We start from the raw sequence: 53,505 nt of genomic DNA on the forward strand, positions 1-53,505 counted from the left end.
ATGGGGGTATTAAGTGGGGGGAGTTCAAAGCGAGTGATTTGGGTACTGAAATTACTTATTTTTCTGAACAGAACTTTGGGGAACAGGATAAAGAATGGCATTCCCGAATTAAAAATGAAGAATTTACCGAAGAAAAAATTGAAAAAATTATTAACCACTTACATGCAGAAAATAGTATTCTTTTAAATCCTCAGACACAGTTAGGCAGCTCCCGTTATAAACGAAATTATTATTATCAGGAACGAAATGAAGAAGCGGACAAACAAAATTTATTAATTATTGAAACAATCGGCAAACAGCACGGTGTTGCGGTAAATATTAACCGGTGCAATCCTCTTGCCGGCGACCCGGAAGATAGTTTTGATGTAGATTTTATTCCCGTGGGAACAGGAAAAGATGAAATTTTGCGATTTATGCTTCATAAATATAACTTAAAGCGAGAAGATGCTTTTGCATTTGGAGATAGTGGAAATGATCTTTGAATGCTACAAGCGGTGGAACATGGCTATCTTGTAGAAAATGCTACCGAAGAAGCGAAGAATGCTCATCCTAAAATTGCAGCAGGGCTGTATTCGAAAGGGATTATTAGTACGTTAAAATCTGTTATTAAATAAGACGAATAGAAGAGGATGTTTAATGAATGGAGACCCTACATTATGCTCAGAGTCTCCATTAGGCAAGGAAAACTTCTATTAAAGACGGTCATCTTCCCATGCTTTATTATAATTTAATGTATTTTCTTTTTCTTTTCCTGGCTGATTCCGATTTTTACCGTCTTTCTCCGCTTTTATTTCTTCATTTACTGAAATCTGTTCGTTATTTTCCATCTTCGTAACCTCCATCATCCTTATTATTTTTACTCTTCCCATGTCTCATAATGAGTATGTACTGTTATGAAAATCCAGTAAAATCAAGGATTTTGCGACAGGGTCTTTCAGCTGTGGATTTGAAATAAATTCACAAAGTTTTACCCTTTGGGATATTTTAAGTGAAGAAAAGAGGGTTAAATATCAACTTACTGTCATGTTTGATTAGTGCTAACAGTAGCTTTCCTATTTTTAGATAAGTTATTATTTACATACATACTGTATGTATGTTAAGATTAACCAAACTAAAACTAGGAGATGATTGTGTTGGTTAATGGTTTTTATCCAGTTATTTTAACTGAAAAATTAGAAGAGAGTTCCAATTTTTATGATATGCATTTTGGATTTAGGCCTGTTTTCAAATCAGATTGGTATGTGAGCTTAAAAATGAATGAAAATCCTTTTCCTTACGAATTAGCAATCATTGATAGAAGTCATAAAACGATTCCTTCAAATTATCGTAAAGTGGTACAGGGATTAATTCTTAATTTTGAGGTTGATAATGTCGATGACGAGTATGAAAGATTAATTCTTAGTGGAAATTTGCCTATCGTTCAGGATATTAAAGATGAAGAATTCGGTCAAAGACATTTCATCACAAGTGACCCGAATGGCATTTTAATCGATGTAATTCAAATCATACCACCTGATGAGACTTATCGTTCTCAATTTAATGAGAAAATATGGTCTGAAAAATAATTTCTGATTCCAACACAGTAGGTATTAACAATTCACAATTTAGGTAGGCATAATATTATGAGAAAAAATAAAATGGAAACCGATGCAACTGTTCAAAAGTTACTTTCAACTGCAAGAAAACATTTTGCAGAAAAAGGATATGCTAACACAGCTTTAGAAGATATCGTTACAGAGGCAACTTTGACCAGAGGTGCTCTCTATCATCATTTTAAAAATAAAAAAGGATTATTTTTACACACTTTTGAACTCGTACAAAAGGAAGTGGGAGAACGGGTTGAAAAAGAGGCTGTAAAAAGTGAAGATCCTTGGCAGCAATTACTACTTGGCTGTCAGGCCTTTCTATCAGCTGCAGTTGAAGAACAGAATCTGAAAATCCTTTTAATTGATGGTCCTGCAGTCTTAGGCTGGAAGGTCTTTAGATTAATGGATGAACAAAACTCAATGAGATATTTACGTGAACAATTACAAGATATGAAAAATCAAGGATATTTAAAACCATTATCTGTGGATGCTATGACCCACTGTCTGTCGGGAGCAATGAATGAAGCAGCCCTTTGGATAGCAGATAATCCAGATAATGAAAACTCCTTAGAAGACACCATAGCTACGATCACGAAACTATTGGAAGGGCTAAAAAATTAAGATTAAAAGTAAAAATCTAGTTCGTTTTTGTTTAATTAAACAATGATGTTTTATTACGTAGGCTGTTAACAATATGTAATATAAGCTTACTTTATTCAAGAAAAAAGAGCGATTGTTGAAGATTAAAGATAGCAAATGATCAAAGTTTTTAAAGAAGAATAAACCGATAAAATACTATAAGAGCATGTTTTGATCAATCTTTTTTTCAAAACATGCTCTTTTTATTTGCTTTTATATTAAGGTTATTAGCGTCAATTTGATCAAATTTTATTCTAAAGCAACATCAGCTTTTAAAACTTATTAGGAACTTATCGGGCAGTTCTAGTGCTAAGCAAGTCACTTTTCTTTTTGAATATCAAATTCTTCTAACAGCAATCGTTCTGCCTGAGGAAATGAGAGACCCAGTTTCCAAGCACCGATGCCGCCTAATTGATATTGTTTTACAAGCCGGTATGTTGCTAAAATGGACCTTGCGTCTTCAAACCAGACTACATGCTGTAAGCCGTTAGAATCCGTATAACGGAATGATGGCTGTGCTGTATTTTTATCATAATGGATAACTGATCCGTATTTTCTTGAAATTTCTACCGCCTGTTCCTGCGAATAGGAAATGCCTTTCTGATTTGGTTTATTAATGACCCAGTCATAAGCATACATTGGTATACCAAGCATAACTTTTGAAGGCGGTATAGCTTTCACTGCATACTCTACTACTGTTTTCACTTCTTGTATTGGTGCAATCGGTCCAGCCGGTCCGCCAAACCAATGCCAGTCGTAAGTCATCAAAAATAAGAAATCTGCATGTTGTCCAAGTGTTTTATAATCATATCCGGCATAATAAGAAGGGATTTTATCTCCTTGCATTGGCGGAACAGCGACCGCTATTTCCATTCCGACCGGATGAAGTCTTTGTCCAAGCTCTTTAATAAATGTATTATAATGCGTACGATCTTCCGGTTTTAAACGTTCAAAGTCAATAATGACACCTTTTAAATCATTTTCATGAAGAAGTTGAAAAATATTCTGAATTAATTTCTTCCTTTTCTCCGGTACGCTGATTAAAGTATGGACGAGATCATAGTCAAAGCCTTTGGAAGTGAGATTGGCAATAGTTACATATGGAGTAATATGATTAACCCAGGCGGTCGAAATTGCTTTCTTATTAGGAAAACCGCTTAAATTCCCGTTAATATCAGGATGCAGCTCGAAAAAACCGACACCTGTTAATAAGTCCTTATAATTTTCCAGCAGCCATTTGTCTGATGAAGGACTTTTATGCTCGAGAAAAGTACCTGCAAATACATGCTTTTTAGGGGATTTAGGGATAGTAAGCTTCTGGTTTGGCTTGATAATGGTGCTTTTTAATTTATTAACAGAGCTGAGTTGTGCAGTCGTAATAGAATGACGGTTTGATATATCTGACAAGTTGTCACTAGGCTGTACGATATAAGTTTGGCCTGGAATAAGCAAAGACTCACCAGGTATGATAGTGTTGATATTTCCTATGCCGTTCATTTTTCTAATTTGATCGACTGAATATCCATATTGCTTCGAAATTTGCCACAGGCTTTGTCCGTTTTGAACAACATGGATAACACTTGCATTGCTTTTGATAGGTAAAAAAATAAAAAATAATAGCAGACAAAAAAATATTATTCTTTTCACAGGCATTATTTTTTCCTCCAGTATTTTTTTGAATATTTTCTACAGAAGGCAATGATTTTATGCATTTTAAAAATAACTGAAATGATAAAGTATCAGAGATTTTAATATTTATAATAATACTCGATTAATTAAAGATGTTGTTAGACCAGTAATATGGAGCTTAACAGCTTCTTTTTCTATTTTTAAGGAAAAGAAAACGGTCTGAAAACCCTGAGTAATATATGGGAATTAAACGGAAATACCTATTTATCATCATGGTTATTATATGGTAATATTTTCATGTGAAGAGCTTTGTTGGAGAAAAAGATCATATAACTGGAGATAGGAGAACAATAAGGATGGAATGGTACTGGTATTTACTTATAACATGGGTCGTATGTTTTGGACTCACTTTAGCTTATATAATTAATTCGGAAAAAAAGAAGGATGAAGATAAAAATTCGAAGGTAATGATCGTTATCATTTCTTTTGTACTCTCATTCTTCGTGCCTCTTTGGTTTATATATTTTGTAGGCACGGTTGTGAAAAGCATTTATGCAGCTTTGGATGAACAGAAATACGCCGGGTTTAAATGAAATACATACATAAAGCCTCCATTCTTTGTACTAAAGGAATGGAGGCTTTTCTTTCCTATATTTTTAAAAAATAAAGATTAAAATAACAACTTGTTCATATATTGGAAGTAGGGGGTGAAGGGAATGGAATTTTTGGGTAGTATTATTACTTTTATTTGCATTCTTGTGATTGGTTTTTACGTGGTAAAGGAAGGCAGGAAGGAAGGCGGAGTTCCTTTTGCGAAGAAGAAACAGACAGACTATGAGAATTCTCATCGTAATGAACGAGCAGGGAGCTAGGTTTAAGAAGGACAAGATAGATCATGGGTTAATTAGTGAAGCAAGGCTCGAATTCTTTTATGTGAAGAATTTGGGCTTTTTTTATTTGCATATCAGATTTGAAGCTGGTTTTTGTTCAATAATACTATTCACAGAAAGAAACTTAACCGGTCTATAAAAACAGATAAATAATGGAAGAAAAGAGATATAATATTTTTGAGACAGATAAATATTGCTTTTCTTGAAAATAAGGGGAGTAGGCATTTCTGGAAGGGGAATTAGAATGGAGTGGAGATTGTTTAAAAAGAATCATAAAAATTATCCAGGTGATCAATATTCCAAAGAGTATATTGACGAGACATTAGCCTTGCTGGCAAAAGAGAATGATTTAACGAATATACCGCTGGCATTTTCATTTTTATTGACTAATTCAAAAGAATTACAGATAAGAACTGCAAAGGTTCTCCAAGCAAGTATTTCAAAATTATCGAGTATCCAATTACTAAGACTTGATAAGCTGTTTAGGGAAAGAACTTCATTAGAATGGACTTATGATTGGGGGAAGGAGTCCCCTTATAATTTATTGTTACCAACATTTACAGAAGAGGAAAAATTAACAATATTAGGTTTATGTACTTTTCATCCAAATGGATATTTTCGTGAGAAAGCATTAGATTTATTAGCAGTTTATTCGTCAGGAGGAGAATTACCTTTCTTAATTATTAGATGCAATGACTGGGTTACTGAGGTTAGAGAAAAGGCAGGAAGATATGTTGAAAATCGAATAGTTTCAACATATGTTACCTGTTTTGTTGATCATTTACCTCTTATATTTAAACTGAACAACAGTGAAAGAGATAATGACAGCATCTTCTTTGAAAAGGTAGTTAAATTATTATCACAAAAGGAATCGTTATCTGCTTTGGAGGAAGGAATAAAGTCTGAAATAACACAGATTCGATTTTTTTGCTATAAGATTATCATTTACTCAAAGATGTTCACCAAAAAAATGCTCGTAAACTATCTAAGGCTGGAAAAACATCCACATTCACGATTATTGCTTTTTAATGAAATAGTAGCTGATATAAGTAAAGAAGAGTTTAATGAATATTATTCGATATTAAAAAAAGACAAATTTCCAATGATAAGGGTAAAAGTTTTACAACAGCTATACGCCTTCAATCCCTCCTATAGCAAAAGTGATATTGAACATGCACTTTTTGACAAGAGCAGGGTTATAAGATCTGTGGCGAGGTTCTTACTTACTAAACAAAATATTACTGACTTCTCATCTTATTATGTACATAAGATCACTCAAAGCCCTAACGAGAACCTTCGCGGCACCTTATTAGGATTAGGGGAAGCAGGAAATGAAAGTCATGTGAAATTGATTATTCCTTTTTTAAAACATCGGAATGCAGGTATTGTTAAAGCAGCAGTTCATGCCATTGCAATGTTGGACGCCGAACATTATAACAATCTCTTCTTGGAAATGCTTGACCATGAACATAAAGGCGTATCAAAAGAGGCTAGAAAATCTTTATTAAAATCTTATTACAAAGACAAAAAAGACACTATATACCACTTATATAGGAATTCAAATAATGTACATACAAGATATAATGCAGCTGTTTTATTATGTTCACTTCCAAAATGGGATGCGATTCAATATATTATTGAAATGTATGCCGATAAAAGAGAAAGTGATATGTATTTATTAGGGAAGTCGCGATTTTCCAGATGGATAGTTAATTTTAATAAAAGTTTTGAAACACCAACTAAATCACAAATTGATTCCATTAAGCAGGTTTTAAATAAATTTGGCAGCCAGTTAGAGAAAAGTGAAAGAAAAGAGCTTGAATTCTGTATGAAGGGTTTTTGAGCTAATTGATTATTGGTATCGGAATTGCATCGATATATGAGCAGTGAAATTAAATTTAGCAGCATAAAGTTTTTAAGTAATCGAGATTGAGAGAATGAATTAGTGTTATTTAATTAGGGATTTTAGGAAGGGGCGGGGTTCCAAATTCCCTCAGGTTATTGATGAAAGAAGGTTCAAATTCTGTTACATCAAGAGTTTGGACTTTTATTTAGCTTTTATATAAATCATAGTTTACAAATAGGAATTATACGTGTTATAAACTATATAATGAGTTAATACGTGGAAATTATGTAATTGATGGAAAAGACATTACTTTAGGGATACGCCCGGAACATATACAGGATAGTAAAGATTCTTTTATTGATGTAAAAGTAGATACAATTGAACTTTTAGGCTCAGAATCTATCGTATATGCATATATTAAAAATCATATCATTTTTTTCCGTACAGATGTTAATCACACATATGTAACTGATCAGGTGATTCATCTTCACTTTGATGTAAATAAAATTCACTTTTTTGACAGCGAGACAGGAATACGCATTAGGGGGAAATAGCTGAATCAGCAATTTAATATCGTATTAAATCAGATTTACCAAGACGGATTTGAATTGGTTGTATTTAATTGAGCCGCTGATACAATGCTTTTTTTTATTGTGCTTCTCTGAAGGAAGGTGTCCTATGTTTAAGGATATAAAAAGACGTGTAATTTTAGAAGATGGTTCCCAGTTCCCTTCAAATATTTACAAAGAAATTGTATTGCAGCCCGCCTATGATGAAGCAAAGAAAAACTTTCTGTCATCAATGCTACAAATTCATATTGCCCATTTAAAGATGTTGGAGGAACAAGGGCTCGTAACATATGATGAGGCAGTAAAAATCAGCTCGGCCATCAAACAGCTCGATTTAGATGATTACAGAAAAGAAGAATATAATCCAAAATTTGAAGATTTGTTTTTTCGTATTGAACATGAATTGATTGAACGTGCTGGTGATATAGCAGGAAATTTGCATATTGGCCGCAGTCGTAATGACATGGGAATTACGATTTACCGCATGACACTCCGCAAAAAATTACTTATTCTTATGAATGCTCTTTTAAAGCTTCGAACAAATTTAATAGCGGTAGCGGAGGAACATATTGATACGATTATGATTGGCTATACACATACACAGCAAGCACAGCCGACAACATTGGCCCATTATTTAAAAGCCGTTATAGACCAGCTTGATCGTGATTTTAAAAGAATGCAAGATTCATATAGGACGATCAATCGAAGCGCTATGGGAGCCGCAGCATTAACGACGACAGGTTTTAACATCAGCCGTGAACGTATGCGTGATTTGCTTGCTTTTGATGACATCGTTGAAAATGCATGGGATGCTGTAGCAAGTGCAGATTATATTTTGGAAGCTTCGACAGCTGTTCAGCTTGCCGCACTTAATCTTGGACGTATATCACAAGATTTTTTATTATGGGCAACACAGGAATTTAATGTTTTTAAACTCGCAAGCCCTTATGTACAAGTGAGTTCTATTATGCCGCAAAAAAGGAATCCGGTATCGATTGAACATATGCGTTCTCTTCTTTCCTCTGTTGCTGGAGATACAGATACAGTATTGAAGATGGCACATAATACGCCATTCGGAGATATTGTTGATACAGAAGACGATATGCAGCCATATATTTGGCGGGCAATTGATCGATTAACCGGAATATATCAATTGTTTGGCAGTCTCATTGTGACAATGGATGTCAATAAAGAAAAGTTATTAAAACATGCCGAAAATAGTTTTGCAAATGTAACAGAGCTGGCAGATACACTTGTACGCTCTGAGCAAATTTCGTTTAGGCAGGCACATAGTATTGTGAGTAAATGTGTAAAGTATCTATTATCTGTCGGTAAAGAGTCGCTGGAACATCTGACTTGGGAGATTGCAAATAAAGAAGCGCTGCAAGTCACGAAAAAACCTTTAACAATTACCCCTGAAGATTTTTATAGGACACTAAAGCCGAAGTATTTTGTAGAAATAAGGACATTGCCCGGTGGACCTTCCCCTAATACGATGCGTACTTCATTAAAAACAGCGAAGGAAAATGAAAAGGAATTGACTGCTTGGGTTGAAACAAAGGAAGCTGCAATTAACGAGGCTGAGAAACAGCTTAATGCTTTTATTAACGATTGGTAAAATGGAGCTGTTATAATCTGGCAATGCAGGAACTACAGAGTAAAATTCAAAATCGCCTAAAGTAGTATTATATAAAAATATGAAGGGAGACGTCATGGAAAGTCGGTTATCATTGACTTTCTTGATATCACCCTTCTTTCTATTTCTTCTACTGTTATGTTGGCATGAAATAATATAAAAGTTACCTAAAAAATGGGTAAATACTCATGTGTAGAAATAGTTTTACTATGTAAATTGAAAGATACCCATTTTCTTGCCCGATTGTTTCATGTCTATCCTAAAGTAATGGATGAAATTTAGGTTGATAAATCGGAATCGTGATTAGAGAAGAACAGCTCGTTAACTAATAAAACTCATACCTCAAACAAATAATAATGAATAAAAACATTCAGGAGGAAATCAAGTGGAAAAATTTCAATTTCCTAAAGATTTTTTATGGGGAGGAGCAACAGCTGCCAATCAGATGGAAGGCGGCTTTAATGAAGGGAATAAAGGATTAAATATTGCAGATGTTCTCCCAGGCGGGAAAGAGCGGTATGACATATTAATGAATCCAGGTTTTGATTTTGAAATCTACCCTGATCAATATAGCTATCCAAACCATGAAGCGATTGATTTCTATCATCGGTATAAAGAAGATATCGCGCTGTTTGCGGAAATGGGTTTTAAGGCATTCCGGATGTCGATCGCTTGGACAAGGATTTTTCCAAACGGTGATGAGCTTGAGGCAAATGAAGAAGGTTTAGCTTTCTATGACCGTGTGTTTGATGAACTGCATAAGTATGGTATCGAGCCGGTTGTCACTATCTCGCACTATGAAATGCCTCTTCATCTTGTAAAGGAATACGGCGGCTGGAGAAACCGCCAAGTGGTGACTTTCTTTGAAAAATATGTACATGCTATTTTCAATCGTTATAAAACTAAAGTGAAATACTGGATGACTTTTAATGAGATTAATAGCGGACTGGTCATGCCGATCCAAGGTCTTGGTTTCTCGATTCAAAAGGAAGAGGATAAATACGATCCTACCTTTCAGGCTTATCATCACCAATTTGTCGCAAGCGCCATTGCAGTCAAAGCATGTCACGAAATTATTCCTCACTCCAAAATAGGCTGTATGATTCTTTTTGCGCCTGTTTATTCCTTTGACTGCAACCCTGAAAATGTTATGTATGCTCTACAGGAAGAACAGCTTTTCAATTACTTTTGCGCAGATGTACAGGTGCGCGGTGAATATCCGGCTTTCATGAAACGCTACTTTAAAGAACATAATATCGAATTAGAGATGGAAGAGGGCGACCTCCAATTAATAAAAGAAGGTACTGCAGATTATATCGGCTTCAGCTACTACATGTCCCGCACCGAGAAAAAAGTGAAAGCAGATTCCGAAGGTGCAGAAGGAAATATTATTGGCGGTATAAGAAACCCGTTCTTAAAAACGAGCGACTGGGGATGGGAAATCGACCCGGAAGGCTTACGCATCAGTTTAAATAAATTATACGACCGTTATCAAAAGCCGCTATTCGTCGTAGAAAACGGGTTGGGTGCCTATGACAAAGTAGAAGAAGACGGCTCGATCAATGATGATTACCGGATTGACTATCTGCGTGAACATATTAAAGCAATGGGAGAAGCTGTTGAAGACGGTGTAGAATTAATGGGATATACAAGCTGGGGCTGTATTGATATGGTGAGCATGTCCTCGGGAGAGTTCTCTAAACGTTACGGTTTTATTTATGTGGATAAGCATGATGATGGGAGCGGGACGTTGGAGCGGAAGAGGAAGAAGTCTTTCTTTTGGTATAAGGGTGTTATTGGGACGAATGGGGAGAGAATTTGATGTTTGGATGGTAAGAAGCTGGTTCAGAGTTTATTTAAAAACTCTGAACCAGCTTCTTTCGTTATAATAAATCGTTATATATTTTATTCTCTCTCTATTCTAGGATTTAATAAAGTAAAATTCATCTAGTTTCTTTCTTAATCATTTTAGGGTTTAGTTGGAGAAAAACTAATTGAAAATAAAAAATGGCTAAGATCATCGATCATTATTTGAGGAAATCTCCTCTTATTCTTATAGAAATAATTTTTCAAATAGAGAACTGTTCTATTAAAATAGGTAAAATATACTATTTGTTAAATGGTTATGCTACACTTAAATTAAAGATATTTTTTAATAATAGAAAGATAGATGAAAGAAATTGGAGGCTATCTTATGGCTATAATTCATTACTTCCCCCGTTATTCACAAAAGGAAAATATGGTTACAAATAATACATTGTTGCTCTTTAGTCGACTTTATAATCACAGTAATGATCAGTTTAATCGGTTTATAAATGCGGTATTTGAAGATAAAAATATTGAACTTGATACATCTGTTCATTTTAGTCAACAGAGAAAAGGAAATGGCAGTATACCTGATGGAATAATTGAACAGCAGAGCTTTAAGATTATCATTGAAACGAAATTATATGGACAGGAAAATCTGGAACAAGTAAGTAAGCATATCAGTTCTTTTGATAATGAAGATAAAAAGATCTTCCTTTGGATTAATACAGTATCAATTGATGAGCAGTATAGAAAAGAGATTATTGATTATTTAAATAAAGTTAATGAGGGATCAACTGTTAAAATTAATTTTGCTGCGACAACTTTTAAAGACATATGTAGATGTTTTAACGAAGTAGTTCTTGACTATGATATAGAGATGAAAGAATTAATACGTGATTTCGAGGCTTTTTGTACTGAGGAAGGTTTAATTGATAATACTGAATCGAAAATGAGGGCCGTACTGGCTGGCAATACATATGAACAGAACATGGAGCATAATATTTACTATGCTCCGAGTGAACGGGGATATCAAAAACATAAATATTTAGGGCTATATAAGCAGAAGGCGATCCGTGCAATTGGAGAAGTAATTTTAAGTGTTGATATTTTGTATGAAGAAGAAACTGACAATCTGATAGTTAAGAATGTACATGATGTTCAATTAACTGAAGATCAACAACAAACTATTAAGAGAGTAATTTCAGAGGCGAAAAATCGTTATGGGTACATTCTTTCAGAGGGTCATAGATTTTTCTTCATAGAGAAGTTTTATGAAACAGAATTTATGAAGCCAGACAAGGGTGGGCTCATGGGCCACAGATATTTTGATTTGTCAGATGTTGAGGGATACTCTGAAGAGCTGAATTGCTGTGAAATTGCTGAATGGTTGAAAGAAAAGTTCTGGAGTAATTAATAAAATAGTTAAAGTATAGCTGTTTTAAAAGACTTCATCTAGTTGTAGATTATTTTACTTTATTTGTGAATATGTCGTTATTTTATATAATTAGTAAGAGTAGAATAAGTAAAAATGAAACTTAAGGTAAGATTTATGGAATTAGAAATTTTATTTAAATATAATTACATATGTTTAAGGGTGTAAATAAATTGGGTGATGCAGAGTGAAAGAGAACATAGAAGAGGAAGAGTTTGGGGACAAGATAATATCGAACAATAATCAAGTTAGAAAAAATCTCGAAGCTATTTACACAGATTACTTCGATGGACTTTATAACGAATTTCAATTAAAACAAATGCTGTTAAAGTTATATAAGCAAACAAATTTACCTAGTACCATTTGGTCAGATATGATTTTAGCAGCACAGTGGAAAAATGCGACAGAAGAAGATTTCGAACGAAAAAGACAGCAAATTAAGGGAAATGCTATGGAGTGAATTCTTGTAAATTAATAGAGCCATTAATTTTACAGCATTAAATTCGCCTTTATTTAATTGATTTAATACATGGGAGGAATATAAAGTGATTTGTGAAAAGTGTAAAAAAGATTTAAATAAGAAAGATATCGTTGAGTTTGATAAGTTTGGTGAACTAGAACAACCAATTACTTATTGCTATGATTGCTTTGTTGAAATGATCACAACGGAATATAAATCACTTGGTGATAGTTGTGAGGAGTGTGGGGCTCCTCTTGAGTTAAAAACAGATGATCTAGAGGTCGATATTGAGGAAAAAGTTTTATGGTACTATTGTAAGCGAACATTAGAAGCAATTAATCCAGAAGAATATGAAGATCATGACTCCGTAGGTCAGTATCTTACACAGCCAGAAGCTGACTGGGAATAATAAAATAAATAAAAACAAGAAAGTCTTCCGAAGAGAAAGGCTTTCTTGTTTTTTAAAGACTATTAAAGATATCCAGATCATTTAAAAAAATAGTTGGAGCAAGAGAAAACCTAATTGTGGAACGAAGCTCCTCCATTGACAAGCCTATTGCTTGTAAAACATGACTTGGTTTACTGGAACTGCAAGCTGAACCAGTAGAAACAGCCATCACTGGTGCGAGAGTACGAACTAGTACTTCATTATTAATTCCTTTGAATTGAACACTTAATATACCAGGAATCTTTTTAGTCTGATCATTATTAAATACAATATTATCATTAAACTTTTCTTTTAGAATTGATACTAGTTTACTCTCAAGTTTTTCAAGTTTTTCAATATTCTCGTCTAGGTTTTTAAAAGCAATTTCAGCGGCTTTTCCCATGCCAACAATATTATGAACAGCTAAAGTTCCAGAACGTATATCACGTTCTTGTCCACCTCCATGAAGAAGGGGGGTTATTGGTACTGGTAATCCTAAGTTGTCTTTTCGGATGATAGCAGCTCCAATTCCTTTTGGTCCGTGACATTTATGGGCAGAGCAAGATAAAAAATTAATGCCATCAATATCACATAGATTTAAGGGTACCTTCCCAATAGCTTGAGTAGCATCCGTATGGAAAAAAACGTTATGTTCTTTACAAATAGTGGCAATCTCTTCAATAGGGTTTAAGGAGCCTAATTCATTATTTCCCATCATAATTGAGACTAAGATCGGCTTATCATTTAAGATGATATTTAAAATGTCCTTTGGATTAACCCTGCCAAACGAGTCTACATCTAAATAAGTTATATTATATCCATTTTGTCCTAGGAATTTACATGTTTCTAGAACAGAAGGGTGCTCAACTCTAGAGGTTACAATATGGTTTCCTTTGTCTTTGTAATAGTGCGCAACGCCTTTAATGATAAAATTATTACTCTCAGTAGCACCACTTGTAAAAATAACTTCATCAGAGTCGCATCCTAACAGTTGAGCTACATTTCTTCTGGCCATATCTACAGCGGCTTTTGAATTCTGGGCTAGAGAGTAAAATTTACTTGAAGGATTTCCAAACTCTTCAAGCAGATATGGTAACATAGCATCTTTTACTTCAGGTATTATTTGCGTGGTTGAGCTATTATCTAAATAAAGCATTTTTTAATTCGCACCTTCTTATTTTTGAAGTAAATTAATCATAAATTTTTCAGCATTGCCAGCATGCTTGTATTCATTTTCCAAAAGAATGATTCCACGTTCCAAATGGGCGTTAAATAGGGTAGGGAAATATTCTTCATCTGATACTTCTCTTTGAGCATGTTGAGTAATTAAAGTTTTATAAACTAGATCATACTCTCCAGTCAATATGAACCTATCAATGTCAAAGCCCCCAGGTGCTTTATCATTGACTAAGTTAGGCATGGATGGATCTTGCAGTGACAAGCCAATAGCTAAGCGCACTAAAATATTACGAGTAAAGTTAGTAGGTGATTGTAACTCTGCTAACTTATCAGAAGTTATTTTCGAAATCCTTAGACGATTACTCATGGTGTAAGCTCCTTCTCTTGGAAGTTGAAATATTGATGAGATATAGAAGTTTGACGTTTTTCCATATCGAATTCTAATAAATATCGGTGTGAAATATGACCTTTAAGTAATTCATAATGATTCTCATCTATTTCTGAATTTGTTGAGAGAATTAGCACTTGTTCACCACAAGAAGGGATAAAATCTATTAGAATATTACGTTTATGTGTCTTATCTAATCTGCCAAGAAGAGTATCAAAGATAAACGGAACACGCCGTCCAGAACACTTAAACATCGCCCAAATTAAAGAAAGGAGAAGAATTTCTTTTTCGCCGGCTGAAAGGGTTTCTTTAGCGATAATATCTCGGTCCTGACCATAAAGGAATACCTCAAATGACTCTGGATTAATGCGAATAGAGGAAATATACTGATGTTTCCGCATTAATTGATTTAACATTCGTGTAGCTTCAATTTGAACTTGCTGAAGCTTTTTTTGATGTTGAAGTTTTTGGAATTCCGTACTTAATTTTTTAATGTTTTGAGCGATAGCAAAGGAACTCTTTTTCTTATTTCCTTGATTAATAGTGTTTTGCTTTACTTCAATTGTAGATTGTAAAGTGCTGAGCAACTGTTCTTCTTCGTATACAGAAATTTTATTCTGTTCCATTCGTTTCTCAAGTTTATATATGTCTTCCTGAATTTGCTCCATCTGCTGAAGCATTTGACTAAATTCACTGGCAGAGTCATTTTCGTTAATCTTTTGCCTAAGTTCTTGTGCTTGAGCAAGCATCTGTCTATTTTCTTTAAGTAAACTAACATATGTTTCATGTCTTTCTTTTTCCAGTGTTTGTGATACTACCGCAATCTCTGTCCGTTGAGACGGAGAGAGATTATGAATATAATTTACTCCATTTTGCTCTGGTTCAAAAATGCTTAGGATATGATTTTTTAATGCTGGTGCAAACTGCTCTCCAGAAGATACACTAGGGAGCTTATCCGAGAATCCCGCCAATTTTTCAATTGTTAATTCTTTCTCAAGTTGTGTGAATAAGGATAACTTTTCTTCAGCCTGAATTTGTTTACTTGCTGCACATAGTAGATTTTTGTTTAGGTAAAAGGGAAGCAAGTTTTGTATAAAATCACGTACATGGTCTGTATTTCTTCTTCGCTTTGATTCAATCTCAAGCATTTGTTGATTAAGTGTATCACGTTCTTCCTTTACAAGGCCACCATGTGTTTCAAAATCCTTCTTAATGGAACTAGATGTTTCTTTTAATTTCTGGATCATTTCAGAATCATTATTTATCTGATTTTTCAAGGACTTAACATAATTGAATTTTTCTTCTTCTTTTCCTTGTAATTCTACTACCTCTTTCTCTAAGACTGAAAGCTGGTTTTCACTTACAGCTTGTTGGAGATAGGAAGTTAAATCATTTTCTAGGCTGTTGAATAAGTCAAGATTAAATACTACCGTAGAAAGCTCCTGTAAATAGGAGGAAAGTTTATTTTCACTAATAATCCTTGATATTTCCTCTCCATCAAACAGACATAAGTCAAAAAGTTTCGGAGGGAAAAAGTCTTTGAGTTTAGATTGATAAATATCCGCTTCCGCTTCATTTAAGTGAGAACCATCTTTTGTAATGCTAAATTGTTCCTTTATAGCTTCATCTTTTAATAGCCAAGAACGTTTAAAGGTATATGAATACCGGCGGTAATTTTCAACCTCACTAAACGAGATAGTAATAGAGAAAGGTTCATTTATTTGCTTTCTGGCATTTGAGTTTAGATAGGAATACACACGCTTATAATAATCCTTATTTTCTGTTTTATATCCATACCCATAGCACCCGAAGAGTCCGAGCCTGATCGAATTCAAGAAAGTAGTTTTACCGGCTCCGTTCTCACCACCAATTAAGATAACATTCTTTTTAGATGAAGATATAGATAAATCAAAGATGTTATCCCCTCTATAAGATCCTATATTTTCTAATTTAATTTGTTCGATTAACATAAATAGCCCCTCACCATTACAGATGTAAATAATCTTGTTTAAGTACTTTTTCGATATCCTGCATAAGACCTCTTCTTACTTTATATCCAACATAATTTTTTTCTAGGTTAATTAATTTCTTTAATGCTTTGAAATCTACACTATATTTTTGACAGAGGGTTTCTAAGTCTGTTATTTGCTCCCCATCAAATAGCGGGCGGTCATCATATTCCCAATCTAAATCATAACCCATTACTTCTCTGTGAATTAATGGAAGTATATCTTCCCAATCCCCATTTTCGAGCCAATATCGGCGAATGGCTCTTAGCTCTTCTTCACTTATTAATTCTACATTTTCTCCATCGGGGTTTCTTAACTCTTTTTGGAGAACTAGAAGCTTATGAAGAATGTCTTTTCGAGTTTCCATAGTAAATGGTCCAAGCCCAAGTTGTCCAAAGGAACCTTCCTCATCCAATCTCACTAATATCTTAGGGTCAAGAGGAGAGCTTAAATCAATATTGTTTTCTTCGATATAACCTTTAAGTTCTTCCTTTTCTATAATTGTGAAATCTTCTAGCGGTAGATACTGTTTAGCGCGACTTGATTTCTTCGGAATTACTATACAAACTTCATTGTTATACAGTTCTGTTTTTACTTTATTAAAGTATATTTGACCACCCATTCGGTATTTCATACGCTTGTCCCGCTCATCGCGAATTTCAGCTAACCAATTGCGAAAGGCAAGCAAAGGCTTCAACCATTCAGCCCCACTTATGATAAATCCGTTGAGGGCTTTGTCTTCATTGACTACTGTACAAACCCAGCATCCAAAACGGCTATTACCGCAGGAACCAGCACTTTCTTTAATGTTTTTATCTACTACTAATGGGCATTCACCGCTACTGGAGTCTTGATACAATTTATTGAGTTCATGATTGTCTCCGCCCCATGGTGAAGAATAATTAAGAAGATAGGCCCATACATCATCTACACTAAATTTGCGAATAGGGGCATATACATAGGCATTTGGTAAAGAAGAGTGTCGCATTAATGTTTTTCCCTCAACTGTATGGGATTTTAAGACTTGGTCACGACTTTGACTCTCGTTTTCACGTACTCCAAGTACCATTACAACTTCTCCAAATCTAGAAACCTTATCCATGATAAACGCATTAGCAGGTTCGATTTTTAAGCGGTCCGTACACCACCGAAATTGTTGATTAGGAGAAGGGTAGCCTTTTCCGATAATATTTGACCAAAATGATTTTTCAGAGACCGGTTTTACTTTATGTGTTTCAATAGGAAGGTCATGTTTTAATGCTTCCTCTTGGATAAGACGTAATGTCGTATTAATGGAATCAATAATTAAAGGTGTTTCAACAAGAGTATCTGATGAAATTACATAAACTTTCTTATGTAATTGCTCAGAAGAAAGATCCTTTAACGCCTCAAATACAAGTTGCACTACGACAGTAGAATCTTTACCGCCACTATAACCAACTACCCAGGGACGGTTATCAGAGAGATAAACTTGTTTGATATGTTCTTTTGTTTCATCTATTAAACTGTTAGCATCACTTTGTTGGTTAAATAAATTACTGATTACATTGTTTAACATAACTACACTCCTAAACGAGATTTCTCTTCTATTTTTTGTTCTAGATCTGTGAGAGGAAGCCCTAATTTTTCTTTTAATTTATTAGCTGTTAATGTTACGGTATCCCTTGTCTTTTGAATTCTGCCGTTAACACCAAAGGCTCTACCTAGCCAATCCTCTGTATTTGTTCTGCTGTAATCAATTTCAGACAGCTTACTTATATAGAGCTTCCAATCATTTGAATGGTGTTCGCATAAGTACTTACCAACTAAGCCAACAGCCTCTATAAATACACCATGTCCAACAATGTAATTGACTCTGAGATCACGTGGACTTAATTCTTTATTAAAAACCATTTTCCATTCGACTATTGACTCACAAAGTAATTGCCAAAACTCTTCTAGAAAATTCTCTTCTTCGTCTGTTATAGAGTCACCTTTTGTTTTTCCAAGGAGACGAAGATTCGTATTGAATATATGGTTTAATGCTAGTATCTTTGGAGAGTTCTTTGACAAATTTACTCTTTCCTTATCTGTATAACGAGAAAGTAAATCATTTGTGACTATAAGTTTTTTTGTTACTAGTGCCAATTTGTCACGATGGTCGTATAAAATGCCGATCGAAGAAGTTGTGTTTACCGCATGCCGATTTAAATCTGAGAAAATTTGTTGTGATTTTTTTAATCCCTGGTCATGATAAAATACGACTGATATTGTTTCATTTCCTAGCTCTGGAGATACTTTGATAGCTTCTTCAATAGCAGCACGACGATGTTGACCATCATTAATAAGAAATTTGGCATCTAATGAAATATGCAATTGTCCCAGATCCTGAAATGATTGATCAGTACTTAGAGGGTGAAATTCAATTTCCCCATCTATAGATGCAGTTAGTGATGAGAAGACATAATCATTAGGGTTTTCAACTATATAATTTGTAATCTCAGGTATACGAACTCTATTAATTATTCGTTGGGCCCGATGTTCTGGTGGAATTTCCTCTTCATCAAATAAAAAGATTTTTGGGATAAGACGCAAAGGACACATAACGACATAATATTCCTCTCCACCTTGTTTTCCACGGAGGGCAGGGAAATTATAGCTAAAACCATAATTCATATTGTTTCACCTTCCATTACGTACGTAATAATATGTTTTGATTATATATAATTTGCTGTTAGAGTGCAATTGTAAAGGGTGAGATAAAGAATAAATGTTCGGTGAAAGAGTCTGTATAAAATAGAATTTAGAGCTGATGAATTTAAATAGTGAAAAGTGGAAATAGAAATTTCAAAAAATAGAGGGTTAATATGTTAAAATAATGGGATTAGCCAGTTTTATTGGCACTAATTCTATTGAAATTAAGATATGATAAATTCCTGTCGTTTTTTGTTTCTTTTTCAGAATTTATGTTAAAATTTGTATAGTATATCAGCAGATATTTAAGAAGGTGATGGTTTAATGGAAGATAAGGTATATTGTCTAATATCAGAATTACAGCGATTTAAACAGTCTTCAAAAGAAGCTGTAGAAAATATAGAAGAGTTTAATGAATTCAAACAGTATATGCATGTAGAGAGACCTTTTGAAAAAGAACTCATTAGTATTTTAAGAGAAATAAAAGAAAATAGCTATCCTAATTTAGTCATGGTTTGTGGAAGTGTGGGGGATGGGAAGTCCCACTTAATTTCATTCCTTAAAGCTAAATATCCAGATTTATTTGAAAATGTAAAAATTCATAATGATGCTACTGAGAGTTATTCACCAACCCAAACCTCAATGGATACGTTACGTATAGAGTTAGATATCTTTTCCGATAAAAATATTGGACAGAAAGCTGGAAAAGATATTGTTATGGCGATTAATTTAGGTACACTCAGTAATTTTTTGAACGCTGCATACAGCGAGGAATTCACAGTATTAAAGAAGTTTGTGGAAGAGCGAAAAATTATTGAAGATGAACAGTCTTCTTACGAAATTGATGAATCTAGCCCTTTTCGTTTTATAAACTTAAGTGACTATCATCTCTATGAACTGACACCAAATGGAGTTGACTCTCACCTCCAAAAAAGTTTACTGGAGAAAATTGTTGGTGAAAATAGCCAAAATTCTTTTCATTATGCTTTTGAAAATGCTTGTCAGTCCACATGTCCAGTAAGGGACAGATGTCCAGTTGTAAGAAACTATATGCTCTTGCAAAAAGAGAGTGTAAAAAAAGCGATTATTGAACAAATCTCTGAACTCATAATTAAATATAAGGTAATTATTTCTGCGAGAACGTACTTGGACTTCCTATATAGAGTACTTGTACATGAAAGGTTTGACCAGCTGAAAAGCTTTGACAGAATAAAGAAAGAAGTAAAAAAACAAAAAGATTCAGAATATATCGCTGCTCTCTTACCTAATCTTTTTTATGAGTATGGTAAAAGGAGCGAGCTATTTCATAATTTAGAAAATATTCAGCCTGATACTATTCGTGACAGTGAAGTAGATGACCTAATTCTTACATTTTTTAACACTGATGATCTCAAAAGTATATTCTCCAAATATTTAGATAGGAGCATACTAGAAGAGTTAGATATAGAAACGATTTTAGAACAATTTAATCCGAAGGACAAGGAGATGCAACTATCTTTATTTCATACCTTATTAAGATTTAACCGTTTCTTGTCGGATGTCTCGACAATTCAAATAAAAGATAATGTGTATGATAAGTATATATCATATCTTTACCATTGGAATAAGAGGAATATAGTAGAAATTAGAGACCTATATAAGGATGCAATTCATAGTATTTATAACTGGAATGGAGAGGCAGAAAAGGGGAAAATTAATCGATTCATTGGTCGTAATCAATTAAAATATACAATTAGCCAAGCGTTAAAAATTGAACCTTATGTGAATCAAGAGGAAAAAAGAGAGGAAGAAAAGCTGGAACGGTTTTTAAATCATATTAATTTAGAGTTTAAAGTGGAAAACTCTTCGGTCACTCACTCTATAAAAATTGACTATAATTTATTTGAATTAATTATAAAAATTAAGTTTGGTTACCGTCCAAATAACTTTGATAAAAACAATTTCATCAGTTTTGTTGATTTTGTAGAGAAAATTATAAAAGTAGGTTGTAATGATAACCTTATGGAATTTAGAAATAAAGTAGGTAGGGAAGTCAAGTCATACTCTTTAACATATGATCATGTATTTAAAGTTTATGAGTTTAAGGAGAATCAATCATGAAGCTTCATCTAAATAGGGAGACCCTTAATAATGAATTTAAAGTAAAAAATGATTTAGACCAGAAAGTAAGATTGACCCACACATCTGGTCCTAAAGGGAAAAAACTATTGCCTTATACAGCTTCTGATAATGTTATTAACAAATATCAGGCTTTACTTGGCAACTTTTCTAGGGAAGTTAGTTTAAAAAAATATGAGGAATTTGATAAAGAATCATTTTTTAAATCAATTGAAAAAAATGTAGAGTCCAAAGAGTCAGATAAATTTTTAACAATTATTAATGAGTTATTTTTTGATGAACAAGGTGAACTCGTAATGTCCCATCCTTTCTTCTTTAACTATTTAGAAGAAGGGGGAAATAATGAGAAAAAAGTAGCTTTATTTTTGAAGGAAGTGCTAGCGTCCTCAGAGATTATAGATAAAGTGTCAAAGTTATATAATGAGCGTCCGAATAATGTACTGCTGTCTCTTCTATATGCATCATTGCCAGCACTTGAAGAGAAGACTAAACGTGAAGAGTCCAAAGAGTATGTTTGTATTTTACCCGAGATTAAAGAATTATTTAAAGAAGATTTACTCTTTTTATTAGAGGATAACGAGCTGCTCATTAGCCATTTTAAAGATTTAATACTTTATTATTATTTGTTTTATACAACTCAATTAATTTTAGATTTAGACCGGATGTTCGCTGAAAAAAAAGAAAAAGTGTACCCAGTTTATTTTAATGTATCATGGGAAACAAGATCTAAAACTAGGGACAGTTTTAAACAAGGATGGAAAATGGTATCAGCAAAACTATCTAAGTTGTTTGCTCATATTAATTGCCTAGCTATGCTTAATCACATGGAGAATGATGAGTATCCAACTGTAACATACGACCATTTTAAAGAACTTGTTAGTTCTTTATCTGGAGAACAGCAAGAAGAGATAGCTGTCGATATCAAGCAGCTAAATAAAGATTATCAAAGTTACTTAGGGGATGTTGATTGGGCAAAAATAAAGAGGATTTATTCATTTGAAGAACAAGATGATGCATTAAAAAGTGTAGAAGAGCTTTTTCATAGTATTTCTTTCCAGTTCCAAAAGAAAATATCAAGCAGGAGCAGAGCGGCAGAGCGCTATTATGAAGGATATTTGGAATTTGTCAAAAGATATTTCCTTAAGCAGAGTGGTTCGTTAGGATACACGTTCAACCTATCACAAGATCAAGTCATTTTTCTAACGAAACTATGCATTAAAGGAAAAAAGAAGATGCCTTTAAGAGAACTTTTTATTCAAATGGAGGAAAGAGGAGTATTTTTTGATAGAGATTCAAGGAGACACGTAACAGAATTGTTTGAAAGACTTAATATTTTAGAGAAAAAATCAGATAGTGGTGATGCACAGTATGTCAAGTACATTCTATAAATTTATTGCGAACACAATTATTAACTATGTTGTGAATCATTCGGTTAAACCAGGTGATAAATTTCATATTCAATTTGAGCATGAATCTGAAGTGAAGAACCTTTTGGAAGCTTTAAAAGTTTGTGCAGGAGAGACTGATCAATATGACGATTTTGTATATGTCAAAAACGGAATATACAATAGCTTTACAATTTCAAATGGGGAAATCGAAGTTCTAGTTGCAGGAACGATTGGTGGGGTAACGGCAGATTTTTTGACTACTTTGAGGAACTTAGTAGGAACTGCAGAACCAAGCTTTGAAAATAAAGCTATCTTATTTGTTCATCACACGACCCTTGACAGTATTATAAAGGGGACTGTTGGCTTTCAGGATACTGGTATGCCTCTTTCATCTCAAGAAATAAAAAAGTATATAAATGACCAGTTACAAGTATCATCTCTGAATGATGAAACTAAAACAGTATTAGGCTTTATATTAGAGAAGGTTAAAGAGAGAACAAGTAATACGCCTAGACAATCAGTATTCGAATATGAGGATATCTTAAAATCGCTAGATCGAAATATTACAGTATTCGATTATCCAGAATTGGGTTTATTTCCGGACCATGTATTACCAACATATAATCATGATCATAAAAGTCAATTAGAGCGCCTTAAAAACAATTATGAATTGTTTAATTATGTGAATGAGTCGGAAGCGTACGGTGATCTTGAAACAGATTTAGAAAGATATTTCGATGATGACGGAATTAAAAAGATATTAGAAGGAGACTGGAAGCGGATTGAGTACAGTGAAATTAAACAGTTTAACCAAAATCGTTTAAATATGAGTCCGCCAAGTTATCTGGAGGAAAACGTAAAACAATCATTAGAGGGATTATCTTTTTGGGAAAGACCTGAGGGAGAGACAAAAGCTAAGAGCAGGAAACGTCACCTTATTGTATTTAATCCAGATAACATTAGTGAAGTAAATATTGAATTTTTATTTGACAGAAATTTAAAAAGTGAGTATTTGAAAAATGTTGTAGGAGATGCAGCTAGTGTTTCTAGAAGAAAGATAAAGTTTGCCCATCATTTTATATATGGAGAAACTAATTTTCTAAAGTTCCGTTATAAGGAGCAGAGCGCAACATTTGAATTTAATATTGCAATTGTCTCAATAAAGGAAGAGTTTTTTGAATCTATTCAAACTAATTTTTTAATTGGCTTTAAAGGTAAGCAGGGCAATATTAAAGTGCTCTCAACGGGAGACACAATTAAGTTTAATGAAGCAGCAGGTGAAACCGAGATATCAGTGGATATTGAAAAAGGAAATGAGCAAATTAATTTTACACATACAGAAGCTGTAAAAATTTCAAAATCCGATGAGTATATTCAAAATCAGGGTGGCGAACTCAGTTTTGATTTAGTGTTTAATGATGTGGTCGTACCATTGATTTTTGTGTCAGAACTTCCTAAATCAAAGATTGTAAAAGCCATTGAGATTTATAAATTGAAAAGAGAAAAAGAACAAGATTTTAAAATAGACCAAGACAATAAATTGGTTTTGGGTAATCAGGATTATCAACTTAAAGATCAGGACTATATAAATAGTTTAGAAATTGAAAAGGAATTTATTAAACAAAGTGCACTGGCTCTTGAGAAACTTGGGGACAAGATCCAGATTAGGAAACTTGATTTACCTAGTGAGTTAGAACAAGCATATTTAGAGTATATAGATTACTTTCAGTCAAAAGATCTGTTGCCAAGCTTAGCGTATTGGACGCCGGCTTTAATGAAGTTAGCTAAAAGATATATAGACACTTTTATAGCTGCTGTAGAGCAGATTGAAGAAGGAGCGACTTTATCAAGTAGTGAGAAGAATCTGACGTTGTTAGGTACGGTTACTCATAATGATGAATTAAAAACGCTAAGTTACTCACCCCTTCATCCAATTAACGTAGCGTATCAATATTACTTTTTTAACCAAGTACAGTCAGAGGAAGTTCCGATTGAAATTATTCAAAGATTGAATTCAAAAAATTTAAGTCCATATATATATTATGACAATGAAATATACAAACCGGTGGACCAAAATCATTCGCCTGAGTGGAATTATTTTCATAATTACCGCAGTGCTAGATATAATCTATCGACAAGTTTCGTCTCCAAATTAGTGGCTGATAAAATATATGAATTTACGAATCATTATAATTATCTTTTTAACGTAAGTAAGCTGGCACCCATCAAATTAAATTTAATTAATCTTGGGGATTGCCGTGAAGTACTTCAAGGAATTTTCTTATATTACTTAAACCAGTTAAAAAAGAATGCTGAAATCGATCATTTAAACCCTATAGAAATTTTCATATATGGGGAAAACGACCAGTATAACAGTTTTGAAGAGATATCTTTTTATAGCCATTATGAGGAGATTGAAAAAGTATTTAATATTAGTTTGAAAAATAGTAAATATAGCGAGGAAGATGTATTAAATGCTTTTAGACGAAAAGTTCAGTTCTTTAAGAAAGAACTGAAAGAAGATCAAGAGCTTAACTATGCTCATATTACATTTTATGAGTTAGCCCAATATGTTGATGAAACAATAGATGCCATGGATAAAATGGAGACAGGTATCTCATTAAATGGTTTATTTTCATCAAGTATGTCTTCCTATATTGGAAATTCCTATCGTACTGGCTTTGGTACAAAGTATTTATGTGAGGAACGAAACGAACTGCTTAGATTAGCTGCATTATATAATAGTTTGATGCTAGCTTCAGGTAGACAGAACCCATACGATTCAGAGAAAACAATTGTTACAGCTTTTTCAAATGAAGGAAAAGAAGTTTTAAATAAAATTTATGATGCTTCTCATTGGGTAACATTTATCGAGCCGAAGTTTGATTTAAGCTTCTTTACAGAAGGGAGCCATGATCAAGATCTTCTAATTTTACATTATAGTGATCAGTATACACCTTCCAATAATTATGATGCTATTACTGTTACTAGGAGAACACGTCAATTTCAATCGATTATTGAAGAGTTTTTATCACAACGTTTGAATACCTATGAAGAAGACTCATTTAAGAGAATTATTAATCTGTTTAATAGTCTGAACGGTAATTGGCTTCTCAGAATGATTGGGGATAAAAGTCAATTTTCAAGGGAGAAAATGAGTATTTTGTCAGCTGTGAAGTTTGCCTTATCATTCTTTGCACATGATAAAATAATATGGATTCCACTATCTCTTGAAGAAATATTAAGAGTTTCGGGAGCAGTAGGACTGGCCCAAAAAGAAAGCTTATTTTCTGCGAGCAATTTAGGAATAACGGGGGCACAAAGTGATGATTTATTAATGATAGGTATTGAGATTGGAAATGAGCGTCCTATTGTGCATTTTTACCCTGTTGAAGTTAAAATTGGAAATATCCAGAAGGGTGTACTTGAAAAGGCTTATAAACAGGTGACGGCTACATCGAGGACAATTATAGAAAAACTGACTTCCGACAGTTTTACAAGCCAGGTTTATAGAGATTTCCTAAGTCAATTAGCTATTATTAGTGCGAAAAAGATGAAACTCTATAAAGTTTGGCCAGAAAATGATTGGGATGTAATTTTAAATGATAGTGTAAGGACCAATCTGTTAAGTGATAATTATGATATTAGTACGGACCTTAACGACTATATTGGTAATGGTGGTATTATTACTTTTGCAAAGGACAATTATTTTAGGTCTATGCAATTAAAAGATGAAGTACTTACTCTATCATTAACAGAACAGGATGGATATGAATATCTGAGCATTCAGCAAGAAGAGTTATTTGAGAGGTTGCATCGCAATCAGGATGATTTTCCAAAGGACCAACTTTTATGGAATATTTATAAAAAGAAGCAAGTTTATATTACGGATGAAGATAATGAACTTGAGGGAAATGATGAAGTTTTACGTGATGACAATGGTAATGATCTTACTGGATCAAAAGGTCCGTATGATGATCATGTAGCTGAAACACTTGGAGGTGGCACTCTTCCTGATAAAGAGCCTCTACCGACTGATGGTGTGGATCCTAATATTGAACCAATGAAAATACTCTTTGGAACATCTACCAGTACCGGTAAGGACCTGTATTGGTACCCAACAACTACAAGTAAAATTATGCATACAAATACAGGAATTATTGGGACAATGGGAACTGGTAAAACACAATTTACAAAGTCCTTAATAAAACAGTTGAGTGATAACTCAATACAAAATGTTAACAGCACGCCGTTAGGAATATTGATTTTTGACTATAAGGGAGATTATATAAAAGCGGATTTTGTTGAAGCTACCGGTGCAAAGGTATATCACCCATACCATTTGCCATTCAATCCTTTAGCTATTTTTGAGGGAACGGTATTTAAGCCTTTGCTTCCCTTGCATACAGCAAGTTCTATTAAGGAAACAATCGCAACGGCTTTTAATCTTGGTCCAAAACAGCAGCAGTTTCTTAATGATGTAATTTTAGCTGCATATGAATCAAAAGGAATTAAAAGAGGAGACAGGTCAACTTGGCAATTAACGCCACCAACATTTCAAGATGTATATAATAAGTTTATAAATCATGATGAAATGAAGGAAGATAGCCTGTATGCGGCATTAAAACAAATCTATGATTTTGAAATTTTCTCTCCAAATGCTGAGGAAACAATGACTCTGTATGATTTAGTAGATGGAATTACAGTCATTAACTTAGCAGGGTATGACAGAAGCGTCCAAAATTTAGTTGTCGGTATAACATTAGATACTTTTCACTCTCAGATGTCTACGAAGGGACATAGTACTATTTTAGGTGATTATCGAGAGTTAACAAAGATGATCCTGGTAGATGAAGCTGATAACTTTATCAGTCAAGAGTTCTCTTCTTTAAAGAAAATAATGAAAGAAGGAAGGGAATTTGGAGTAGGTACTATCTTGTCTACACAGTTTATGAGTCATTTCGCTACAAATGATAACGACTATTCTCAATATATCCTTACATGGGTCGTGCATAGGGTACCATCGATAAAAAAGAAAGAAGTACAGTCTGTGTTTAATCCAGAGACCGTTCAAGAAATTGAGCAGATTACAAATAAAATTGCACAATTAGAAAAACATCGCAGTCTCGTTACATCTGTCTCCGATCAGAAATACGAGGTAATGGAAGATATGGCTTTCTGGAAGTTAATTTCAGAATATAACTAATAAAAAGGTCACTCTCATATGAAGATGGGAGTGACCTTTTTATTAGGAATGGCTGGATCAAGAGCTAGAATTATAGATAGCTTTGAGAATGGAACATTATTGTATTTTTACTAGGTATTAGTTTAGGCTCATATCTAATGTAGTGTTGCCGGATAATACATCTATTCGTATGAAATATAAAAACTGATCCCTTTATGAAAGATCCAGTCAAACAGACTGTTTTTTTATGTTAATAAAGAATCTCCTCTTTATAAGTCAAATTTTTATCCATCCACAACATAAATATAAAAAGAACCAACTTTTTTCACAATTTTTCCCTTCATTTAATGTAAACCAGACCTCTAGATTGCCAAATATAAAAAGTTATTTAAAAAGCATTCTATTAAAAAACAGAAAGATATTTCCTTTATAGAAGAAGATAATATACTTTTTTTACCATTTAAACCGATTTCATAGGTATTTGTTAACAATTCTGCCACATTATTTACCCCTAATTAATAAATTTACAAAACGTTTACAAAACTCTAATAAAACATTTACAAACGATGTTTATGCTAGAGAAGTTGCCAATAGATTATCTTGGAGGTTTAGAAATGACGGTTATAAGAAAAACAACGATAGGATTATTGGTGCTATCCTTAGCCGCCATGTTATCAGCATGTGGTATGTCTGATGAAAGTAAAGAAGGATCATCAAGCAATAACAAATATACACTATCGATTTCGGGATCCACATCTGTTGGACCTTTAACTGAAAAATTAGCAGATAAGTATGAAGAAAAAAATGAAATAAATATAGAAGTAAATCAAATAGGTTCTTCTGCTGGAATCACAAATGCGACAAATGGTGTGTCAGAGATCGGCATGTCTTCGCGTGATTTGAAAGAGGAAGAAAAGAAGAACGGCCTGAAGGAGAGTATTATTGCTTACGATGGAATTGTAGTAGTAACCCATCCGAGTAATAAAGTTAAAAATCTTACAATGGAGCAAGTAAAGGAGATTTTTACCGGTAAGGTTACAAACTGGAAGGAGCTTGGGGGAGATGATATGGAAATTGTCGTTGTCTCCAGAGAGGATGGTTCCGGCTCACGTGATGCTTTCCAGGAAATAGTAGACTATACTTCCGGTGAATTAGTTAGAACTGCGATCGTTGCGAGCGGTAACGGTAATATTAAAACTACCGTTGCTACGAATAAGCATGCAGTAGGATTTATTTCATTTGAATATATCGATGATTCTATTTCTACTGTGGATATTAATGGAGTGGAGGCTACAGCAGAAAATGTTCTGCAGCAAAAATACAGCTTGTCACGACCGTTCCTGTTTGTTTACAAAGAAGAATATCTTAATGATGAGGGACAGAAATTTATAGATTATATTTTAAGTCCGGAGGGACAAGCGATTGTATCAGAAACAGGAGTAATACCGTTAAAATAAACAATTAATGATGCAATATTTATATCAACATTGTGTATTTAAGCAATCTTGGAGGAATGAAGCATGTCAATCCCACCTAATGAAAAACAAACGATAGAAATCGAAAAATCAAATAAAAAGAAGTATATGATGGAGAAGCTGTCAGGAAGAGTATTTCTGTTCTGTGCACTTCTTTCAGTGATCAGTTTAGTTTTAATTATAGGATTTGTATTTTATAAAGGGTTCCATCCGTTTGTGGCACAGGGTTATAACTTTATTGACTTTCTTTTTGGAGTAGATTGGGTACCAAGTGAAGATAAATTCGGAATTTTTCCAATGATTGTGGCATCTATATTTGCTACAGCAGGAGCATTAATCATTGGGGTTCCGGTAGGTCTGTTTACGGCAATTTTTTTAGCAGAAATTGCACCTAAACGTTTAGCGAAAATCATTTCACCTGCTGTACAGCTGCTCGCAGGTATCCCGTCTGTATTATATGGTGTCTTCGGGCTTGCCGTTATCGTTCCTTTCTTGCAAAATAATTTAGGCTTAGCGAAGGGACAAAGCTTATTAGCTGTTATTCTCGTCCTAGCCATTATGATGCTGCCTACAGTAGTTACTGTATCTGAAACAGCGATAAGAGCAGTCCCGAAAGCGTATCGCGAAGGCTCGCTTGCATTAGGGGTTTCTGAGATCGGAACAATTTTTAAAGTAGTTGTACCAGCGGCTAAATCCGGTATTCTCACTGCCGTTGTTCTGGGCATGGGAAGAGCGATCGGAGAGACGATGGCAGTCATATTAGTAGCAGGAAACAGTCTCATTATCCCAACGAGTCTAACAGACAGTGTACGTCCATTAACTACAAATATTGCACTTGAAATGGGATATGCAGCTGGAACACATCAGGAAATGCTGTTTGCAACAGGTATTGTTTTATTCTCCTTTATCTTATTATTGAATTTTGTCTTAGCAAAAGTCGCTTCGAAAGGTGGTAATTAAGTTGAGAAAGTTTAAAGATAGCTTGTTACGTGGACTTCTTTGGTTTTCGGCTTTCTTAACAGTTGCCGTTCTCGTTACTATAGTTGGGTATATATTTTATAAGGGGTACCGATTAATAAATATCGATTTTATCTTTAGTGATTATTCGCCTGCAGGCGATGGCGGCATTTGGCCGATGATTGTTACGACGATATATACAATTGTTATCTCGTTATTAATAGCAACCCCGGTCGGGATTTTGGCTGCTGTGTATTTGCAAGAGTATGCGAAACAAGGCCAATTGGTAAAATTAATCCGTTTTGCGACTGAAAGCTTAACAGGAATCCCATCGATTATTTATGGATTATTTGGGGCAGTATTCTTTGTGGCTACTTTAAAACTAGGGATGTCCATCATTGCTGCTTCATTAACATTAACTATTATCGTATTGCCTGTCATCATCCGAACAACAGAAGAATCATTAAAAACGGTTCCTCGTTCGTATCGTGAAGGGTCTCTGGCTCTCGGAACTACTAAGCTCCAAACTTTATATAAAGTAATTTTACCAAGTGCGATGCCTGGTATATTATCTGGTATCATTCTCTCAATCGGTAGGATTGTTGGTGAATCGGCTGCAATATTTTTAACAGCCGGCACAGTAGCAGCATTGCCGGAAAGTATTTTTTCATCTGCAAGGACGTTAACGGTTCATTCTTATTTAGTGACACAGGAGTCAGGGGATATTGAACTCGCAGCTGCAGTTGGAATTGTCTTAATTGTTATCATACTTGTATTGAATCTTGTAGCGACGTTTATATCAAAAAAATTAAATAAAGCTAATTATTAAATGAGGTGTATGTTAATGAATATAACAATGACTGAACGTAATAATACAATAAATGTGAATTTATCACAGGTGAGTGAGCAATCTCAGGGGACAGCGAAAATTAGTGTAAGAGATTTGAACTTGTTTTATGGAGAAAAACAGGCGCTTTATTCATTAGCAATGGATATCCAGGAGAAAGAGGTTACAGCCTTAATTGGTCCTTCCGGCTGTGGTAAGTCAACTTTTTTACGAACAATAAACCGTATGAATGATTTGATTGACGGCGTAAAGATTAACGGGGATATTATTATCGATAATGAAAATATATACGAATCCAATGACGTAATAAAATTAAGAACGAAGGTCGGTATGGTATTTCAAAAGGCAAATCTATTTCCGATGAGTATTTATGATAATGTGGCATATGGCCCTCGAATGCAAGGGATCAAAAATAAAAATAAATTGAATGAGATTGTGGAAGAGAGCTTACGCGGTGCAGCGATCTGGGATGAAGTAAAGGATCGTTTGAAAACATCGGCACTTGGATTATCAGGCGGTCAGCAGCAGCGTGTCTGTATTGCGCGTGCAATTGCGATGAAACCGGAGATCATTTTAATGGATGAACCGACTTCCGCATTAGATCCAATCTCAACTTTAAAAGTAGAAGAATTAATTGCAAACATGAAAAAGGATTATACAATCGTTATTGTTACTCATAATATGCAGCAGGCAGCACGTGTATCTGATAAAACAGCTTTTTTCTTAAACGGTGAAATAGTGGAATATGATCTAACAGATAAAATCTTTTCCATGCCGAAAGAGAAGAGAACGGAAGATTACATTACTGGTAGATTCGGTTGATTTTTAATGAGTGAAAACCTTGATTGGCTTACATGCCTTTCAAGGTTTTTTGTTATTCCTTTTAAAAAAGACGGCTATCACACCTGTTAACAGTGAAATAACATAAAAAATCAATGAAATTGTATGTTATCAGGCTGTTAACAGGAGATATGAGCGTGAAAACACAATTGCTCATTTAAGAGAAATCATTAGGATAGACGGGAGTGATAAGAAAGAGAGGAGAAAAAAGATGTCTAAATTGCTGCTTGATGAAAAACCTTTGCTTATTATTCCTTCCCTTGCTAAAAAGGTAGGGTTGAACGAAAGTATTATTTTACAGCAGATTCATTACTGGCTGCAGATCAGTGACCATACATATGAGGGCTATAAATGGATGTATAATACGTATGATAAATGGGCGGAGCAGTTTCCTTGGTGGAGCAAAGCGACGATCCGCAGGCTTATTACAAAGCTGGAAAAGCTCGGCATTATTGTAACCGGAAATTTTAATAAAATGAAAATGGATAAGACAAAATGGTACCGTATTAATTATGAAGCATTGAACGATATGAGCAGTCCATGTGCTCAAAATGAGCAGTCGAGGTGTTCAAAATTAGCTGTCGAAGAGCCAACTTTGAGCACACCATTACCAGAGAGTACTACAGAGATTACTTCAGATAGTAAAAAAGAAGAAGAAGCCACTTCCTCTGCTTATCATTTTTTTGAACAAAACGGATTTGGAACAATCAGTCCTTATATTGCTGAAAAGATAAATGGATGGATAAAAGATTTATCAGAAGAACTAGTAATCGAAGCGATGAAAATAGCAGTTGAAAATAACAGCAGAAATTGGAGATATGTCGCAGCTGTTCTTAAAGACTGGGTGGATAAAAAAATTAAAACGGTGAAGGAAGTTCATGCAGCACAATCGGCTTTTCGTAAAAGACAGTCACAAAATCGGAAGGGTAACAGGATTCGGAAAGAGCTTACACCTGACTGGCTAAAGAATGAGCAAGCTGAATCAAAGAAAGAGGAGCCGTCTCAGAAAATGAGTGCGGAAGATTTTGAGAGGGAAAGGGAGGAATTATTGAAAAGAATTCGGAATTATAAGGAGAAACCGAAATGATGAATGATTTTTAAAAGTTTATTCAAGAATTTAGTGAGTAGTAAGGCGATTTATTCAACAGATGGGTTGCTCGTGAGACGAAAGGCAGTCTTGAAGGAGTAGGGTAGTGCCTTTACCTGTCACCACCCAAAGATGGGAAAGTTAGTTTAGTCCTTCGTTTCAGATGGCGGATTCTTTATGACATCCACTTCACCTGCAACTTCAACATCAGCTGTTTCTTTTTTTAGTTTTTCCTTTATTTGTTTCATTTCTTGTATTTGACGTGTTGTAATCGATACTTCGTTCACTTGAACAGGGTGTTTGCTTATTTTGATTTCTTCTTCTTTCAGAGGGATTCGGAATTGCTCCTCATCACCTGCTTCTATTACCATTTCTTCACGTCTAATCGGAACCGTGAATGTTTTCTGTCCTTCGATGACTTCTTTATGAACCTTTACTTCACCCGTTTGTACTCGTTTCTTTTTTATGTCCAGCTGCTCTTCTCGTAATTGAAGCGTTTGTTCTTTATTTTCATCTGTTTTTTTAGCTGCTTTTTCTGTATTCCTTCTTGAATTAATCATATAGTTAATGCCGCCGATAATTGCTCCTAAAACAAGTACTGTTACGATCGTAAGACCTGTTATCCAAGCAACTATGCCCCCGGTTATCGCACCAAGAATAATATATTTTCCCATAGGACCTCCCGAAGTATTTTTATGTAAAAACGATGGAAAGAAGGGGCTGTCCAATAAGTCCCTGATAAGCTTAAAAAGCTGAACGGCCCTGTCACCAAATCCTGGATTTTACTGAATTTCCATCACAGGGCCTTTCAGCAGGGTGTCTGAAAAGGATAAAAATCAACCCTTTTCGGACACCCTCAGGAACAATTAGTCCTCTTTTATAATGTCGGCATTGCCATTCGATCCAACATCTAGAACTTCTTTATGAATGACGTCACGTACTTGTTCTGTTTCCTGAACCGGACGTTTTTGAACGGAAACTTCACCAGTAACGACCGTATGCTTATCTACATCAATTTTTTCAGCAGTTACTGGAATGTGAACCGTTTCTTCAGCTGTAATTGGTTCATCTGCTGGTCTGCGATCAACAGCTCTTTGTTCAATGACGACTTGATCATGTGAAACAGGGACATCCACTGATTGTTCTTCCTCCACAATGTTCTTGTGAAGCGTCACATTACCTGTTTCCACACGATATTTGTTGATATCCAATTCTTCCTCACGAAGATCAAGCTGTGCTCCTTCTGCTGCAAATTCTGTATCAGCAGTACGATCTACTTCACGTGCCTTTTTTTGAGTTTTCTGTTGAGTTTCTTCATCGTTAAATAAATCAAAAAAGCCCATATTGAAAACCTCCTAAGGGATTGGTTTGGTCTTACAACTAGTAATATTGCCTGTGTGAGTGAAAATATGTGCTTGAATTTTGGGACCTGTTACAAAAAAGACTTAGTGTATTTTACGTCCAATGTTTTATTAAGAAAAGTCTGTTAAAAAATAAAACGGTAAAAGAAATTCATATAGCACAAGAGGCTTTTCGGAAAAGACGGTGCAAAATCGAAAGGAGAATAAGGCTCAGAAAAAACTTACACCTGACTCGTTAAAAGACGGGCAAAATGATCTAAAAGAAACGGGGCTGTTTCATGAAATGAGTAATGAAGAATTTGAGAGGCATTATTATAAAGAATTCGGAGTTATAAGGAGAAACCGAGAGGATGGATGATTAATTAAAAAGGTTATGTTGAATTTTAATATCGATCATTATAAAAAAGAAAGGAAACCCGGTTTTAAGAGTTTCCCTTCAGTTAGTTCATTTATTTTTTTGAAATGGCTGATCATATAAGTTTCACAGCTCTTCGTCCGATTGCTGTTATATAGATAATTATTGCATATATAATTGTTCCTGCTAAGTAATTTACAGATTGCATTGGTGTACTAATGCCGTGCATCTCATTATATAAATGATCCTGAGCTTGTGACCCCCAAATGATAAATAAGGTAGCTGATAATAATATTAATGCTAAACTCGCTTTTTTATGGAAGGTAATTTTTATAAAACTTTCTTTTAATGCTTCGGTAAATTTCATTTTAGAATATTTTAATGTTTCTGCTTTTTTCTGAAGCGGTATTAAGAAATAAAGGAATAAAGCACCCCATATTAAAGCCATCATGACTATAGAATTATCCATTTTGGTAATCCTCTTTTCTATCAGAACTTGTAGTGATAATACAGTTTTAAATAATAGAATAAAGGTGGTAGCAAGTAAATTTGTGTATAACTGAAGATAATTAAGTGATTTTACGTTCAAAAATCATCTCATAAAAAGTAGCAGTACTGTATCCCATAACAGCAGGAGCAAATATTTGAACAAGTCTCCAGCCTTCCTTGGCATGTTTATGAATAATATCATGATGTTCTTCCTTCGGTTTCCCGTTCCATTTACTAAGTTCAATTTTTACAAATGTATATTCGTACATATGCTAGACCTCCTTGTTAATGTTTCTGACTAATATACGAAGCCGATTGGGGGAAGGTTTCAATTATTATGTGAAAGGAATGGTATTTATTAGAGTTTTTCAATTGAAGCGGTATAATAAATTAGCACAGGCAGATAACTAAAAATATTATAGAACACAAAAATAAAAGAAGAAGGGGAGATACAATGACAAAACAAATAACAGATGCAGGATGGAATTTAGACAATAGCTATGCGCGCCTGCCGGAATCATTTTTTACAAGCTGTAATCCAACTCCTGTAGATGGACCAGATTTAATTATTCTTAACGATTCCCTAGCACGATCTCTTGGACTGAATGAAGAAGTATTGCGAAGCGAAGACGGAGTGGCGGTATTTGCAGGAAATAGTATTCCGGAAAATGCAGAACCTCTTGCCCAGGCTTATGCTGGACATCAATTTGGACATTTTACGATGCTTGGAGATGGTCGTGCTGTGCTGCTTGGGGAGCAGATTACTCCTTCGGATGAGCGATTCGATATTCAGCTTAAAGGGGCAGGCAGAACTCCTTATTCCCGCGGAGGAGACGGCCGTGCGGCAGTTGGACCGATGCTTAGGGAATATATAATTAGTGAAGCAATGCACGCACTCGGTATTCCGACGACGCGCAGTCTAGCTGTAGTAACAACGGGTGAGGACATCATTCGTGAAACGGATTTGCCAGGTGCAGTGCTTACACGTGTCGCTGCAAGTCATTTGCGTGTTGGCACTTTTCAGTATATTGCAAACTGGGGTACGGATGAGGAACTGAAAGCTTTGGCTGATTATGCAATAAATCGCCATTTCCCACACATCGAGAAAGAAGAGAATCCATATCTTTCCCTTCTTCGTGAAGTGATTAACCGCCAGGCTTCACTGATCGCCAAATGGCAGCACGTCGGATTTATTCACGGAGTAATGAATACGGATAATATGACAATAAGCGGAGAGACGATTGATTACGGTCCTTGTGCGTTCATGGATACATATGATCCAAAAACAGTATTCAGCTCTATTGACAGACAAGGCCGCTACGCTTATGGCAATCAGCCTTATATCGGCGGATGGAACCTCGCAAGACTTGCCGAATCTTTATTGCCATTGCTGCATGATGAAGAGGAAAAGGCTCTTGAAATCGCTCAGGAGACAATCTCAGATTTTCCTGCATTATATGAAACGTATTGGCTTGCTGGAATGCGGGCAAAGCTTGGAATATTTAATGAAGAAAAAGAAGATCAAGCTCTTATTGGAGAACTTCTCACCATGATGGAGAAGCATAATGCAGATTATACGAATACTTTCCGTGCACTAACCGTTGATAAACAGGAAGGTACTGCTTTATTTGAATCAAAAGAATTTACGGAATGGCATAAGCGCTGGCAGGAGAGGTTAAGCAGACAGGAAGAATCAAGTGATTCTGTACATGAGCTGATGAAAAATAATAATCCAGCGGTAATCCCGAGAAATCATCGTGTAGAAGAAGCGATTGAAGCGGCAGTCGGAAAAGAGGACTATAGTGTGATGGAGAATCTTCTAGAAGCTCTTTCAAATCCTTATGAACATTCTTCGGAAAAGGCTCGTTACTGCACATTGCCTGAGCCGTCAGATCAGCCTTATAGAACATATTGCGGTACGTGATGGTAATATAAAATCTCATTCGCTGTCTTATACATCAAGAGTATAAGACAGCGAATATAACGCCTTAATTATCCAAAACTTCATTTTTCTTTTTGCTATTTTCATAGTTCTTCTGCACTTCTTTATATTCATCGCTGTCTAAAATGATAGACGGGTTATTGACCAGCTTCTCTTTTTCCTCTTTTAAGACGTTTAAAGAGTCAACTATTCCCTTGCTCGTTACTTGCAAAGATTGTTGCCGTTCTAACAGGGTAGTAAGGAATGACATATAATCGATTTTTTCATTGTTCATTTTTTTATGGATTTCTTCTAGCTGTTTCTCTATTCTTTCGATTTCCAACTGGGCTTTTCTCAGCTCTTCAAACTTTTCTTCCATGCTTTGGCGGTATGTATGCAATGTCTGAATGTAGGTTCCTACTTTTTTATAAGTCTCTGTTGAATCGGTGACAGCCTTTTTTGCTTTTTCTTTTACTGTTTCGGATAGATTAGAGGATTGTAAAATATTTTCTGCCCGTTCGTTCCATTCAGCCAGTTTTCTCCCTAAATTAGAGGTTTTTGCCCACAGGGAAGGAGTAGAAATTTGTTGAAGTGCTGCTGATAAGTTTTTAATATCACGATAACTCATTTTTTCCAGACTATCATCTTGGAACAAGGCTGACAGCTTATTTTCTAACTGATCACTTGAAGAAACACTTCCGATATGTTTTTTAGCTTCATTTGCAATTTCAACGAGATGATTCATAAAAGTCTTCTCGTCAAATACCTCTTCCTTACTACCGAACCGGTAGCTTGCCTCCATCTTGGAGGAGCCATCAAAAAAGTATTCAAACGTACTTGCGAGCTGCTTCGCTTTTTCCTGAACAGTTTCATCATATACTTCATCAAGCATAGCAAGCATCGCTTCCTGTTCTTTAGAGTCAGTACTATTCGTAATTTCCTCTTTTATATTTTTATATGCATTAGCAAAATTGATAAGAAAAGAAGCATCATATTTTGAATCATTTATTGTGCTCTGCAGGCGATTTCTGAATTCATATTTAATAAAGGCGTTTGAAGATACGACCGGCTGAAATATCGTCTCTTTCTGATTTTGTATTGCAGGCATTTTTTGATTTACATTCGAAGAAGATATAATAAAGTTCTGTAATCCATTTATTTTCATCATTTCCTCCTTAGTGCTTTTATTATCTATTTACTATATCGGCGAATATTGCTCTCTATTTCAATATATTTGAAAAATAATAAATAATTGGTAATGAAACTTCTGTCTAATAAATTGTTTAGTGTCTATGAATCGAGGGGTATTGTTTATGAGATGTAAGCTGGGAAGAAAGTATCTTTTCCGGCATGAATACGAATAGTTAAATAGTAAGATAGTTTTTTTCTCTTATTGCAGTATACTTAGACAGGCTCTCATTTTTATTCAAGAAAGGAAGAAAATAATTGTTGAAACAGCTTAGAACAGTCCTTGTACTCGTCTTTATAATCTTCAGTTTTCTAATACCTCATAATGTCGATGCTTCTACAACAAAACAATATAAAGATGCCGTCACTCAAGGCGAACAGCTTAGAAAATTAACAGCTCAATATAATCAGCTTATCCTTACAAATAACATAGAGAAGGTTAATCGTTCCTACGATCAGTTTACTAGTCAGTTAAGAAAAACGGAGATAATGATCGGAAGGGTGCAAGGAAAAACGATTCGCAGGCAGCTGAATGAGAAGTATGTAAGACCAGCTAAAATTGCGAGGGAAAGAACGATTTATGAAGTTTCCCAATATCGTTTTATGAACATTATTCAAGCAAAATTAAGCCAGGCAAATATAGAGACAGCCCAGCAGGATTTCAAAAAACTGGACCGGCTTGTGGAAAGAAGTGCCGCTATAAAGATTGCAGGAAATTATAAACCTCTTCCTCTTAAAATTCAGCAGGATTTACAAAGAAAATATACAGAGCTGAAAAATCAGTATGAGGAGCTTGTCCGCTCTTTAGATCCGAACAATCCTAATTATTTGTTTCCAAAATTAACAGAGCTGAAAGGGAAATGGTCCAGATTATCCGAGAATGAAAAGAGAGACATCATTCAAAAAGATGCTTGGACTTTAGTCGGTGATACGAAGTATATCGGATATTTGCCAAAGCATCTCGCCTTTTTATATCATTTAACAGGTGATGAACAGTATAAAACGATGGTGAAAGAGTTCATCCCTCTTTTTGAAAAATATTATTTGAAAAAGGGAAGGCTTCAGTCAATTGAATACCAGAACACAGGCTGGTGGTACCGAGATCAGTTCGCAAGAGATAATAGAAGTTTATTTGAAGCTTATAAATATACCGAGATTCCTGAAGTGTTAGATTTCGTAGATAACCAGGCATCAATGTGGATCGAGCAAGTGCCGAGAAGTACGAATATAGGATTCAACATTTTCCCGTATGGAATATCAGATGCCGGAAAAATCGGTCCTATTGAAATTAATCCGAATCAAAACATTCAGATTGCTACTTTATTTTCCTACTTATATTGGGAGCCTGAATCTAAGTTTTATCAAAGTGCTCTGGCAAAAGATATTGTTCTGAACGAAGTTGGGGCGGTTCTCTCTTTACAAAAGAAAAACGGTTCCTTGCCACTGACACAAAATCTTCCATTAGTAGAGGATACGAATTATGGCGGCTACTCTGGGAATATGCTGTATCAGCTGGCACAAGTATGGAGAAATGAAAAATGGATGAAAGCAGCTGTTGATATAGGGAACTGGCTGTACAGGGAGTATTCAATGGACCATCCGTGGAATACGAAGGAAGACGCTCCTAATTATGCGATCGACAGAATTAATAGTTTTAACTTAATAAGCAGGGTTCTCCAGTTTTATGCAGCCGGGATTCCAGATGAAAAAGTGAGAGAATGGATTGATTTTGCGGAAAAACGGTTCCCGGATGAAAAGCTGTATTTGCTTGAAAGATGGTATATTTACCAGTCAATTCCGCGCAGCTACTTAGATAGTAAAATCTATGTAAAAAATCAGCTGTCACCAGAAGTATACAGTGATTTTTATTCTGACAAAGGCTCCATTCGGATCATAGCGGAAGAAATAGTTACAGGCATCTGTGGAAATTGTAAAGTTAAACGAGAATGAGACGATTGAAAACATTACTTTTAAAGATGATTTCAATAAAGAAATACAGCTAGAAAAAGGAAGATATAAAATAACATCCGAAGCAAAAGCAGCAAACGGCAAGATAACGACTGACATAAAAACAATAACTCTTAATGAAGATATACTGTATTCATTACATACGATGCTGTTTGATAAGAACCACAGATTTTATCAAAAATTGAAATGAAAAATAAGAAAACCCTGAACAGTATATAATACTGTTCAAGGTTTTTCGTCTTTATGGGGCCAGTGATTTTTCTGACAGCGATGTAACTGCTTATATTATTTTAACTTGTTCATAAATTGTGAATGTCATTTGTTTTCAGATCAAAACTATTCATTGCGTTATTTGGCATGTGAGGAATTAATAGACAAGTAAACGCATAGGATTTTGAATATGTTCTACATACTTTTTAGCCTCTTGCATAAGGTATTCATCTGTACCTTCGTTCGCATTATAGATAGTGAAGGCAGGAAGGTAGGTGCCGTTGCATCTAGTAAGGGTACTTTGTATTGGTCTTAATAATTCACTGATCGTGAACCAATTATAACCCCCCGAACGATATTGTTTTTTCGTACCACCTGTTGTCGTTGCCACCATGAACTCTTTGCCTTCCAAATTACGGCCCTCAGGTCCAAAAGCCCAGCCAAACGTCAATACATCATCGAACCATTTTTTTAAAAGAGGAGGGCAGCTATACCAATAAAAAGGGAACTGAAACACAATTCGCTCATATTGAAGCAATAATTGTTGTTCCCTTTCCACGTCGATGTTCCAATTGGGATAGTCCTGGTAAAGATTGCGAAAAGAGATGTTCGTGTGATCTTTCAGCTCTCGTGCCAAAGCCTTATTGGCACGGGAATTATTTAGATTAGGGTGTGCTGCAATAACCATAATTTTCATAATGATATCATCCTTCCTTAATTTTCAACATTACTGGGGATCTACCCCATGATTACACGGAATTTCATCTTTGCAAAGTACGCTTTTTTTTCAGACTAGGTACTGTAAACAGTACCATAGATGTCTTTTACTATCGTTAGATAGTATGGTAAAGCATACTAAGTACGATAAATCATCGTACTATTTTCATTGTGAATACTTTGATAGAATTACAACTAAGAAAGTAAAATCGGATATTGGGAGGTGGTAAGATGCCAGAGGAAATTCAAGATTCCAATAAGACGCAAGGGATACTGGCCACACTGCAGGTAATTGGAGGGAAATGGAAGCCGCTCATTTTATTTATTTTACTGTATCAAGGGACAAAACGGTTCGGGGAATTAAGACGTCTGCTTCCGAATGTAACGCAAGGCATGCTCACCAATCAGCTTCGTGAGATGGAACGAGACGGACTTATCATACGCCAAGTGTATCAAGAGATTCCGCCCAAAGTTGAATATTTTTTGTCTGATCATGGACGAACGTTAAGTTCAGTTTTAGAGAGCATGTGCGGGTGGGGATTTAAACATATTGAATTTATGAAAGATGCGAATCAGGATGAATCAAAGCATCTTTGATTTCCATTTCAGAAATGAGTGTGCTTTTTGAACAAAAGACGATAGAACTGCTTGGATGTACAAACAGCTAATTTTCCTGTATTTGAATCTAAATACAGTGTTGTTCTTACGAAAAAACTGTATTTGTAAAATAATAATAAATATTTTAACTATAGCAAATGAAACATTATATGAATCTATTCAGGAAAATCCAGATCTCGCAAGGGAATTAGGTTTATCCTCTTTTGATATACAAGGTCTTATGAATGGAGAAACACCTAAAGGATACACTTGGCATCATCATGAACAGCCTGGTGTCATTCAGTTAGTAGACAGTGAAACACATGAGAATACCGGACATACCGGCGGCAGAGAGATTTGGGGAGGCGGCAGTGACCACCGTTAATTTTTTATTTTAGAATTGGAATAATAATGGAGCATATATATAGGAAGGAGAGTGGAACAGGGGAGGAGATTAATATAGCAAACCCTATTGTTGCCAGGTCATTAGATGAGATTAGGTTCTGGTCCAGAATTATGAAGGAACATGCTCTATTCTTGAGTTTAGGATTTACGTATGAGCAGCAGCAATTAATCGATGAAGCAAATCAGTTTATTGCTATGTTTGAAAGAATAGAAGAAAAGCTAAGCAGATTTTCAGTAAACTCTGATTTGCGTGAAGTCCAGGCTTTTAACAATGAAGTGTATCAAGCGGCGGCTTCGATATGGTATTATAAGAGGAAGGTTTTAGGCTTAACATTGCGCTGTGAAATTAGAACAAACAATTATCCTTTATTAGTGGATCATATTAGCAGGGAAGCAGCCTATTTTGCTGACCGGCTTAAGGAGTTAAATGAAGGAAAACTTGTTCCGAAGCCGGAAGCTATTATTGAAGAAAATGTATTTTTCCTTAGAATTATGGCAGACCATGCGAAGTTTATCGGGCATCTTTTAGACCCTTCAGAACGGAAGCTGGTTGAGCAGGCGAGGGAATTCAGCCACGATTTTGACCAGCTTGTCTTCCAGGCAGTCGATTTGGATTCCATGCGGCCGCAATCAGAGACAAAGCCTATCCTGAATCAATTTTTAAATCAAAACAAGGTATCGGTAGCTTCGTTGCGTGATTTCAAGAAAACAGCAAGAGAATTAATAGAAGAATGCCGTATTAAGAGTAATATTCATCCGCTTTTAGCTGATCATACATTTAGAGAAGCGGAAAGATTTTTAGAAATTATTGATTTATTTGAAGCGAGTTTGACTGGAAGAAATAATTAATATCTATTAAATGCAAAAAGACCTTATGCTCTTTTTGCATTTTTTTTGTTTGAAAAGAAAAGAAGCTATACCTGATTATTTTAGGTTTTACAGGTAAACAGAACTTATAAACACGATCTCGTCTTGGATAACTCCTGTTAGAGATATATGGTAAAATAGCATGGAGCTAACTGAATAAAGGGTGGGAATATTATGAACGTGAAGCGGTTAAAGGTTGCTATACCTGTTACGATTGTTGTAGCAGCATTGTCGTTATGGATATTAGAGAAGGATCATTCAGCTGTACCACTTACAGCCCGTATACTAATTGCTGCAGGAGGAGCATTATTATCCGGTGTCATTGCCTTTTTTCTTTTACAGGGGGATGCAGACCGGAATGATGCGGAAAGCAGATAAGAATAGGGAAGGGAGTTTATAAACTCCGATATATACATAAATGAAAAGAATTTGCATTCAGCTGAGTTTCCTTCGCCTTGAGCCAATTGTACGTAATTTTAAGGGAAACTTATACAAGATGAAATAATGGATCCGTATAGCCTATAACAATTCTGCATCGCCTAAAATAGATGTGGTTGGAAAAAGTTGATTAATAAGCATCTTTAAATGATTTATATTGTTAAAACATAGTTGTTTTATAGGAATGTATAGTTAAAACTCACTTGACTTATAGGAATAGTGAAGCTATGATAAAATTAAAATTTTTAAAAAATTGTTGAAACATGTAATTATAAAGTGAAACTTTCTTCAGTGGGGGGTTCTCATCCTCCACTGAAGATTAGATGAACTAATCGGACCTTTACGGGCAGTTGGATCTTCCCACGTAACTTCTTCGAATTGCTGGAACTTTAAAGTGGGAGTCTTACTGCTCGTTAAGGCTGGGATAAATAATTACGGTTTATATTTCCTTTGTGAGGTGGATTTTGTTGCAACTTCAGGTAATGAACAGTCCGTTTAATCAGGAGCAGGCAGAGCTCCTTAATCGTATCCTGCCTACCTTGACAGAATCACAGAAAGTGTGGTTGATGGGTTATTTAGCTGCTTCTCAAACTGTTGCTGCTGCAGCAGTTACGGTGGAAGCGGAAGCACCTGTGACAGAGCTTACTGCTGTACAGACTACGGCGCAGCCGATTTCAAAAGAGGTGACCGTTCTTTACGGTTCACAAACTGGTAATTCGCAAAGACTTGCGGACAATGCGGGAAAAACTCTTCGTGAGCGCGGTTTTGATGTAACCGTCTCATCTATGAGCGATTTTAAGCCGAATAATTTAAAGAAAGTGACAAATCTGCTTCTCGTTGTAAGTACACATGGAGAAGGCGAGCCGCCTGATAATGCACTTACTTTCCATGAGTTCCTTAATGGAAGAAGAGCACCGAAACTTGACGATCTTCGTTTCTCTGTTTTGGCACTTGGTGACAGTTCATATGAATTCTTCTGTCAAACGGGTAAAGAATTCGATGAGAAATTGGCAGAGCTTGGCGGAACAAGAATTTATCCGCGTGTTGACTGTGATCTTGATTTTGATGAGCCTGCAGCTGAATGGCTTGAAGGTGTATTTAATGGCTTAAGTGAAGCGCAAGGCGGAAGTGCCGCAGCAGCTCCTCAAACGGCAGCACCCCAAGCGACAGGTGAAACAGTTTACTCTAGAACAAATCCATTCAGAGCGGAAGTACTAGAAAACTTAAACTTAAATGGTCGCGGTTCAAATAAAGAAACACGCCATCTTGAATTATCTTTAGAAGGATCGGGAATTACATTTGAACCAGGTGACAGCCTTGGTATTTATCCTGAGAATGATCCAGAGCTTGTTGACGCTCTTCTTGCGGAAACGAAATGGAATCCTGAAGAAACTGTAACTGTTAATAAACAAGGTGAAACTTCTTCTCTTAGAGCAGCGCTTATTTCTAATTTTGAAATTACTGTTTTAACAAAACCGTTCGTTGAGCAGGCTGCAAAGCTTTTAGGAAATGAAAGTTTACAGGAGCTTGTTGGTAATGCAGATAAATTGAAAGAATATATTAATGGCCGCGATCTAATTGATTTCGTTCGCGATTTTGGACCAGTAACAGTACCGGTTCAGGAGTTTGTTTCTTTACTCCGAAAAATGCCGGCTAGACTTTATTCTATTTCTTCCAGCTTAAATGCGAATCCTGAGGAAGTGCATTTAACAATTGGCGCTGTCCGTTACGACGCACATGGACGCGCGCGAAAAGGTGTATGTTCGATCCTATGTGCAGAACGCCTGCAGCCTGGTGATACACTACCGGTTTACATTCAGAATAACCAAAACTTTAAACTGCCGCAAAATCCGGAAACACCTATTATTATGGTCGGACCTGGTACAGGTGTGGCACCATTCCGTTCATTTATGCAAGAGCGTGAAGAAATCGGAGCGGAAGGCAAGTCATGGATGTTCTTTGGCGATCAGCATTTCGTTACAGACTTCCTTTACCAGACAGAATGGCAAAGATGGATACAAGACGGTGTGCTGACGAAAATGGATGTTGCATTCTCACGTGATTCAGATGAGAAAGTATATGTTCAGCACCGTATGCTTGAGCAAAGTAAAGAATTATTCCAGTGGCTCGAAGAAGGAGCAGCTGTTTATATTTGCGGTGATGAGAAAAACATGGCACATGATGTTCATCAGACTCTTATCGATATTATCGAAAAAGAAGGCGGCATGAGCCGTGAAGACGCAGAAAAATATGTATCTGCTATGCAGCAGGAAAAACGTTACCAGCGTGACGTATATTGATTTTTGACCTGAGAGGAGTTTAAAACATGGTGAACAAAATTTTAACAGCGCCGGAAGGCCCGCCAAGTGATGTTGAGCGAATTAAGCGAGAAAGTGATTATTTACGTGGTACACTTGCAGAATCAATGAGAGAGCCGCTAAGCTCTGGGATTTCTGATGATGATAACCGTTTAATGAAGCATCATGGAAGTTATTTACAAGATGACCGTGATCTTCGAAATGAGCGTCAAAAACAGAAGCTTGAACCAGCATATCAGTTTATGCTTCGTCTTCGTTTACCTGGCGGTGTAGCAACAGCGAAACAATGGGTTGTTTTAGATGAGCTTGCACAAAAGTACGGAAACGGCACATTAAAACTGACAACACGTCAAACGTTTCAAATGCACGGTATTTTAAAATGGAATATGAAAAAGACGATTAAGGAAATCGACGGTATCCTTTTAGATACGATTGCAGCATGTGGCGACGTAAACCGTAACGTAATGTGTAACCCGAACCCGTATCAATCTGAAATTCATGAAGAAGTGTATGAATGGTCAAAAAAATTAAGTGATGATTTACTGCCTCGTACAAGAGCATATCACGAAATTTGGCTTGATGAAGAAAGAGTAGGCGGTACACCGGAAACAGAAGAATTAGAACCGATGTACGGTCCGTTATACTTACCGCGTAAATTTAAAATCGGTATTGCTGTTCCTCCATCAAATGATATTGATGTATTCTCACAGGATCTTGGTTTTATTGCGATCGTAGAAAATGATAAGCTTGTCGGCTTTAACGTAGCAATCGGCGGCGGTATGGGTATGTCACATGGTGATACAGAAACATATCCGCAGCTTTCGAAAGTAATCGGCTTCTGTAAACCGGAACAAATTTATGATGTTGCTGAAAAGATCATTACAATTCAGCGTGATTACGGAAACCGTTCTGAACGTAAAAATGCCCGCTTTAAATATACTGTTGACCGTCTTGGACTTGAAACAGTGAAAGCTGAACTTGAAAATCGTCTCGGCTGGAGCTTAGATGAGGCGAGAGGCTTCCATTTCGACGATAACGGCGACCGTTACGGCTGGGTAAAAGGCACAAAAGGCAAATGGCATTATACATTATTTATTGAAGGCGGACGTATCGCTGATTTTGATAATTATAAACTGATGACCGGCTTACGCGAAATCGCTAAAGTTCATAGCGGCGACTTCCGTTTAACTGGTAACCAAAACGTAATTATTGCAAATGTATCAAACCAAAAGAAGAAACAAATCAGTGAATTGCTTGAACAATATGGTTTAACAGACGGCAGCCATCATTCTGCACTTCGCCGCAGTTCTATGGCGTGTGCTTCCCTACCGACATGTGGTCTTGCGATGGCAGAAGCTGAGCGTTATTTACCAAGGCTGATTGATAAAATTGAAAAAATCGTTGATGAAAATGGTCTTCGTGATAAAGAGATTACAATTCGTATGACAGGCTGTCCAAACGGCTGTGCACGTCATGCACTTGGTGAAATCGGCTTTATCGGTAAAGGACCTGGTAAATATAATATGTATCTCGGAGCAGCTTTTGACGGAAGCCGTTTAAGTAAAATGCACCGTGAAAATATTGATGAAGATGAAATTTTAAGTGAATTACGTGTCATCCTTCCTCGTTACGCAAAAGAGCGTAACGAAGGAGAGCATTTCGGTGACTTCGTTATCCGTGCTGGTATTATTGAAGCAACAACAGACGGTACGAACTTCCACGCATAAAACAGGAGAGATAGGAATTTGATTCCTATCTCTTTTTTATTTATTAAATATCAATATATAGCATAAAAAATAGTTAATATTTCAAAATAAACTGAGCTATTCTATACATAATCTATTTTAAAACTTATTGACAAAATAAAAAGAGAATATTATCGTCTTATATGTAAACTTTATTAATATTATAGTTAACATATATGAAAGAAAAGAGATGAAAAGAGTGGAAGAAGCAAAGTATTACAGTGTAAGAATGAGAGCATCGCAAAATATTGCGGATCAATCTGAAAGTAAACATATATCCGGCGGTGAGCTTATTTCCACTTATAGCAATATAAAAGAATCGGTAAATATATTGCTGGAAAAAGCTTTGACACATTCCAGGGGAAATGCAGACTTTATGCAAATTCAATTTGAAGCTATTCAGGAGCCTGTTGAATATATAAAACCGCTGGAAGTTAGGACGAATGAAGTGGCATCTATGGAAGCCGGGCAGGTTTTAGCGAAATCATTGTTAGAAAAAGCAGGAATTCCGAAGAAGACAATTGATAAAGTTTATGAAAATCTGTCTCAATATTTGGAACCTGCAGGTGCTGTATTAGTTGATGTTCAATCAGGAGAAAGGGTCGATGACAGGAAAAATAAAGGGATACGCGTTTCAAGGATAGATTGGCTGCCTTATCATTTTGAAAGATGGTCTGATTTTTATCATATAAAGGGAAATCAGAGATTAAGAGAAGCACTCGCTCTTGCGACAAAAGTGAGCAGTCATCTGGCTGCAGCAGCTGAACTATGCTGGTCTGATGATCCTGATTATGTAACAGGATATGTAGCGAGCAAGAGAGAAGGCTATCAGCGAATTACGAAACTGAAAGAATATGGTGATGAGAGAGGCGGCAGAATTTTTTTCGTTCACTGTTCAGAGGAACTGGACTCGTACATATATTATTTGGAGAAAAAACCGGTTTTTATTCAATGGGAAGGGAGCAGAGAAGAGGATGGGGCTTGATCAGAGGCTTACTGAACGGTTGGACAGCAAAAAAGAAGATGGTCTGTACCGGGAGCTTCAGCTTATAAATCCTTCTCATTCTGATACAGATCTTGTATTTTCATCGAATGATTATTTAGGGCTTAGGGCAGATAAGAGATTAATAGCTGCGGCAAACAAAGCTTTGTATGAATGTGGAACGGGAAGCAGCGGTTCAAGATTAACGACTGGCAATTCAATATGGCATGAGAGACTGGAACAGCGTATTGCAGACTTTAAACAAACAGAAGCAGCATTGCTTTTTTCATCAGGTTATTTAGCTAATGTCGGGGTATTGTCATCGATTCCGGAAAAAGGAGATATTTTATTAAGTGACGAGCTGAATCATGCAAGTATTATTGACGGCTGCCGTTTATCTAAAGCAGATACAATTGTTTATAAGCATGCTGATATGGATGATCTGGAAGAAAAATTGAGAAAAGCAAAGGGCTGCGGACAGTGTTTTATTGTAACGGACGGCGTGTTCAGCATGGACGGGACGGTTGCCCCTCTTGATAAGATAATGAAAATTGCCGATCACTATAATGCTTATGTCATTGTTGATGATGCCCATGCGACAGGAGTGCTAGGGGAAAATGGGCGGGGGACGAGTGAATATTTTGATGTTGCTCCCGATATTGTCATTGGGACTCTAAGTAAGGCTGCCGGTACAGAAGGCGGGTTTGTATGCGGTTCAAAAACATTGATTGATTATCTTATTAATCATGCGAGAACATTTATTTTTCAGACAGCTATTCCAGCGATGAGCTGTGCTGCTTCTTACACAGCTTTAGAAATTATAGAACAGAGTCACAAGGACCGGGAGCTTCTTCTTATGAATATTAAAAAAGTGCAAGAGGCTCTTTCGCAAATGGGATACGAAGTAAAAGGTGGAAGCACTCCCATTATTCCGGTCATTATAGGAGAAGCAGAGAAAGCCGTCCTGTTTGCGGAAAAATTGAAAGATAACGGAATCTATGCACCGGCTATTCGTCCGCCGACTGTACCGGATGGAGAAAGCCGGATCCGGTTCACTATTTCTTCTGCACACAGCTCAGAAGAAATAAACTATTTACTGGAGAAAGTTTTTTTCATTGGCAAAGAACTGAATATCATTACATAATAATTTGCTGAGGTGTCGTTCAAATGAAAAATATAAATAATATGCATACTGATTTTTTTCAAAATCCGTATCCTTTTTATGATGAGCTGCGTTCCATCAGCCCTTTATATCGAACGAGCCTGCTGAAATATAAAGGGGTGTTTGTAACAGGGTATGAGGAAGCTGTAACAATTTTAAAAGATACGAGATTTAAAAACCGTATCCCTTTACCGCAAAGCACTCTAAAATATGAATCTCTTAAAGATACACAAAATGATATGTTCCTTTTTAAAAATGGAGCTGATCATATAAAAATTCGCATGCTCGTTAATAAAGCATTTACGCCTAGAATGATAGAAGCTTACCGTCCATACATAGCAGAGACAGCTAATAGCCTGCTTGATGAAATGAAGCTAGGGGGAACGATGGACATAGTTTCTGACTTTGCTTTCCCGCTGGCAAGCTCTGTTATCGCACGAATATTAGGAGTGCCGGCAGAAGATCATCAAAAATTCAGAGAATGGTCAATAGAGCTTATTCAGACGATTGATTTCATGCGATCGTCTAAATCGCTGAAAAGCGGAAACAGGACGATGGGTGTATTAATAAATTATTTCAAAAAATTAATTATAAGCAAGGAATTGTATCCGGCAGAAGACCTTATTAGCATATTAATAAAAGAGAAAAAAATGACAAATGAGGAATTGATCGCAACTTGTATTTTACTCGTCATTGCCGGGCATGAAACAACGGTAAATCTTATTAGTAATTCCTTGTTCATTCTGTTAAATAATGAGGAACAATTGCTTGAATTGAGGGAAGATTTATCACTGATGGAATCAGCAGTGGAAGAATGTCTGCGTTATGAAAGCCCGACACAGATGATAGCCCGCATCGCAGGGGAAGACGTGGAAATGAATGGTGAGCTCATAAAAGAAGGGGAGCATGTGTACATTATGCTGGGAGCTGTGAATCGTGATCCTCGCAAGTTCTTACATGCTGATCAATTTAATATTAGAAGAGATCCTAATCAGCATCTTGCTTTTGGAGCAGGAGTTCATTTTTGTTTAGGTGTCTCGCTGGCACGTTTAGAAGCACAAATTGCAATTAGTACTTTTCTTGAAAGAATACCTGAATGTACATTGGCCGATTCTCAATTAAAGTGGAGAAGACTTTTTAGCTTTAGATCGCTGGAAGAAATGATCATTCATTTTCACGGGAAATAGCAAAACGAGGATGCTCGCAAGTCTGGATCATCCTCGTTTTTAATTATGGACAAAACAATGATGAGAAACATATGAAATAGTTATTATGATATTAACAATAGAAGGTAATAGAATGTGGAATAAATCAGAAGTATAGAATGGTAAAGTTATTAATAAATGACGCCTTTAAATTTTATTTTCACATCTCCCTGGGACTGGTCTTTTAATTCATCACTTAGCATCTTTACCCTGTTTATAGCATCAGTCATTCCAGTTGCTTCAACGAAATGCTCTCTTGTTTTACAACCTGTACTAATTAGAAAGACAAACTGTTTCATGGAATATCCCCCTTTTTTATATTAAATTGCCAGTTTAGTTATATTATAGATGATAACTGTATTAATGTCTGTTAATAAACTGTTACATAAATATGTATAATTTGTGAATGCGGTTACAAAGATGAAATATTTGACTTATTATTTACGATTAAAAAAGTTAAATCTTAATCAATCTATTCCGTTTTTTCACTATTATGCGCTATAATAAGAAAAATTTAATTTGTATAGGGGAATAGGTATGAAATCTTTTTACCACTACTTAATGAAATATCGTCATCCGAAACCGAAAGATGATATTTCAAAGTTTGCTAATGATGCATATGATGACCACAGCTTTCCAAAAAGTTCTGTAAGTTACAATGAGCTTAGTACGTATCTCGAGCTAAACGGATCTTATATGAAGAGCATGTCCACTTTTGATGAAGCATGGGAAGAATATATAGAAAACGAAAAATAATTTAAAAAAGTAAATAAAGGAAGTAAGGGATGCAGAAGACAAGGATGAAATAAAATAATCCTTTTGTTACGGTATTTAATAACTGATCATATCCTTCTCCATCAATAAATTGCACCATTTTATGAACGATTCCGTTAATCATTATTACCAGCTCCTTTATGGCTTGTCCTATTACCAGATTTATATTGTTTAACGGAAGAAATATTCATAATAAGCTGAAAAAAAGTTTTAAATTTTTTTAGAATATGTCCCCATTTATGAACATAAACAATTATTAAAGGGGGCGATGTTGTGAAAGAAATTGAAGTTGTTATTGATACAGAGGAAATTGCTGAATTCTTTTACAATGAGCTAACAGCAAGAGGATTTGTGCCTTCAGAAGTGGAACTAGAAGAAATAGCTGATATTACATTTGAGTATTTATTGAACAAATGTTTAATTGATGAAGAGCTAGAGCCAGAAGATTAAATAAGTTGGCTCCCCGCCTTCTATATTTACGAGAATATGTGAACAATAATCAAGAATTAGCAGAATAGCTGATTCTTGATTATTTTTTTGGAGACGGGACGGTTATAATTATTTTATAATAAGAGGAAACAAAGGTTATTTTGGAGTGGGGTTTGTTGAAAACAATTTTATTTTTAATATTTACTTTTATCATTTTGGCTATTAATTATGATAATAAGTATATAGAAGGCATTGATACAGCTGTTTCATTATCGTTTGAAAAAATCAGGACAGACTGGCTGACAGATTTATTTTTCGCTTTATCGCATATCGGTTCGCTAAAAATTATGCTGCCGTTATGTATCATAATGTCTATTGTTTTAGTAGTGGAGAAAAAATATGTACATGCTGTTTCTCTTATGCTGCTGTTTTTCCTTGTCAGAGTATTGAATACTTATTTAAAAGAGTTTTTTCTCAGGGAAAGACCTTTATTTGACTTTCTTTATAAAGAGAGCGGATATAGTTTTCCGAGTGGACATTCGATGAATTCTGCTGCTGTTTACAGTTTCCTATGTTTTATTTTAATAGAAACATTTATCGTATCGGAAAAGGTAAAGAAAATGCTTGTAGCAGGGACAGCGGTTCTTATATTACTAATCGGGGTGAGCAGGATTTATCTCGGCGTTCACTTTCTTACAGATGTTTTAGCCGGATTTGCAGCAGGAATTTGTACATTTCTCATTGTGAAAATAGCAGTCGCTAAAATACAACAGGTTTTCGACAAAAATAGAACTGTTTAGCTAAAGGAATTTTGCGATTGAATCTCTAATTTAAGTAGTACAGCTTAAATAAAGGGGGACGATCGCATGGTTTCTTCCATTTTATTGCTAAAGAAAAGGGTATCGGTATTTAATATTACGGTTTTTCAAACTCCATTTTTCAGGGAAGAAAAAGGATACGAAAAAGTGTATGAGACGACTGTTAAAGCTTTTAATCATAAAGATGCGCTTGAGAAAATATTCAGAATATTCAATGTTCCCGATTTGATTCCGGATGATTATGAAGCAAGATTTATAAGTACCGGAGACATATTATTAATCGATGAAGGAAGAAAAGGCAAAACATATTATAGATTGCAGCCTGGGAACTGGGAGAAGGTTAGCGGGGAAAATGTCAGGTAATAGAGTGGTGATAAAAATGTGACCTCATGAATCGGGAGTGAGGTCACATTTTTATTTTATCCCAGCCTAACGGGCAGTAAGACTCCTACTTCAAACTTCCAACAATTCAGAGAGGAAGTGGAGT

51 protein-coding genes and 1 pseudogene are annotated in these 53,505 nt (G+C 35.4%); 37 read left to right on the forward strand and 15 right to left on the reverse strand.

Annotated elements, in window-relative coordinates:
• Nucleotides 1–614: pseudogene (locus BFA01S_RS07305) on the forward strand (HAD-IIB family hydrolase); the annotation flags it as partial.
• 78 nt (nucleotides 615–692) lie between these two features.
• Here the strand turns inward: BFA01S_RS07305 and BFA01S_RS23410 are convergent.
• Nucleotides 693–827 (reverse strand): hypothetical protein, encoded by a 135-nt coding sequence (locus tag BFA01S_RS23410; RefSeq protein WP_268874825.1) that lies wholly within the window; start codon nucleotides 825–827, stop codon nucleotides 693–695.
• Between the two features lie 303 nt (nucleotides 828–1,130).
• Here BFA01S_RS23410 and BFA01S_RS07310 point away from each other — a divergent pair, with 303 nt between their 5' ends.
• Nucleotides 1,131–1,565, forward strand: a complete 435-nt coding sequence (locus BFA01S_RS07310) for a VOC family protein (protein WP_066227700.1) — start codon at nucleotides 1,131–1,133, stop codon at nucleotides 1,563–1,565.
• Between the two features lie 57 nt (nucleotides 1,566–1,622).
• Nucleotides 1,623–2,207, forward strand: coding sequence for a TetR/AcrR family transcriptional regulator (locus tag BFA01S_RS07315; protein WP_066227703.1), 585 nt, complete (start codon nucleotides 1,623–1,625; stop codon nucleotides 2,205–2,207).
• A gap of 336 nt (nucleotides 2,208–2,543) precedes the next feature.
• Here the strand turns inward: BFA01S_RS07315 and BFA01S_RS07320 are convergent, their stop codons facing one another.
• Entirely contained in the window at nucleotides 2,544–3,878 is a 1,335-nt protein-coding gene (locus BFA01S_RS07320; RefSeq protein ID WP_066227705.1) for a glycoside hydrolase family 18 protein, read from the reverse strand.
• 332 nt (nucleotides 3,879–4,210) lie between these two features.
• On the opposite strand from BFA01S_RS07320, the gene BFA01S_RS07325 reads away from it, so the two are divergent.
• The 9 genes from BFA01S_RS07325 (at nucleotide 4,211) to BFA01S_RS07355 (ending at nucleotide 12,905) form a co-directional block, all read left to right on the forward strand.
• Complete coding sequence (locus tag BFA01S_RS07325) at nucleotides 4,211–4,447, forward strand: hypothetical protein (RefSeq protein ID WP_066227708.1); 237 nt, start codon at nucleotides 4,211–4,213, stop codon at nucleotides 4,445–4,447.
• A 123-nt stretch (nucleotides 4,448–4,570) separates the two neighbouring features.
• Nucleotides 4,571–4,726: a hypothetical protein gene (locus BFA01S_RS22320; protein ID WP_156483557.1), complete on the forward strand. Its 156-nt coding sequence runs from the start codon at nucleotides 4,571–4,573 to the stop codon at nucleotides 4,724–4,726.
• Nucleotides 4,727–4,988: 262 nt separating this feature from the next.
• On the forward strand, nucleotides 4,989–6,587 hold the full coding sequence (locus BFA01S_RS07330) for a HEAT repeat domain-containing protein (RefSeq protein WP_066227712.1): 1,599 nt from the start codon (nucleotides 4,989–4,991) through the stop codon (nucleotides 6,585–6,587).
• Between the two features lie 320 nt (nucleotides 6,588–6,907).
• Nucleotides 6,908–7,144, forward strand: a complete 237-nt coding sequence (locus BFA01S_RS23655) for a TOBE domain-containing protein (RefSeq protein ID WP_369690810.1) — start codon at nucleotides 6,908–6,910, stop codon at nucleotides 7,142–7,144.
• 124 nt (nucleotides 7,145–7,268) lie between these two features.
• The gene (argH, locus tag BFA01S_RS07335; protein ID WP_066227715.1) at nucleotides 7,269–8,777 is read left to right on the forward strand and encodes an argininosuccinate lyase; all 1,509 of its coding nucleotides are present in this window, start codon (nucleotides 7,269–7,271) and stop codon (nucleotides 8,775–8,777) included.
• A 403-nt stretch (nucleotides 8,778–9,180) separates the two neighbouring features.
• On the forward strand, nucleotides 9,181–10,617 hold the full coding sequence (locus tag BFA01S_RS07340; RefSeq protein ID WP_066227717.1) for a glycoside hydrolase family 1 protein: 1,437 nt from the start codon (nucleotides 9,181–9,183) through the stop codon (nucleotides 10,615–10,617).
• A 372-nt stretch (nucleotides 10,618–10,989) separates the two neighbouring features.
• Nucleotides 10,990–12,018 (forward strand): hypothetical protein, encoded by a 1,029-nt coding sequence (locus BFA01S_RS07345; protein ID WP_066227720.1) that lies wholly within the window; start codon nucleotides 10,990–10,992, stop codon nucleotides 12,016–12,018.
• A 205-nt stretch (nucleotides 12,019–12,223) separates the two neighbouring features.
• Nucleotides 12,224–12,496 (forward strand): hypothetical protein, encoded by a 273-nt coding sequence (locus BFA01S_RS07350; RefSeq protein WP_235842984.1) that lies wholly within the window; start codon nucleotides 12,224–12,226, stop codon nucleotides 12,494–12,496.
• Between the two features lie 85 nt (nucleotides 12,497–12,581).
• Nucleotides 12,582–12,905, forward strand: a complete 324-nt coding sequence (locus BFA01S_RS07355; protein ID WP_066227722.1) for a hypothetical protein — start codon at nucleotides 12,582–12,584, stop codon at nucleotides 12,903–12,905.
• A gap of 52 nt (nucleotides 12,906–12,957) precedes the next feature.
• Here BFA01S_RS07355 and dndA read toward each other — a convergent pair whose 3' ends face one another.
• From dndA to dndB, 5 genes are read right to left on the reverse strand one after another with little or no spacing between them, the layout of a single operon-like run.
• Entirely contained in the window at nucleotides 12,958–14,079 is a 1,122-nt protein-coding gene (dndA, locus tag BFA01S_RS07360; protein ID WP_066227724.1) for a cysteine desulfurase DndA, read from the reverse strand.
• A gap of 18 nt (nucleotides 14,080–14,097) precedes the next feature.
• Nucleotides 14,098–14,469, reverse strand: a complete 372-nt coding sequence (gene dndE, locus BFA01S_RS07365) for a DNA sulfur modification protein DndE (protein ID WP_066227726.1) — start codon at nucleotides 14,467–14,469, stop codon at nucleotides 14,098–14,100.
• A complete protein-coding gene (dndD, locus tag BFA01S_RS07370; protein ID WP_066227728.1) occupies nucleotides 14,466–16,460 on the reverse strand; it encodes a DNA sulfur modification protein DndD in 1,995 nt (664 codons plus the stop codon). The genes dndE and dndD overlap by 4 nt, the downstream gene beginning before the upstream one ends.
• A gap of 16 nt (nucleotides 16,461–16,476) precedes the next feature.
• On the reverse strand, nucleotides 16,477–18,057 hold the full coding sequence (dndC, locus tag BFA01S_RS07375; RefSeq protein WP_066227731.1) for a DNA phosphorothioation system sulfurtransferase DndC: 1,581 nt from the start codon (nucleotides 18,055–18,057) through the stop codon (nucleotides 16,477–16,479).
• Between the two features lie 2 nt (nucleotides 18,058–18,059).
• A complete protein-coding gene (gene dndB, locus BFA01S_RS07380) occupies nucleotides 18,060–19,154 on the reverse strand; it encodes a DNA sulfur modification protein DndB (protein WP_066227733.1) in 1,095 nt (364 codons plus the stop codon).
• A 342-nt stretch (nucleotides 19,155–19,496) separates the two neighbouring features.
• On the opposite strand from dndB, the gene dptF reads away from it, so the two are divergent.
• From dptF to BFA01S_RS07420, 8 genes are all read left to right on the forward strand, one after another.
• Nucleotides 19,497–21,272 (forward strand): DNA phosphorothioation-dependent restriction protein DptF, encoded by a 1,776-nt coding sequence (dptF, locus tag BFA01S_RS07385; RefSeq protein ID WP_066227736.1) that lies wholly within the window; start codon nucleotides 19,497–19,499, stop codon nucleotides 21,270–21,272.
• Complete coding sequence (gene dptG / locus BFA01S_RS07390) at nucleotides 21,269–22,678, forward strand: DNA phosphorothioation-dependent restriction protein DptG (RefSeq protein WP_066227739.1); 1,410 nt, start codon at nucleotides 21,269–21,271, stop codon at nucleotides 22,676–22,678. The genes dptF and dptG overlap by 4 nt, the downstream gene beginning before the upstream one ends.
• Complete coding sequence (gene dptH / locus BFA01S_RS07395) at nucleotides 22,659–27,884, forward strand: DNA phosphorothioation-dependent restriction protein DptH (protein WP_066227742.1); 5,226 nt, start codon at nucleotides 22,659–22,661, stop codon at nucleotides 27,882–27,884. Before dptG ends, dptH begins: the two co-directional genes overlap by 20 nt.
• A gap of 593 nt (nucleotides 27,885–28,477) precedes the next feature.
• On the forward strand, nucleotides 28,478–29,320 hold the full coding sequence (locus BFA01S_RS07400; RefSeq protein WP_066227745.1) for a phosphate ABC transporter substrate-binding protein: 843 nt from the start codon (nucleotides 28,478–28,480) through the stop codon (nucleotides 29,318–29,320).
• Between the two features lie 63 nt (nucleotides 29,321–29,383).
• Nucleotides 29,384–30,298, forward strand: coding sequence for a phosphate ABC transporter permease subunit PstC (gene pstC / locus BFA01S_RS07405; RefSeq protein WP_066227748.1), 915 nt, complete (start codon nucleotides 29,384–29,386; stop codon nucleotides 30,296–30,298).
• A gap of 1 nt (nucleotide 30,299) precedes the next feature.
• The gene (pstA, locus tag BFA01S_RS07410) at nucleotides 30,300–31,124 is read left to right on the forward strand and encodes a phosphate ABC transporter permease PstA (protein ID WP_066227751.1); all 825 of its coding nucleotides are present in this window, start codon (nucleotides 30,300–30,302) and stop codon (nucleotides 31,122–31,124) included.
• Nucleotides 31,125–31,139: 15 nt separating this feature from the next.
• Nucleotides 31,140–31,964 (forward strand): phosphate ABC transporter ATP-binding protein PstB, encoded by an 825-nt coding sequence (pstB, locus tag BFA01S_RS07415; protein ID WP_082799892.1) that lies wholly within the window; start codon nucleotides 31,140–31,142, stop codon nucleotides 31,962–31,964.
• Nucleotides 31,965–32,193: 229 nt separating this feature from the next.
• Complete coding sequence (locus BFA01S_RS07420; protein ID WP_066227754.1) at nucleotides 32,194–33,069, forward strand: DnaD domain-containing protein; 876 nt, start codon at nucleotides 32,194–32,196, stop codon at nucleotides 33,067–33,069.
• A gap of 146 nt (nucleotides 33,070–33,215) precedes the next feature.
• Here the strand turns inward: BFA01S_RS07420 and BFA01S_RS07425 are convergent, their stop codons facing one another.
• Together BFA01S_RS07425 and BFA01S_RS07430 are read right to left on the reverse strand one after the other, a co-directional pair.
• Entirely contained in the window at nucleotides 33,216–33,743 is a 528-nt protein-coding gene (locus tag BFA01S_RS07425) for a YsnF/AvaK domain-containing protein (protein WP_066227758.1), read from the reverse strand.
• Nucleotides 33,744–33,935: 192 nt separating this feature from the next.
• Nucleotides 33,936–34,412 (reverse strand): YsnF/AvaK domain-containing protein, encoded by a 477-nt coding sequence (locus tag BFA01S_RS07430; protein ID WP_066227761.1) that lies wholly within the window; start codon nucleotides 34,410–34,412, stop codon nucleotides 33,936–33,938.
• A gap of 202 nt (nucleotides 34,413–34,614) precedes the next feature.
• On the opposite strand from BFA01S_RS07430, the gene BFA01S_RS22325 reads away from it, so the two are divergent.
• Nucleotides 34,615–34,788: a hypothetical protein gene (locus tag BFA01S_RS22325; RefSeq protein ID WP_156483559.1), complete on the forward strand. Its 174-nt coding sequence runs from the start codon at nucleotides 34,615–34,617 to the stop codon at nucleotides 34,786–34,788.
• Between the two features lie 112 nt (nucleotides 34,789–34,900).
• Here BFA01S_RS22325 and BFA01S_RS07435 read toward each other — a convergent pair whose 3' ends face one another.
• Nucleotides 34,901–35,233, reverse strand: a complete 333-nt coding sequence (locus tag BFA01S_RS07435; RefSeq protein ID WP_169800444.1) for a hypothetical protein — start codon at nucleotides 35,231–35,233, stop codon at nucleotides 34,901–34,903.
• A 121-nt stretch (nucleotides 35,234–35,354) separates the two neighbouring features.
• Entirely contained in the window at nucleotides 35,355–35,543 is a 189-nt protein-coding gene (locus BFA01S_RS07440; RefSeq protein ID WP_066227766.1) for a DUF4177 domain-containing protein, read from the reverse strand.
• Nucleotides 35,544–35,728: 185 nt separating this feature from the next.
• Between BFA01S_RS07440 and BFA01S_RS07445 the strand changes: the two genes are divergently transcribed.
• A complete protein-coding gene (locus BFA01S_RS07445) occupies nucleotides 35,729–37,198 on the forward strand; it encodes a protein adenylyltransferase SelO (protein ID WP_066227769.1) in 1,470 nt (489 codons plus the stop codon).
• A 64-nt stretch (nucleotides 37,199–37,262) separates the two neighbouring features.
• Here BFA01S_RS07445 and BFA01S_RS07450 read toward each other — a convergent pair whose 3' ends face one another.
• Nucleotides 37,263–38,360, reverse strand: coding sequence for a hypothetical protein (locus BFA01S_RS07450; protein WP_066227772.1), 1,098 nt, complete (start codon nucleotides 38,358–38,360; stop codon nucleotides 37,263–37,265).
• A 281-nt stretch (nucleotides 38,361–38,641) separates the two neighbouring features.
• Here BFA01S_RS07450 and BFA01S_RS07455 point away from each other — a divergent pair, with 281 nt between their 5' ends.
• A complete protein-coding gene (locus BFA01S_RS07455; protein ID WP_066227776.1) occupies nucleotides 38,642–40,333 on the forward strand; it encodes a hypothetical protein in 1,692 nt (563 codons plus the stop codon).
• A complete protein-coding gene (locus BFA01S_RS07460) occupies nucleotides 40,305–40,541 on the forward strand; it encodes a hypothetical protein (RefSeq protein ID WP_066227781.1) in 237 nt (78 codons plus the stop codon). Before BFA01S_RS07455 ends, BFA01S_RS07460 begins: the two co-directional genes overlap by 29 nt.
• A 177-nt stretch (nucleotides 40,542–40,718) precedes the next feature.
• Here the strand turns inward: BFA01S_RS07460 and BFA01S_RS07465 are convergent, their stop codons facing one another.
• On the reverse strand, nucleotides 40,719–41,258 hold the full coding sequence (locus BFA01S_RS07465; protein WP_066227784.1) for an NAD(P)H-dependent oxidoreductase: 540 nt from the start codon (nucleotides 41,256–41,258) through the stop codon (nucleotides 40,719–40,721).
• Nucleotides 41,259–41,509: 251 nt separating this feature from the next.
• Between BFA01S_RS07465 and BFA01S_RS07470 the strand changes: the two genes are divergently transcribed.
• From BFA01S_RS07470 to BFA01S_RS07510, 9 genes are all read left to right on the forward strand, one after another.
• A complete protein-coding gene (locus BFA01S_RS07470) occupies nucleotides 41,510–41,875 on the forward strand; it encodes a winged helix-turn-helix transcriptional regulator (RefSeq protein ID WP_066227791.1) in 366 nt (121 codons plus the stop codon).
• Between the two features lie 55 nt (nucleotides 41,876–41,930).
• Nucleotides 41,931–42,260 carry an HNH endonuclease gene (locus BFA01S_RS07475; protein WP_082799893.1) on the forward strand — a complete coding sequence of 110 codons (330 nt, stop codon included), beginning with the start codon at nucleotides 41,931–41,933 and terminating at the stop codon, nucleotides 42,258–42,260.
• A 26-nt stretch (nucleotides 42,261–42,286) separates the two neighbouring features.
• Complete coding sequence (locus BFA01S_RS07480; RefSeq protein WP_412758864.1) at nucleotides 42,287–43,129, forward strand: DUF2935 domain-containing protein; 843 nt, start codon at nucleotides 42,287–42,289, stop codon at nucleotides 43,127–43,129.
• A gap of 192 nt (nucleotides 43,130–43,321) precedes the next feature.
• The gene (locus tag BFA01S_RS07485; RefSeq protein ID WP_235842985.1) at nucleotides 43,322–43,525 is read left to right on the forward strand and encodes a hypothetical protein; all 204 of its coding nucleotides are present in this window, start codon (nucleotides 43,322–43,324) and stop codon (nucleotides 43,523–43,525) included.
• A gap of 527 nt (nucleotides 43,526–44,052) precedes the next feature.
• On the forward strand, nucleotides 44,053–45,885 hold the full coding sequence (locus BFA01S_RS07490; RefSeq protein ID WP_066227797.1) for an assimilatory sulfite reductase (NADPH) flavoprotein subunit: 1,833 nt from the start codon (nucleotides 44,053–44,055) through the stop codon (nucleotides 45,883–45,885).
• Between the two features lie 26 nt (nucleotides 45,886–45,911).
• On the forward strand, nucleotides 45,912–47,630 hold the full coding sequence (gene cysI / locus BFA01S_RS07495) for an assimilatory sulfite reductase (NADPH) hemoprotein subunit (protein WP_066227799.1): 1,719 nt from the start codon (nucleotides 45,912–45,914) through the stop codon (nucleotides 47,628–47,630).
• Between the two features lie 217 nt (nucleotides 47,631–47,847).
• A complete protein-coding gene (gene bioW / locus BFA01S_RS07500; protein WP_066227802.1) occupies nucleotides 47,848–48,633 on the forward strand; it encodes a 6-carboxyhexanoate--CoA ligase in 786 nt (261 codons plus the stop codon).
• Nucleotides 48,623–49,774 (forward strand): 8-amino-7-oxononanoate synthase, encoded by a 1,152-nt coding sequence (gene bioF / locus BFA01S_RS07505; protein ID WP_066227807.1) that lies wholly within the window; start codon nucleotides 48,623–48,625, stop codon nucleotides 49,772–49,774. Before bioW ends, bioF begins: the two co-directional genes overlap by 11 nt.
• Before the next feature lie 23 nt (nucleotides 49,775–49,797).
• Nucleotides 49,798–50,979: a cytochrome P450 gene (locus tag BFA01S_RS07510; RefSeq protein ID WP_066227810.1), complete on the forward strand. Its 1,182-nt coding sequence runs from the start codon at nucleotides 49,798–49,800 to the stop codon at nucleotides 50,977–50,979.
• Between the two features lie 149 nt (nucleotides 50,980–51,128).
• On the opposite strand, the gene BFA01S_RS22330 is transcribed toward BFA01S_RS07510, so the two are convergent.
• Nucleotides 51,129–51,296 carry a hypothetical protein gene (locus BFA01S_RS22330; protein ID WP_156483560.1) on the reverse strand — a complete coding sequence of 56 codons (168 nt, stop codon included), beginning with the start codon at nucleotides 51,294–51,296 and terminating at the stop codon, nucleotides 51,129–51,131.
• 238 nt (nucleotides 51,297–51,534) lie between these two features.
• Here BFA01S_RS22330 and BFA01S_RS07515 point away from each other — a divergent pair, with 238 nt between their 5' ends.
• Nucleotides 51,535–51,753 (forward strand): YozE family protein, encoded by a 219-nt coding sequence (locus BFA01S_RS07515; RefSeq protein ID WP_066227813.1) that lies wholly within the window; start codon nucleotides 51,535–51,537, stop codon nucleotides 51,751–51,753.
• Between the two features lies 1 nt (nucleotide 51,754).
• Here the strand turns inward: BFA01S_RS07515 and BFA01S_RS22335 are convergent, their stop codons facing one another.
• Nucleotides 51,755–51,895, reverse strand: coding sequence for a hypothetical protein (locus BFA01S_RS22335; RefSeq protein WP_156483561.1), 141 nt, complete (start codon nucleotides 51,893–51,895; stop codon nucleotides 51,755–51,757).
• A gap of 149 nt (nucleotides 51,896–52,044) precedes the next feature.
• Here BFA01S_RS22335 and BFA01S_RS21805 point away from each other — a divergent pair, with 149 nt between their 5' ends.
• The 3 genes from BFA01S_RS21805 to BFA01S_RS07525 all read left to right on the forward strand — a co-directional run bounded on the left by BFA01S_RS21805 (nucleotide 52,045) and on the right by BFA01S_RS07525 (nucleotide 53,381).
• Nucleotides 52,045–52,221 carry a YozD family protein gene (locus tag BFA01S_RS21805; protein ID WP_082799894.1) on the forward strand — a complete coding sequence of 59 codons (177 nt, stop codon included), beginning with the start codon at nucleotides 52,045–52,047 and terminating at the stop codon, nucleotides 52,219–52,221.
• Nucleotides 52,222–52,376: 155 nt separating this feature from the next.
• Entirely contained in the window at nucleotides 52,377–53,000 is a 624-nt protein-coding gene (locus BFA01S_RS07520) for a phosphatase PAP2 family protein (RefSeq protein ID WP_066227817.1), read from the forward strand.
• 66 nt (nucleotides 53,001–53,066) lie between these two features.
• A complete protein-coding gene (locus BFA01S_RS07525) occupies nucleotides 53,067–53,381 on the forward strand; it encodes a YodL domain-containing protein (RefSeq protein WP_066227822.1) in 315 nt (104 codons plus the stop codon).
• Nucleotides 53,382–53,505 lie beyond the last annotated feature (124 nt).

Origin of the sequence: Metabacillus fastidiosus NBRC 101226, from assembly GCF_001591625.1 — a bacterium.
In the GTDB taxonomy this organism is placed as follows: Bacteria; Bacillota; Bacilli; order Bacillales; family Bacillaceae; genus Metabacillus; species Metabacillus fastidiosus.

What these genes read in the sequence shown, in the direction of transcription:
- dndC (WP_066227731.1), bottom strand. Translation starts at nt 18,057, where the DNA reads ATGTTAAACAATGTAATCAGTAATTTATTTAACCAACAAAGTGATGCT.
- BFA01S_RS07345 (WP_066227720.1), top strand. Translation starts at nt 10,990, where the DNA reads ATGGCTATAATTCATTACTTCCCCCGTTATTCACAAAAGGAAAATATG.
- pstB (WP_082799892.1), top strand. Translation starts at nt 31,140, where the DNA reads ATGAATATAACAATGACTGAACGTAATAATACAATAAATGTGAATTTA.
- dndE (WP_066227726.1), bottom strand. Translation starts at nt 14,469, where the DNA reads ATGAGTAATCGTCTAAGGATTTCGAAAATAACTTCTGATAAGTTAGCA.
- dptH (WP_066227742.1), top strand. Translation starts at nt 22,659, where the DNA reads ATGTCAAGTACATTCTATAAATTTATTGCGAACACAATTATTAACTAT.
- BFA01S_RS22320 (WP_156483557.1), top strand. Translation starts at nt 4,571, where the DNA reads ATGGAATTTTTGGGTAGTATTATTACTTTTATTTGCATTCTTGTGATT.
- BFA01S_RS07400 (WP_066227745.1), top strand. Translation starts at nt 28,478, where the DNA reads ATGACGGTTATAAGAAAAACAACGATAGGATTATTGGTGCTATCCTTA.
- BFA01S_RS22330 (WP_156483560.1), bottom strand. Translation starts at nt 51,296, where the DNA reads ATGAAACAGTTTGTCTTTCTAATTAGTACAGGTTGTAAAACAAGAGAG.
- BFA01S_RS07510 (WP_066227810.1), top strand. Translation starts at nt 49,798, where the DNA reads ATGAAAAATATAAATAATATGCATACTGATTTTTTTCAAAATCCGTAT.
- BFA01S_RS07480 (WP_412758864.1), top strand. Translation starts at nt 42,287, where the DNA reads ATGGAGCATATATATAGGAAGGAGAGTGGAACAGGGGAGGAGATTAAT.
- dndA (WP_066227724.1), bottom strand. Translation starts at nt 14,079, where the DNA reads ATGCTTTATTTAGATAATAGCTCAACCACGCAAATAATACCTGAAGTA.
- BFA01S_RS07420 (WP_066227754.1), top strand. Translation starts at nt 32,194, where the DNA reads ATGTCTAAATTGCTGCTTGATGAAAAACCTTTGCTTATTATTCCTTCC.
- dndB (WP_066227733.1), bottom strand. Translation starts at nt 19,154, where the DNA reads ATGAATTATGGTTTTAGCTATAATTTCCCTGCCCTCCGTGGAAAACAA.
- BFA01S_RS07525 (WP_066227822.1), top strand. Translation starts at nt 53,067, where the DNA reads ATGGTTTCTTCCATTTTATTGCTAAAGAAAAGGGTATCGGTATTTAAT.
- BFA01S_RS07320 (WP_066227705.1), bottom strand. Translation starts at nt 3,878, where the DNA reads ATGCCTGTGAAAAGAATAATATTTTTTTGTCTGCTATTATTTTTTATT.
- BFA01S_RS07325 (WP_066227708.1), top strand. Translation starts at nt 4,211, where the DNA reads ATGGAATGGTACTGGTATTTACTTATAACATGGGTCGTATGTTTTGGA.
- BFA01S_RS07465 (WP_066227784.1), bottom strand. Translation starts at nt 41,258, where the DNA reads ATGAAAATTATGGTTATTGCAGCACACCCTAATCTAAATAATTCCCGT.
- BFA01S_RS07445 (WP_066227769.1), top strand. Translation starts at nt 35,729, where the DNA reads ATGACAAAACAAATAACAGATGCAGGATGGAATTTAGACAATAGCTAT.
- BFA01S_RS07470 (WP_066227791.1), top strand. Translation starts at nt 41,510, where the DNA reads ATGCCAGAGGAAATTCAAGATTCCAATAAGACGCAAGGGATACTGGCC.
- argH (WP_066227715.1), top strand. Translation starts at nt 7,269, where the DNA reads ATGTTTAAGGATATAAAAAGACGTGTAATTTTAGAAGATGGTTCCCAG.
- BFA01S_RS23410 (WP_268874825.1), bottom strand. Translation starts at nt 827, where the DNA reads ATGGAAAATAACGAACAGATTTCAGTAAATGAAGAAATAAAAGCGGAG.
- BFA01S_RS07450 (WP_066227772.1), bottom strand. Translation starts at nt 38,360, where the DNA reads ATGAAAATAAATGGATTACAGAACTTTATTATATCTTCTTCGAATGTA.
- BFA01S_RS07485 (WP_235842985.1), top strand. Translation starts at nt 43,322, where the DNA reads ATGAACGTGAAGCGGTTAAAGGTTGCTATACCTGTTACGATTGTTGTA.
- dndD (WP_066227728.1), bottom strand. Translation starts at nt 16,460, where the DNA reads ATGTTAATCGAACAAATTAAATTAGAAAATATAGGATCTTATAGAGGG.
- BFA01S_RS07430 (WP_066227761.1), bottom strand. Translation starts at nt 34,412, where the DNA reads ATGGGCTTTTTTGATTTATTTAACGATGAAGAAACTCAACAGAAAACT.
- BFA01S_RS07425 (WP_066227758.1), bottom strand. Translation starts at nt 33,743, where the DNA reads ATGGGAAAATATATTATTCTTGGTGCGATAACCGGGGGCATAGTTGCT.
- BFA01S_RS07330 (WP_066227712.1), top strand. Translation starts at nt 4,989, where the DNA reads ATGGAGTGGAGATTGTTTAAAAAGAATCATAAAAATTATCCAGGTGAT.
- pstC (WP_066227748.1), top strand. Translation starts at nt 29,384, where the DNA reads ATGTCAATCCCACCTAATGAAAAACAAACGATAGAAATCGAAAAATCA.
- bioF (WP_066227807.1), top strand. Translation starts at nt 48,623, where the DNA reads ATGGGGCTTGATCAGAGGCTTACTGAACGGTTGGACAGCAAAAAAGAA.
- BFA01S_RS07475 (WP_082799893.1), top strand. Translation starts at nt 41,931, where the DNA reads ATGTACAAACAGCTAATTTTCCTGTATTTGAATCTAAATACAGTGTTG.
- BFA01S_RS07515 (WP_066227813.1), top strand. Translation starts at nt 51,535, where the DNA reads ATGAAATCTTTTTACCACTACTTAATGAAATATCGTCATCCGAAACCG.
- BFA01S_RS22335 (WP_156483561.1), bottom strand. Translation starts at nt 51,895, where the DNA reads ATGATTAACGGAATCGTTCATAAAATGGTGCAATTTATTGATGGAGAA.
- BFA01S_RS07315 (WP_066227703.1), top strand. Translation starts at nt 1,623, where the DNA reads ATGAGAAAAAATAAAATGGAAACCGATGCAACTGTTCAAAAGTTACTT.
- dptF (WP_066227736.1), top strand. Translation starts at nt 19,497, where the DNA reads ATGGAAGATAAGGTATATTGTCTAATATCAGAATTACAGCGATTTAAA.
- BFA01S_RS07440 (WP_066227766.1), bottom strand. Translation starts at nt 35,543, where the DNA reads ATGTACGAATATACATTTGTAAAAATTGAACTTAGTAAATGGAACGGG.
- cysI (WP_066227799.1), top strand. Translation starts at nt 45,912, where the DNA reads ATGGTGAACAAAATTTTAACAGCGCCGGAAGGCCCGCCAAGTGATGTT.
- BFA01S_RS07435 (WP_169800444.1), bottom strand. Translation starts at nt 35,233, where the DNA reads ATGGCTTTAATATGGGGTGCTTTATTCCTTTATTTCTTAATACCGCTT.
- dptG (WP_066227739.1), top strand. Translation starts at nt 21,269, where the DNA reads ATGAAGCTTCATCTAAATAGGGAGACCCTTAATAATGAATTTAAAGTA.